57 protein-coding genes (2 of these 57 running past the window's edge) are annotated in these 57,041 nt (G+C 63.8%); 22 read left to right on the top strand and 35 right to left on the bottom strand.

Annotated elements, in window-relative coordinates:
• The 3 genes in view from ACFI9K_RS03775 to ACFI9K_RS03765 are tightly spaced (each overlapping or abutting the next) and all read left to right on the top strand, a layout consistent with a single transcriptional unit that may run on beyond the window.
• Positions 1 to 29 carry the 3' end of a VOC family protein gene (locus tag ACFI9K_RS03775; protein WP_462662304.1) on the top strand. It extends 910 nt beyond the left edge of the window, so the window shows 29 of its 939 coding nt (coding positions 911–939); its start codon lies beyond the left edge, outside the window; the stop codon is at positions 27 to 29.
• Entirely contained in the window at positions 26 to 1,054 is a 1,029-nt protein-coding gene (locus ACFI9K_RS03770; RefSeq protein WP_462662303.1) for a fumarylacetoacetate hydrolase family protein, read from the top strand. Before ACFI9K_RS03775 ends, ACFI9K_RS03770 begins: the two co-directional genes overlap by 4 nt.
• Entirely contained in the window at positions 1,051 to 2,040 is a 990-nt protein-coding gene (locus ACFI9K_RS03765) for a cyclase family protein (protein ID WP_462662302.1), read from the top strand. Before ACFI9K_RS03770 ends, ACFI9K_RS03765 begins: the two co-directional genes overlap by 4 nt.
• 8 nt (positions 2,041 to 2,048) lie before the next feature.
• Here the strand turns inward: ACFI9K_RS03765 and ACFI9K_RS03760 are convergent, their stop codons facing one another.
• Both ACFI9K_RS03760 and ACFI9K_RS03755 read right to left on the bottom strand, forming a co-directional pair.
• Positions 2,049 to 2,981 (bottom strand): LysR family transcriptional regulator, encoded by a 933-nt coding sequence (locus ACFI9K_RS03760; RefSeq protein WP_462662301.1) that lies wholly within the window; start codon positions 2,979 to 2,981, stop codon positions 2,049 to 2,051.
• 128 nt (positions 2,982 to 3,109) lie between these two features.
• On the bottom strand, positions 3,110 to 5,131 hold the full coding sequence (locus tag ACFI9K_RS03755; protein WP_462662300.1) for an amidase: 2,022 nt from the start codon (positions 5,129 to 5,131) through the stop codon (positions 3,110 to 3,112).
• 106 nt (positions 5,132 to 5,237) lie between these two features.
• Here ACFI9K_RS03755 and ACFI9K_RS03750 point away from each other — a divergent pair, with 106 nt between their 5' ends.
• Complete coding sequence (locus ACFI9K_RS03750) at positions 5,238 to 5,915, top strand: TetR/AcrR family transcriptional regulator (RefSeq protein ID WP_462662299.1); 678 nt, start codon at positions 5,238 to 5,240, stop codon at positions 5,913 to 5,915.
• On the opposite strand, the gene ACFI9K_RS03745 is transcribed toward ACFI9K_RS03750, so the two are convergent.
• The 5 genes from ACFI9K_RS03745 to ACFI9K_RS03725 form a co-directional block, all read right to left on the bottom strand.
• Positions 5,903 to 6,943 (bottom strand): agmatine deiminase family protein, encoded by a 1,041-nt coding sequence (locus ACFI9K_RS03745; RefSeq protein WP_462662298.1) that lies wholly within the window; start codon positions 6,941 to 6,943, stop codon positions 5,903 to 5,905. The genes ACFI9K_RS03750 and ACFI9K_RS03745 overlap by 13 nt on opposite strands.
• The gene (locus ACFI9K_RS03740) at positions 6,943 to 8,307 is read right to left on the bottom strand and encodes a flavin monoamine oxidase family protein (RefSeq protein ID WP_462662297.1); all 1,365 of its coding nucleotides are present in this window, start codon (positions 8,305 to 8,307) and stop codon (positions 6,943 to 6,945) included. The genes ACFI9K_RS03745 and ACFI9K_RS03740 overlap by 1 nt, the downstream gene beginning before the upstream one ends.
• Positions 8,308 to 8,538: 231 nt before the next feature.
• Positions 8,539 to 10,110, bottom strand: a complete 1,572-nt coding sequence (locus tag ACFI9K_RS03735; RefSeq protein WP_462662456.1) for an APC family permease — start codon at positions 10,108 to 10,110, stop codon at positions 8,539 to 8,541.
• Positions 10,111 to 10,133: 23 nt separating this feature from the next.
• On the bottom strand, positions 10,134 to 11,018 hold the full coding sequence (locus tag ACFI9K_RS03730) for a universal stress protein (RefSeq protein ID WP_462662296.1): 885 nt from the start codon (positions 11,016 to 11,018) through the stop codon (positions 10,134 to 10,136).
• A 117-nt stretch (positions 11,019 to 11,135) separates the two neighbouring features.
• Positions 11,136 to 11,495 (bottom strand): hypothetical protein, encoded by a 360-nt coding sequence (locus ACFI9K_RS03725; RefSeq protein WP_462662295.1) that lies wholly within the window; start codon positions 11,493 to 11,495, stop codon positions 11,136 to 11,138.
• Positions 11,496 to 11,742: 247 nt separating this feature from the next.
• Here ACFI9K_RS03725 and ACFI9K_RS03720 point away from each other — a divergent pair, with 247 nt between their 5' ends.
• Positions 11,743 to 12,168 carry an MFS transporter gene (locus ACFI9K_RS03720; RefSeq protein WP_462662294.1) on the top strand — a complete coding sequence of 142 codons (426 nt, stop codon included), beginning with the start codon at positions 11,743 to 11,745 and terminating at the stop codon, positions 12,166 to 12,168.
• A gap of 44 nt (positions 12,169 to 12,212) precedes the next feature.
• Here ACFI9K_RS03720 and ACFI9K_RS03715 read toward each other — a convergent pair whose 3' ends face one another.
• Complete coding sequence (locus tag ACFI9K_RS03715; protein ID WP_462662293.1) at positions 12,213 to 13,049, bottom strand: alpha/beta fold hydrolase; 837 nt, start codon at positions 13,047 to 13,049, stop codon at positions 12,213 to 12,215.
• A gap of 164 nt (positions 13,050 to 13,213) precedes the next feature.
• On the opposite strand from ACFI9K_RS03715, the gene ACFI9K_RS03710 reads away from it, so the two are divergent.
• Entirely contained in the window at positions 13,214 to 13,702 is a 489-nt protein-coding gene (locus ACFI9K_RS03710) for a nucleoside deaminase (protein ID WP_462662292.1), read from the top strand.
• A 137-nt stretch (positions 13,703 to 13,839) separates the two neighbouring features.
• A complete protein-coding gene (locus tag ACFI9K_RS03705; RefSeq protein ID WP_462662291.1) occupies positions 13,840 to 15,201 on the top strand; it encodes an alpha/beta hydrolase in 1,362 nt (453 codons plus the stop codon).
• A gap of 25 nt (positions 15,202 to 15,226) precedes the next feature.
• Here the strand turns inward: ACFI9K_RS03705 and ACFI9K_RS03700 are convergent, their stop codons facing one another.
• Both ACFI9K_RS03700 and ACFI9K_RS03695 read right to left on the bottom strand, forming a co-directional pair.
• Positions 15,227 to 15,979: a ferredoxin reductase gene (locus ACFI9K_RS03700; protein ID WP_462662290.1), complete on the bottom strand. Its 753-nt coding sequence runs from the start codon at positions 15,977 to 15,979 to the stop codon at positions 15,227 to 15,229.
• Position 15,980: 1 nt separating this feature from the next.
• On the bottom strand, positions 15,981 to 16,580 hold the full coding sequence (locus ACFI9K_RS03695) for a sulfite oxidase-like oxidoreductase (RefSeq protein WP_462662289.1): 600 nt from the start codon (positions 16,578 to 16,580) through the stop codon (positions 15,981 to 15,983).
• A gap of 432 nt (positions 16,581 to 17,012) precedes the next feature.
• On the opposite strand from ACFI9K_RS03695, the gene ACFI9K_RS03690 reads away from it, so the two are divergent.
• A complete protein-coding gene (locus ACFI9K_RS03690) occupies positions 17,013 to 17,420 on the top strand; it encodes a DoxX family protein (protein WP_462662288.1) in 408 nt (135 codons plus the stop codon).
• A 13-nt stretch (positions 17,421 to 17,433) separates the two neighbouring features.
• On the opposite strand, the gene ACFI9K_RS03685 is transcribed toward ACFI9K_RS03690, so the two are convergent.
• A complete protein-coding gene (locus ACFI9K_RS03685; RefSeq protein WP_462662287.1) occupies positions 17,434 to 18,237 on the bottom strand; it encodes a bestrophin-like domain in 804 nt (267 codons plus the stop codon).
• Between the two features lie 214 nt (positions 18,238 to 18,451).
• Between ACFI9K_RS03685 and ACFI9K_RS03680 the strand changes: the two genes are divergently transcribed.
• Positions 18,452 to 19,435: a tripartite tricarboxylate transporter substrate binding protein gene (locus ACFI9K_RS03680; RefSeq protein WP_462662286.1), complete on the top strand. Its 984-nt coding sequence runs from the start codon at positions 18,452 to 18,454 to the stop codon at positions 19,433 to 19,435.
• Positions 19,436 to 19,475: 40 nt separating this feature from the next.
• Here ACFI9K_RS03680 and ACFI9K_RS03675 read toward each other — a convergent pair whose 3' ends face one another.
• From ACFI9K_RS03675 to ACFI9K_RS03665, 3 genes are all read right to left on the bottom strand, one after another.
• Entirely contained in the window at positions 19,476 to 20,963 is a 1,488-nt protein-coding gene (locus ACFI9K_RS03675; RefSeq protein WP_462662285.1) for an FAD-dependent oxidoreductase, read from the bottom strand.
• Positions 20,964 to 21,057: 94 nt separating this feature from the next.
• Complete coding sequence (locus ACFI9K_RS03670) at positions 21,058 to 22,008, bottom strand: alpha/beta hydrolase (RefSeq protein WP_462662284.1); 951 nt, start codon at positions 22,006 to 22,008, stop codon at positions 21,058 to 21,060.
• 45 nt (positions 22,009 to 22,053) lie between these two features.
• Positions 22,054 to 22,848: an SDR family NAD(P)-dependent oxidoreductase gene (locus ACFI9K_RS03665; RefSeq protein WP_462662455.1), complete on the bottom strand. Its 795-nt coding sequence runs from the start codon at positions 22,846 to 22,848 to the stop codon at positions 22,054 to 22,056.
• Between the two features lie 78 nt (positions 22,849 to 22,926).
• Here ACFI9K_RS03665 and ACFI9K_RS03660 point away from each other — a divergent pair, with 78 nt between their 5' ends.
• Entirely contained in the window at positions 22,927 to 23,493 is a 567-nt protein-coding gene (locus ACFI9K_RS03660; protein ID WP_462662283.1) for a TetR/AcrR family transcriptional regulator, read from the top strand.
• Positions 23,494 to 23,544: 51 nt separating this feature from the next.
• Here the strand turns inward: ACFI9K_RS03660 and ACFI9K_RS03655 are convergent, their stop codons facing one another.
• From ACFI9K_RS03655 to ACFI9K_RS03625, 7 genes are all read right to left on the bottom strand, one after another.
• Entirely contained in the window at positions 23,545 to 24,291 is a 747-nt protein-coding gene (locus ACFI9K_RS03655; protein ID WP_462662282.1) for a hypothetical protein, read from the bottom strand.
• 103 nt (positions 24,292 to 24,394) lie between these two features.
• Positions 24,395 to 24,550, bottom strand: coding sequence for a hypothetical protein (locus tag ACFI9K_RS03650; RefSeq protein WP_462662281.1), 156 nt, complete (start codon positions 24,548 to 24,550; stop codon positions 24,395 to 24,397).
• A gap of 97 nt (positions 24,551 to 24,647) precedes the next feature.
• Positions 24,648 to 25,298, bottom strand: coding sequence for a DUF4232 domain-containing protein (locus ACFI9K_RS03645; protein WP_462662280.1), 651 nt, complete (start codon positions 25,296 to 25,298; stop codon positions 24,648 to 24,650).
• A 36-nt stretch (positions 25,299 to 25,334) separates the two neighbouring features.
• Positions 25,335 to 25,772: a hypothetical protein gene (locus ACFI9K_RS03640; protein ID WP_462662279.1), complete on the bottom strand. Its 438-nt coding sequence runs from the start codon at positions 25,770 to 25,772 to the stop codon at positions 25,335 to 25,337.
• Between the two features lie 153 nt (positions 25,773 to 25,925).
• The gene (locus tag ACFI9K_RS03635; protein ID WP_462662278.1) at positions 25,926 to 26,486 is read right to left on the bottom strand and encodes a TetR/AcrR family transcriptional regulator; all 561 of its coding nucleotides are present in this window, start codon (positions 26,484 to 26,486) and stop codon (positions 25,926 to 25,928) included.
• Positions 26,483 to 27,769, bottom strand: a complete 1,287-nt coding sequence (locus ACFI9K_RS03630) for a competence/damage-inducible protein A (protein ID WP_462662277.1) — start codon at positions 27,767 to 27,769, stop codon at positions 26,483 to 26,485. The genes ACFI9K_RS03635 and ACFI9K_RS03630 overlap by 4 nt, the downstream gene beginning before the upstream one ends.
• Positions 27,770 to 27,811: 42 nt before the next feature.
• A complete protein-coding gene (locus tag ACFI9K_RS03625) occupies positions 27,812 to 28,414 on the bottom strand; it encodes a helix-turn-helix domain-containing protein (protein WP_462662276.1) in 603 nt (200 codons plus the stop codon).
• Between the two features lie 101 nt (positions 28,415 to 28,515).
• Between ACFI9K_RS03625 and ACFI9K_RS03620 the strand changes: the two genes are divergently transcribed.
• From ACFI9K_RS03620 to ACFI9K_RS03590, 7 genes are all read left to right on the top strand, one after another.
• Entirely contained in the window at positions 28,516 to 29,781 is a 1,266-nt protein-coding gene (locus ACFI9K_RS03620) for an MFS transporter (protein WP_462662275.1), read from the top strand.
• Between the two features lie 48 nt (positions 29,782 to 29,829).
• Positions 29,830 to 30,006, top strand: a complete 177-nt coding sequence (locus ACFI9K_RS03615; protein WP_462662274.1) for a hypothetical protein — start codon at positions 29,830 to 29,832, stop codon at positions 30,004 to 30,006.
• 11 nt (positions 30,007 to 30,017) lie between these two features.
• Positions 30,018 to 30,677, top strand: a complete 660-nt coding sequence (locus ACFI9K_RS03610; protein WP_462662273.1) for a response regulator transcription factor — start codon at positions 30,018 to 30,020, stop codon at positions 30,675 to 30,677.
• A 1-nt stretch (position 30,678) separates the two neighbouring features.
• Positions 30,679 to 32,106 carry a sensor histidine kinase gene (locus ACFI9K_RS03605; RefSeq protein ID WP_462662272.1) on the top strand — a complete coding sequence of 476 codons (1,428 nt, stop codon included), beginning with the start codon at positions 30,679 to 30,681 and terminating at the stop codon, positions 32,104 to 32,106.
• A 123-nt stretch (positions 32,107 to 32,229) separates the two neighbouring features.
• Entirely contained in the window at positions 32,230 to 33,594 is a 1,365-nt protein-coding gene (locus tag ACFI9K_RS03600; RefSeq protein ID WP_462662271.1) for an MFS transporter, read from the top strand.
• 25 nt (positions 33,595 to 33,619) lie between these two features.
• The gene (locus ACFI9K_RS03595) at positions 33,620 to 34,558 is read left to right on the top strand and encodes a TAXI family TRAP transporter solute-binding subunit (protein ID WP_462662270.1); all 939 of its coding nucleotides are present in this window, start codon (positions 33,620 to 33,622) and stop codon (positions 34,556 to 34,558) included.
• Positions 34,559 to 34,644: 86 nt separating this feature from the next.
• Entirely contained in the window at positions 34,645 to 35,337 is a 693-nt protein-coding gene (locus ACFI9K_RS03590) for a ZIP family metal transporter (protein WP_462662269.1), read from the top strand.
• A gap of 31 nt (positions 35,338 to 35,368) precedes the next feature.
• Here ACFI9K_RS03590 and araA read toward each other — a convergent pair whose 3' ends face one another.
• From araA to ACFI9K_RS03545, 9 genes are all read right to left on the bottom strand, one after another.
• Positions 35,369 to 36,853, bottom strand: a complete 1,485-nt coding sequence (gene araA, locus ACFI9K_RS03585; protein ID WP_462662268.1) for an L-arabinose isomerase — start codon at positions 36,851 to 36,853, stop codon at positions 35,369 to 35,371.
• A 42-nt stretch (positions 36,854 to 36,895) separates the two neighbouring features.
• The gene (locus tag ACFI9K_RS03580) at positions 36,896 to 37,573 is read right to left on the bottom strand and encodes an L-ribulose-5-phosphate 4-epimerase (RefSeq protein ID WP_222092685.1); all 678 of its coding nucleotides are present in this window, start codon (positions 37,571 to 37,573) and stop codon (positions 36,896 to 36,898) included.
• Complete coding sequence (gene araB / locus ACFI9K_RS03575; RefSeq protein ID WP_462662267.1) at positions 37,570 to 39,243, bottom strand: ribulokinase; 1,674 nt, start codon at positions 39,241 to 39,243, stop codon at positions 37,570 to 37,572. The genes ACFI9K_RS03580 and araB overlap by 4 nt, the downstream gene beginning before the upstream one ends.
• Positions 39,233 to 40,294, bottom strand: a complete 1,062-nt coding sequence (locus ACFI9K_RS03570) for a LacI family DNA-binding transcriptional regulator (protein ID WP_462662266.1) — start codon at positions 40,292 to 40,294, stop codon at positions 39,233 to 39,235. Before ACFI9K_RS03570 ends, araB begins: the two co-directional genes overlap by 11 nt.
• Complete coding sequence (yjfF, locus tag ACFI9K_RS03565; protein WP_462662265.1) at positions 40,291 to 41,322, bottom strand: galactofuranose ABC transporter, permease protein YjfF; 1,032 nt, start codon at positions 41,320 to 41,322, stop codon at positions 40,291 to 40,293. The genes ACFI9K_RS03570 and yjfF overlap by 4 nt, the downstream gene beginning before the upstream one ends.
• The gene (locus ACFI9K_RS03560) at positions 41,319 to 42,383 is read right to left on the bottom strand and encodes an ABC transporter permease (RefSeq protein ID WP_462662264.1); all 1,065 of its coding nucleotides are present in this window, start codon (positions 42,381 to 42,383) and stop codon (positions 41,319 to 41,321) included. Before ACFI9K_RS03560 ends, yjfF begins: the two co-directional genes overlap by 4 nt.
• Positions 42,380 to 44,029: a sugar ABC transporter ATP-binding protein gene (locus ACFI9K_RS03555; RefSeq protein ID WP_462662263.1), complete on the bottom strand. Its 1,650-nt coding sequence runs from the start codon at positions 44,027 to 44,029 to the stop codon at positions 42,380 to 42,382. The genes ACFI9K_RS03560 and ACFI9K_RS03555 overlap by 4 nt, the downstream gene beginning before the upstream one ends.
• Before the next feature lie 10 nt (positions 44,030 to 44,039).
• The gene (locus tag ACFI9K_RS03550; protein ID WP_283317087.1) at positions 44,040 to 45,041 is read right to left on the bottom strand and encodes an ABC transporter substrate-binding protein; all 1,002 of its coding nucleotides are present in this window, start codon (positions 45,039 to 45,041) and stop codon (positions 44,040 to 44,042) included.
• 116 nt (positions 45,042 to 45,157) lie between these two features.
• Positions 45,158 to 46,168 carry an aldose epimerase family protein gene (locus ACFI9K_RS03545; RefSeq protein WP_462662262.1) on the bottom strand — a complete coding sequence of 337 codons (1,011 nt, stop codon included), beginning with the start codon at positions 46,166 to 46,168 and terminating at the stop codon, positions 45,158 to 45,160.
• A 207-nt stretch (positions 46,169 to 46,375) separates the two neighbouring features.
• On the opposite strand from ACFI9K_RS03545, the gene fdhA reads away from it, so the two are divergent.
• The 5 genes from fdhA (at position 46,376) to ACFI9K_RS03520 (ending at position 52,314) form a co-directional block, all read left to right on the top strand.
• Positions 46,376 to 47,593 (top strand): formaldehyde dehydrogenase, glutathione-independent, encoded by a 1,218-nt coding sequence (fdhA, locus tag ACFI9K_RS03540; RefSeq protein ID WP_462662261.1) that lies wholly within the window; start codon positions 46,376 to 46,378, stop codon positions 47,591 to 47,593.
• A gap of 209 nt (positions 47,594 to 47,802) precedes the next feature.
• On the top strand, positions 47,803 to 48,357 hold the full coding sequence (locus ACFI9K_RS03535; protein ID WP_462662260.1) for a nuclear transport factor 2 family protein: 555 nt from the start codon (positions 47,803 to 47,805) through the stop codon (positions 48,355 to 48,357).
• A 170-nt stretch (positions 48,358 to 48,527) separates the two neighbouring features.
• Positions 48,528 to 49,898: an MFS transporter gene (locus ACFI9K_RS03530; RefSeq protein WP_462662259.1), complete on the top strand. Its 1,371-nt coding sequence runs from the start codon at positions 48,528 to 48,530 to the stop codon at positions 49,896 to 49,898.
• Positions 49,899 to 49,947: 49 nt separating this feature from the next.
• A complete protein-coding gene (locus tag ACFI9K_RS03525; RefSeq protein ID WP_462662258.1) occupies positions 49,948 to 51,648 on the top strand; it encodes an amidohydrolase in 1,701 nt (566 codons plus the stop codon).
• A gap of 66 nt (positions 51,649 to 51,714) precedes the next feature.
• Positions 51,715 to 52,314: a TetR/AcrR family transcriptional regulator gene (locus ACFI9K_RS03520; protein WP_462662257.1), complete on the top strand. Its 600-nt coding sequence runs from the start codon at positions 51,715 to 51,717 to the stop codon at positions 52,312 to 52,314.
• A 59-nt stretch (positions 52,315 to 52,373) separates the two neighbouring features.
• Here the strand turns inward: ACFI9K_RS03520 and ACFI9K_RS03515 are convergent, their stop codons facing one another.
• From ACFI9K_RS03515 to ACFI9K_RS03495, 5 genes are all read right to left on the bottom strand, one after another.
• Positions 52,374 to 53,768 (bottom strand): flavin monoamine oxidase family protein, encoded by a 1,395-nt coding sequence (locus ACFI9K_RS03515; RefSeq protein ID WP_462662256.1) that lies wholly within the window; start codon positions 53,766 to 53,768, stop codon positions 52,374 to 52,376.
• Between the two features lie 261 nt (positions 53,769 to 54,029).
• Complete coding sequence (locus ACFI9K_RS03510; RefSeq protein WP_462662255.1) at positions 54,030 to 54,986, bottom strand: PDR/VanB family oxidoreductase; 957 nt, start codon at positions 54,984 to 54,986, stop codon at positions 54,030 to 54,032.
• Positions 54,987 to 54,995: 9 nt separating this feature from the next.
• Positions 54,996 to 55,736 carry an SDR family NAD(P)-dependent oxidoreductase gene (locus ACFI9K_RS03505; protein WP_462662254.1) on the bottom strand — a complete coding sequence of 247 codons (741 nt, stop codon included), beginning with the start codon at positions 55,734 to 55,736 and terminating at the stop codon, positions 54,996 to 54,998.
• Positions 55,733 to 56,245, bottom strand: a complete 513-nt coding sequence (locus ACFI9K_RS03500; RefSeq protein WP_462662253.1) for an aromatic-ring-hydroxylating dioxygenase subunit beta — start codon at positions 56,243 to 56,245, stop codon at positions 55,733 to 55,735. The genes ACFI9K_RS03505 and ACFI9K_RS03500 overlap by 4 nt, the downstream gene beginning before the upstream one ends.
• Positions 56,238 to 57,041: the 3' portion of an aromatic ring-hydroxylating oxygenase subunit alpha gene (locus tag ACFI9K_RS03495; protein ID WP_462662454.1), read on the bottom strand. The gene runs 495 nt beyond the window's last position; only the last 804 of its 1,299 coding nucleotides appear in the window; its start codon lies off the right edge, out of view — the gene reads right to left on this strand; it ends in the stop codon at positions 56,238 to 56,240. Before ACFI9K_RS03495 ends, ACFI9K_RS03500 begins: the two co-directional genes overlap by 8 nt.

Raw genomic sequence — 57,041 nt, 5'->3', positions numbered from 1 at the left:
AGGGTCTGTTCGTGGCACCGCCGGTATGAAGTTCGCGACGTACGACTACAAGGGAACGACGCTGTCGGGAGTGGTCGACGGTGACCGAGTCTGGCCGCTGGACCGATCGATGCGGCAACTGCTCGACGCCGGCCTCGATCAGGCGCTGGTCATCGGTGCTCAGGCACTGCAGGGGCAGGCCGTCGCCCTGACAGAGGTGACTCTGCTGGCACCTCTGCAACCCTCCACCATTCGTGACTTCGTTGCGTTCGAGGAGCATGTGGAAGGGGTGCGGCGCAGTATCGACGGTGAGAGCGGCGTGGTCGACGCGTGGTACGAGGCCCCACGCTTCTACTTCACCAATCCGTACACGGTCAGCGGACCCGACGAGGTGATCACACCTCCCGCTGCGTGCCGCGCGCTCGACTTCGAGCTCGAGGTTGCGGCGGTGATCGGCAAGTCCGGAGCCGACGTGGGGATGGACGAGGCGGCGGGCCACATCTTCGGATACACGATCCTCAACGACTGGTCGGCGCGCGATCTGCAGCGTCGTGAGATGCAGGTCAATCTAGGACCGGCCAAGGGCAAGGACTTCGCCAACACGTTGGGACCGTGGATCGTCACCGCAGACGAAATCCACGCACTCCGCGATGCGGACGGATTTCTCGATGTCCTCTGCACCGTCGAGGTGAACGGCCAACGCGTCGGCCACGATTCACTCGCCAACATGGGATGGAGTTTCGACGCGCTGGTGGCGTATGCATCGCGTAATTCATGGGTACATCCGGGAGACGTTCTCGGCAGTGGCACCGTCGGAAACGGTGGCTGTCTCGCCGAACTCTGGGGTAGGCGTGGCGAGCAATCTCCGCCTCCGTTGCAGGCAGGCGACGTCGTCACGATGACCGTCGAAGGAATCGGCACCTTGAGCAATACGGTCGGTGAATCGCGTGCCGTCCCCGACGTGCCGGCAGCCCGGACCGTCGACCATGCACGAATGCGAGACCGTCGCAGTGTCGCCGGTTCGTCCACCACGAACGGTTCGTCCTCGCGCGAACCGAGAGGAGCGTCCGCATGACGACCGCTGATGCTCAGCGAGCTCTCGATCGCACAGACCCTGAAGGAGAGATAGCGAAAGCTGCACTCCGGAACAGAAATTGGGGTAGGTGGGGCGAGGATGACGTGCGCGGAACGATGAACTACCTGACCGGTGATCTTCGTGCGGCGGCTGCCTCGCTCATCGTCAAAGGGGCGTCGTTCTCGTTGTCGCAGAGTTTCGACATGGACGGTCCGCAGAAGGGCTGGCGTCGACGAACCAACCCGGTTCACACGATGCTCGACACGGGTACCGACGCCGTGACCGGAATCCAAGGCTTCCCGCACGGAATCGGCGGTGCCGACGACGTCGTCTCGATGCCGCTGCAGTGCTCGACTCAATGGGACGGTCTGGGGCACATCTTCGACCACGGGATGGCATGGAACGGCCGACCGGCGGAGAAGGTCGTCACCAGCCTCGGTGACGGTGTCACCGGCATAGAGACGGTCGCCAACGGAATCGTCGGTCGCGGAGTGCTACTGGATGTGGGCCGACAGTTCGGCGAAGACGGGGAATTGCCCGACGGGTTCGCGATCACGACCGAGCACCTGACGGCAACGATCGCCGCGCAGGGCCACACCTCCGAGATCCGCAGCGGCGACATGGTGCTGGTTCGTACCGGTCAACTCAGCCGCACTCGACGCGAGGGCTGGGGTGACTATGCCGGGGGAGCAGCGCCCGGTCTGTCCTTCACCACCGCAGATTGGTTGCACGACAGTCAGATGGCGGCGATCGCAACCGACACCTGGGGCTTCGAGGTTCGTCCGAACGAATTCGATGTTGCGTTTCAGCCTCTGCATCAGGTTGCCATTCCCAACATCGGGTTGTTCCTGGGCGAGATGTGGGATCTCGACGCGCTCGGTGACGACTGCGCGGCGGACGGAGTCTACGAGTTCTTCCTCACGGCCGCACCGATTCCGGTGACCGGTGCCGTCGGTGCGCCGGTGAATCCGATCGCGGTGAAGTAGGGGGACCGTCACCGCGTGTCGGCGGTGGCGGCCTCTGCTGCTCGAACGACGATGTCGCGCAGGAAAGTATGCTCGGGATCGCGATCGTAGACGGGGTGCCACCACATGGTGTCCACCAGTTCACCCAGCTCCACAGGACACTCCATGGTGCGCACCCCCGAGCCTGCGGGAAGGAGCTTGACCAGCTTTTCCTGAAGCAGCGCAATACGATTGCTACCGGCAACGAGGTTGGGCACGGTGAGGAAGCTCTCGGTGATCACCTGAACGTTCGGCTCTATGCCGAGCATCCTCAGTTGCCGGTCCGCCGGTGTGGCGGCCGACTGGCCATGGAACACCACGACCCAGGGAGAGTTCTTCAAGTCGTCGACGCTCATGGTGGGACCGATGTGGTCGTTGTCCGAGGACACGATCATCACCCAACGATCGCGATACAGATCGCGGTGTGGCAGATCGGTCACGAATCCGTGTGGCACCAGCATCAGGTCGGTGCCCACCAGCGTTTGTTCGGCCCGCGCCACCAGATCCGGACTGGTCGGGCTGAAACGCAGACGGGCATGGGGTGCGGCCTCGGTGAAAAGCCCGGCGAGCGCCTCGCCCAATACGGTGATGCCGTAATCGCTCATCAAGACGCCGAACTCACGCGTCGACTCGTGCGGGCTGAATTCGGGTCGTGCCGAGAACACCCGCTCGACTCCGTCCAGAGCCAGTCCAGCGCGTTGGCGGAGTTCAGCGGCCAGCGGCGTCAGGTGGTACTCGTTGCCGACGCGATAGAGAAGTTCGTCGCCGAAATGCCGTCGCAACCGGGCCAGCGCTGCCGACAACGCAGGCTGACTCAGGTTCAGCTGCCGCGCAGCGTTGGTGACGCTCTTGTGCTGCAGAAGCGCGTCGAGCGACACCAACAGATTCAGGTCGAGGCTCGCGACACTCGTCACCTTTCGCACCGGCCGAGCATAGCCCCCGTTGGTTGTGAGTCCTAGCGTCGTGCGGTACTTCCCCTGGATGCCGCGCGTCCCGCTCGGGGGATGCGCAGCTGTGCCTCGGTGGCTCGAGGAAAAAAGTGTAATTGCGTTCAGAGAGGCGATCCCTCGGTTGTGGCCAAGGCTCCGGCGACACCGCCGCCTGCGCCGCGGGCGACGACGACGACGAGTGGCCCATACGATGCCCGCCACTCACTGTGCAGGACATCGTAGGCACCCTGTGAGACCGAAATAGCGCCCATAGCAAGGTTACCCGTCACCCGGATTGGCACACGGACGCCGTCGACGAAAGCTTCCACCTCCTCGGCACTCCCGCCGTCGACCTCGACGACGAAGGACAGCTCGTCGCCTGCGGACCCCGGCCGCAGCTGCACATCGCGCAACGAGACGGACAGCTCGCCGCCCGCCGTCGCGCGGTGCTCGAAGATCTGCTCGTCGCTCAGTGCCGGGGTGCGCGTGGGTGCTACTCGTCGTGCCCCGAGAGCGTCGACGGAACGGGCGATCTGCAGCAGGGTCGAATCCGAGTACGCGGCACCGGCCAGTGTCAGGCCGACCGGCATCGCCGTGTCGCTCATCGATCCCATCGGAACGGTGACGGTGGGGATGCCGAGGTGGCGGGGAACGAGGTTTCCGTTGGCCACCCACACTCCGTTGCGCCAGGCGATATCCGCGGATGCGACGTCGACGTCGGCGTCGGCGGGACCGACGTCGGCAACAGCCGGAAAGAGGACTGCGTCGAACCGATTGTCCTGCAACCACTTCTCGAAATCGACGCGGCGGACCTCCTCCAGTCCGCGCATCCCCGCCTCGATGGACGGAATGCGATCGAACGGCGTCACACCGGCGGCAGCCATGGGAACGTAATCCCCGAGATCGTATTCCGTGTCGAACGGCAGGATGCCGTAGCGATCGGGGAGCGCCCCGGTGGGATGCGGAAAGATGCGCGCCGGGTCGGTCTCGGTCAAACTGCGCAGGCCCGGCTGACCGTTCGCGGCCAAGAAGCTGTCGAACGCCCACACCGATAACTCTCGCAGTTCGCGTCCGAGGAATTCGGCAGGAACCAAGCCGCGGTCGATCATCGTGCGGGAGTCCGGGTGCAGGCCTTCGTAGTTCTCCACGACGGGGAAGTCGGTCTCGATCACTTCTGCACCTGCCGCCACCAGATCGTCGCGCATTGTGTGCCACAGAGTCATCACCGAATCGCGGGTGTGGATCGGGTACGCACTGTCGGGATCGCCGTTGACGTACAGGCGCGGCACGGCGAGTCGGAGTCCTTGCAGCGGCAGCGGTGGCAGGTCGGTGAAGGACGCGGGTCGAACCTCCGATGCCTTCGGGATCGGAACCCAGTCCTGCGTGCGCCAGAGGTCACCGTCGGTGACCTCGTCGTCCGCGACGACCACGTCGAGCAGGCGTAGTAGGTCGTCGACCGTACGAGTATGCGGCACAACGACATCCATGGTGGGGACCAACGGCCAGTTGCCGCGCACCGAGATGACCCCACGGGAGGGCGTGTAGGCGACTAGGGCGTTGTTCGACGCGGGTGCGCGTCCGGATGACCAGGTTTCCTCGGCGAGTCCGAAGGCCGCGAAGCTTGCAGCCGTCGCAGTGCCCGAGCCGTTCGAGGAACCCGAGCCGAATGCCGAGGTGAGAAATCCCGCGGCATAGGGGCTTTCAGCACGCCCGTACAGTCCGCGTTGCATCCCGCCCGCTGCCATCGGAGGCATGTTGGTCAGGCCGAGGCAGATCGCACCGGACGCCCGCAATCGGGCTACGGCGAACGCGTCATCGGTAGCGACGAGACGCTCGAATGCGGGCGAGCCGGCCGTCACCGGTAGTCCGCGAACCTTGTAGCTGGACTTCGCCGTGTACGGGATGCCATCCATCGGGCCGAGGGTCTGTCCGTCTGCTCGGCGTCGGTCGGATGCGGCTGCTTCCTCGAATGCGTCGGGGTTGAGTACCGGTACGGCGTTCAGGGAAATACCGGTTCGGTCGAAGTGCCCGATGCGGTTCAGATAGCGCGCCACGAGTTCGACGCTCGTCACGGTGCCCTCGGCGAGCGCGGCGGAAACGGCGGCGGCATCGGCCTCGACCACGGTGAATGAAGGAGAAGTCATGATCAGAACTAAAACACACACTGTCGGTTTTGGGAACGGGTGAACGGAAAAACTGTCGACATGCAAAGCTGTCGGTACGTCGACGACCGCCCGAGAGGAGGCGACCATGGCACGACCACCTCGCGCCCTTCTGAGCCGTGACCTGATTGCGCGCACCGCATTGGCGCTGGTCGATCGGCACGGAGCCGAGGGTGCCAGCATGCGGGGGGTAGCGCTCAAATTGGGCGTGAACCCTACCTCCCTGTACAACCACGTCGCCGACCGTGCGGCGATGATCGAGGACGTCAGAGCGTTGGTCTCGGCCCGAATCGACTCCGCACCCCTGCGCGAACTGCCCTGGGAGGACGGCCTTGTCGCCTGGGCCAGGTCATATCGATCGGCCTTCGCGGAGCATCACCGCGCCGTTCCCCTGCTCATGACCACGCGCGCATCGACCCCGGTGCTGTTGGCGGAGTACGAGGATTTCTCGGTCGCTGCCGAGGCGGTGGGCTGGTCCAGCCGGGACGTTTTGCCCTTACTGACCGCGTTCGAATCGTTCATCCTCGGCAGTGTCCTCGACATGTCCGGCCCGAGTGTCGTGTTCGATCCGGCAGGCCAGGAGGAGGCTTTTCCGCGACTGGCCGCGGCCTACCGGACTGTGCAGGACGAGGACGCCGACGATCCCATCGCCACCCGCGCTTTCGAGATGGGTCTGGCGATGCTCGTCGCATCGGCACGTCCGCGAATGGGTAGTTTCCATGGGCAGTCCTCGAAGCCTGTCCCCGCGTCCACTCAGTCTGCCTGAGCCTCTGGCTGATTCTGTGTGATGCAGTGAATTCCGCCCCCGCGGGCGAAGAGTGGCCGAGCATCGACGGTGACGACGGTGCGACCCGGGTATGCCGCAGAAAGAACGGCAGCAGCCTCTTCGTCCGCGGGATCGCCGAATTTACAGGCGATCACGCCATCGTTGACGACGTAGTGATTGATGTAGCTGTAATCGACGAAGCCCTCGTCGTCGCGGAGAAGCTCCGGCGCGGGAACTTTCACGATGGTCCATTTTTCGCCGCGTGCGTCGGCAGAGTTCTCGAAGATCTCGAACACGGTCTTGCTGACCTCGTGATCGGGATGTTCCGGATTGCGCTGGTCGTGCACCAGAACGACTCCGGGCGAGGGGATGGCAGCGACTATGTCGACGTGACCCCGTGTTCCGAATTCTTCCGCGTCACGGGTGAGTCCGCGGGGAAGCCAGATCACCGTGGTGGCACCGATCGTGCGTGCCAGCTCGGCTTCGATATCGGCCTTCGACAGCGTGGGATTGCGGCCGGGATCGAGTTGCACCGTCTCGGTGACGAGAACCGTTCCCAGCCCGTCCACCTGAATACCGCCGCCCTCGTTGACGATCGGTGAATCGATCGCCTCGACACCGGATTTCTCGATGACGAGCGCGCCGATCTTCGAGTCCTTGTCCCATTGCGCCCAATCCTGTGCGCCCCAGCCGTTGAACACCCAGTCGACCCCGCCGACACGGCCGTCCTCGGACGTCACGAACGTGGGCCCGATGTCGCGCATCCAGGCGTCGTTCAACGGCGCTTCGACGATGTCGATGGGAAAAGTGGTGTCGGGGGTCAGATACCCGCGTGCGACGGCGCTTTCGGCGGGGTCGACGACGACAGTGACCGGCTCGAATCGAGCGACCGCCTGTGCAACCTGAGCCCACGTGGTCCGCGCCTCATGCTGCTCCTCGGGCGTATCGCCCAGCGAATAGCCCCCGGACGGGTAGGCCATCCAGGTCCGTTCGTGCTGTGCACCTTCGGCCGGCATCGTCCACTGCATCACTGCCTCCCGAGCTTCGACGCGATGTCCGCGGCGGTGCGGTGGCCCATACGGACGGCACCGTCGACGTGTTGGTAGCCCTCTGCAGCAATGTCGGAGCAGGAGAAGTGAATCGGGCCGACGGGAGTGCGGCTGTCCTTGCCGTAACGGTGCAGTCCGCCGAGATCGAAGCTCGCCGCGTACGCACCGCGGGTCCACTCTTCCGAGCCCCAGTCCGATTCGTAGTAGACAACCGGCTCGAGTGCCTTGGGCCCCAAGTAGTGTGCGATGGAATCGAGAATTCTCGCGCGGCGATCCTGCTCGTCGAGCTCGAACATCGCGTCGGCCTTGGCATCGGACACGAAGCCGACCAACGTGCCGCGGCTGTCCTGGTGGTTGGTGTTGTCATACACCTCCTGCACGATTTCGGAGGCACCGAAGCCGGTACCCGACAACCCGTCCTCACGCCAGAACGGAGTGTCGTAGACGGCATGGACCTTGATGACCAACCCCAGCGACTGGTGCTGGTGCATCTGATGCTGGCGACGCGGCAGCGGTGGGTCGTAGGAGATGCGCGAGTACAGGTTCGGCGGAACGGCGAGGATGACGCGCTTGGCGCGCACCTCGATGTCGCCGTCGGCCGACACCACTGCGCCGTCGGAGTTCCACCGCACCGTACGCACCGGCGCGCCCAGGAAGACGTCGTCGCCGAGGGCTGCCGCCATCCGGATCGACACCTGTTGCATCCCACCGACAACACGCTTGTCGAGGATGAAGTTCTCGTCCACCAAGTGTGAGAATGAACCCGCCGAGGCGGCCATCAAGACTGCCTGCAGAGCCGAGAACGCGTGAGCCGGTTTGGTCAGCATGCCACCGGCGATGAACATGCCGATGTTGCCTCGTGCTTCGGGATCGTCCGATCGATCGACGAGCCACTGCTCGAACGAGACGGTGTCCAGTTCACGTGCGAGCGGATGTGCCCACGGCTCCTCGGGGCCGATCTGGGCGGCCAAATCGTCGAGCAGTGCGATGAGACGATCCATTTCCTTTTCGGTCGTCTCGTCGACGGGGAACGAGTCACCCGAGTAACGGGTCCGCTCACCCGCGGCGGAGATGTAGATGGATTCGCCCTCGCGATACCGGTCGAACGTCTCGAGGCCGAGTTCGTCGATCAACGCGGTCAGCGACTCCTGATCGGGAGAGACCCACTGGCCGCCGATTTCGAGGCTGGCACCGTCGATGGTGTTCGTCCACGTGCGTCCACCGACGCGGTCTCGCGCCTCCAGCACCGCTACGGACAATCCCGTCTTGCGTAGTTCGGTTGCTGCGGCCAGGCCAGAAGGGCCGGCCCCGACGATAGCGACGTCTCGTTCGACGGTGGGCACTGACGAGCTCCTTTGGTTGCGGTACATCGGTTTCGGCCGATAGCACTCGATTCTTTCTGGAATGCAGTCGATTCGCACACGACGAAGTGGCTACTCGAGTACGACTGTTCGCTCCGTTTCGGACAGCGTGACGATTCCCGTTATGTGACTGACCCAGCGCGCAGAAGTCCCGAACTCGTCGAAGTGATCGACCGACCGAGATTGCGCTGACATCGGACCCTGGCGTGCGCGCTAGTTTTTCTTTCGACGGACACCGGCCGTCAGATCGCTCTCGTCCCGCAACGCGGAGGTGCTGCGGTCCAGTGTCTTGCCCTCGAAGAAGGCGGGACTGCGGAACCTCATGACGATCATCAGCGCAGCTCCGAAGACGAGGATGCCGAAGCCGAGGAAGAACACGAGTCCGATGCCGCCGATCGATGCTCCGCTGGCGTTTTCCGGATTCATGCTTTCACCGAGCGATATCAGAAACACGGCGAGCAACATGAGTCCACCGAGAAGCGGAAACACGAAGCGGAAGACCGTGTTACGCACGCTGTCGAACAGCCGTCCGCGGAAGTACCAGATGCAGGCAAAGGCGGTGATGCCGTAGTACCAGCAGATCATGATGCCCAGAGCCGCAATGGTATCGATCAGCGTGCGCTCGGACAGGAAGGTGACCACTGTGTAGAACCCTGCGGTGACGGCCCCTGCGACCACGGTTGCGAAGGACGGCACCAGGAAGCGAGGCGACACTTCGGCGAACTTCTTGGGGAAGGCGCCATAGGAACCCATTGCCAGCATCGTTCGCGCAGCGGGCAGGAACGTGGTCTGCAGGCTCGCCAACGAGGACACCAGCACTGCGAGGAACAGCAACATCCCGCCCCACTTACCGAGTACCGGGTCGGCCAGAGAGCCGAAGACGTTCTCGGCGTTGTCCGGGTTACCCAGGCCCAGGCCGTCCTCGCCTACTCCTGCGTACATCATCGCGGCAACTGCCACCAGTAGGTACGTGAGCAGAATGGTTGCTACGCACAGCAACCCGGCGCGACCGGGCGTCGTCTTCGGGTTCTTCGACTCCTCGCCGAGCGTCAAGCACGTATCCCAACCCCAGAAGGCGAAGATCGACCCCGTGAGTCCGATCACGAACGCACCGACGGCCACGCCCGTGAACGGGTTGAACCAGTCCAGGTCGAAGGTGACTCCGCCCGGAGCGTCGCCTGCACCGACATGAATCAGAGCGACGACTGCGAAGATCACGAGCAGAACCATCTGAAAGCCGACCGTGACGATCTGCAGTTTCTCACTCGTGGTGATTCCCCTACTCGCAATCCAGGTGGCCGCGGCGATGAACACGAGCGTCGTTCCGACGTTGACGAACTTGTTGCCGGGCAGGTCGGCGAGCGACGGTGTATCGAACAACTTCGCCAAGAACAGATAGAAGAACTGCACGGCGATGGCCGCGAGATTGGACAGTACGATGATGGTTGCAATCACCATGCCCCAGCCGCACATCCATCCGACATAGGGCCCGAAAGCTTTTGTTGACCACGTGAACGACGCGCCGCAATCCGGGGACTCGGAATTGAGCTCGCGGTAGGCGTACGCGGTGAGAAACATCGGAACGAATCCCGCGATCAGAATCGCAGGCATCTTCAGGCCGACGGCAGCGACGATCAGGCCGATACTTGCCGTCAGGGTGTAACCCGGTGCCACAGATGAAATTCCGAGTACCGCACCCGAGAAGGTGCCGATGGTTCCTGTGGCCAAGCCCTTGGCGCTGACTCCATCGGAAGCGGAAGGAGGCCCGCTCACGTTCTTCTCCATATTGGAGCCTTCCGTCGACGGATTCATGATTCGAACTCCTGCTTGGGGACTATCACCATGGGGACCGGCAGGACGCGAAGCATCTTCGTGGCCGTCGAGCCGAGGAAGAGTCTGCGGGGCTGAGCGAGGCGACTGGAGCCGACCATCACCAGATCGCCGTCCTGCCAGTCGAGCGTCCGAACCGCAGATTCGACGGACGATCCGTCCGCGATGGTCACCGATAGTGGAAAGTCCTCCGGCAAAGAGGATTTGGCTTCGTCCACCAGGGCGCGTGCGTGTGCGACGGCACGCTCACGCGCAGTGTCGAAGCTGTCCCGGGCATCGCGCAGGTCGTTGCGGGGATCGAGCGCAACCAAAGACACGAGCCGTAGTGGAGTGTGCATTCTTTCGCAGGTCCGTACCGCCGTCCGCAGCAGTATGTCCGCACCCGTCCTGGTCCCGAGCGCGCAGGTCACCTCACGAATCTCGAGAGCAGACGAGTGCCGGGTGCCGCGCGGCGCGAGTGCGAGCGGCACGTGTGCCGAATGCAGCAGCTCGGTCGACACCGACCCGACGGCATGACGTCCGAGCAAGCCGTCCCCCGACGCACCGACCACGATGGCTGCCGCCCCCAGCCGGGCCACCTCGTCGATCAATCCCTGCGCAAAGGAATCGTGGAAACTTGCATGCACGGCGACGTCGATGTCGGACGGCACCGACGATTTCGCCTCCTCGAGCCAGCCCTGCGCACGCGCGGCCAGGACGTCCTCGTAGCCGGTATCGGCGGGGACTCTGGACGCAACGGTGCGGTCCGGTGGCAGAACCATGCAGATGTCGAGTTGTGCACCGAGGCTCCGGGCGAGCTGTATCCCGAGAGTCAGACCGTCCTTACCGCTGGGGGTGGCGAGATATCCGACGACCAGACGCATGGGCACAGCTCCTTCGTTTCAGTGGAACAGGTGGAGGTACTGAATGATTCGGTCACTCGCAGGCTCCACTCCTGCATGAAATGGTCACTCCGCAGGCTCCGCTCCTGCGTCAAATGGTCACTCCGCAGGCTCCGCTCCTGCAGATTGTTGGCGTCGAGAAAGGGCGAGTGAGAGCTCCGAGCTCACCACGCAGACTTGCTTATTGCCGGGTATGTCGACGCTGTGGAGTTCACCGACCATCCGGGCCACGAGTCGAGCGGACGTGGTGTTGACAGACTGCCACGCGGGGACGGCGTCGACACCGGAAATGGCGTGCACCGCGTCGCGCAGAAACTGTTCGGTCGTGTCGGGCATTCTTCGGTCCGCGCAGTCCCTGAAACGCAGTCGCACGCAGCTGCCCTGCCTCGAGGTCGAGTCGATCCCCTTGCGGGAATCGGTGGAGGTGGGTGTCTCCTGAACGGCACGGGCTTCACTCATATTTTTCTCCTGACCATGTTCGACGAGAGCAGCACCGTTTCGCCGTAGAGGCCAAGTGTGACTGTGTGAGACGCCCGACACACCTGACGAAATGGATATCCGACCATCACCGAGCGCTCCATTTCGGACTTCGTGGAGTGTAGAAGTGAGCCGAGTGCGGCCGCTCGAGAGGATCTGGGGCATCAATGCGGTGGATGTGCCCACGGCACGGACTTCCTCAGAGTTACCACCACAGAAAGGCTGTTCCGTGCACCCACGCAGCCCCGTCGATACCGATGCGCCCGACCGCAGTGAGCTAGCGATGAACTGGAAGGTGCTCGCGTTCGCGACAGTGGGTGCCGGACTGGGTATCAGTGCGCTCGGCTACACGCTCGGACCGTTGATCGTGCCCCTGCAGAACGAGTTCGGTTGGGGCAGAAGGCAGACCACGCTGGCGAGTCTGTGGAGCTCACTCGGTACGGCGATCGCGCTGGCGTTCGCAGGTCCGTTGCTGGACCGGTTCGGTGTCAAACGTGTAGCAGTAGTATCCATTCCCCTGTTCGCCGCGACGATCTTCGCGCTCAGCCGATTCGACGGGGGGCTCGGGCTCTTCCTCGTTCTCTACGGCATCACCGGGGTGCTCGGAGTCGGCACCTCGGTGCACACAACCGAGGTGCCCGCTGCAGGGCGGTAGGTACGAACTGCGAGACGGCGCTGTTGCAGCCACCGGTCGCTCCGTCACCCGTTCTGCAGTGCCTCGTCGATTCGTGCTCCGACCGCAGCCGCACCGACCGCAGTCATGATCGTGCCGGCGTGGTCGAGACCCATCATCGGGGTGACCGATGTCAGATCGAAAGCTTCGATGTCTTCAGGTGAGTACATCGGTGCCGAATCCGCTCCAACGCTCCACTGCGCGTGGAGGAATCGAATCGGCACGGTCAATTCTCCGAACCGGGAATCGCCGAAGAACACATCCTCGGCGTCGGCGACGACCGCATCGGACGACAATCGCACCGACCCGTCGACCAGATCGTGTCCGGCGTACGTCCGCAGGAGCGGATCGGCCGGGTCGAGTAGCGGTAGCGACGTCGACACCAAGAAGTCTACGTACTCGTCGACGGCATCGAAGTGCTGCCGAGTTCGAGCAAGCCTGTCTGCGAACACGGCCGCTACGGACTCTCGAGTGAGACCGGCCGGCGGTGCCACAGGAACGCCACCGTCGACGAGCACGAGACTCTTCACTCGGGACGGGTGCCGAGCTGCGAACTCCACCGACACGAAGCCACCCATCGACATTCCACACACGTGCGCGGCGTCGAGTCCGAGGGCATCCATGACGGCGTCCAGGTCGTCGGCGTGCCGAGCGAGCGACGACGGTCCGGCGACGTCGACGCTGTCACCTCGGCCGCGTAGGTCCGGTGCGACCAAGGTCAGATGCGGCGATGCGGCCCGCAACCAGCCCCACAGCATCCGCTGGCTGGACACCCCGTGCACCACGAGGATGGGCTCGCTGGTGCCGGGGTGTGTTTCGACTGCGAGGTTTCCGCCGGCTACCGCTACGCGATCTATGGTCATGGTGCCGACAGTATGGGAACGCGGGTCGGAAAGGGATGGATCCAATCGCTGTTGCGGCGCTGCAAATATGGATGGTTCTTCTGTCGTGCAGCAGCAGTTGTCGCCACCGACGTCGACCATGATCCGGTCCGAGGTGGTGGATCACGAGGCGGTACGGTCGGGACGTGAGCATCTCCCCGAGCGATCGTAAGTTCCTGGCTCGTGCGGTGGAGTTGGCGGCGGAAGCGGCGCACACGGGTAACGATCCTTTCGGTTCGCTACTGGTGTCGAGCAGCGGGGAAATACTGGCCGAGGACAGGAATCGAGTCGGTGATCGACGCGATCCCACCCAGCATCCCGAGATCGCGTTGTCGCGCTGGGCAGCTACCCATCTGGACCCCGAAGAACGCCGATCGTCGACGGTCTACACCTCCGGCGAGCACTGCGTGATGTGCGCAGCGAGCCACGGGATCGTCGGACTCGGCCGCATCGTCTACGCCACCTCGACGACTCAATTGCTCGAGTGGCTCGATGAATTGGGGGCCGCGCCGCTGGCCATCACGCCGTCGCCGATCGAGCAGATTGTGCCCGGGATAGTGGTGGACGGTCCGGTCGCCGAATTCGCCGACACGGTCCGTGATCTGCACAGGTACCGTCACGCGTCCGGGGAGTAAGGCGTGACCGAGGTACCGAAACGGACCCCCTACGCTAGAACGTGATCATCGGTCGTCGATGTGTCGATGCAGTACGTGCGAATGCAGGGGGAAACGTGCCACAGGAGATCGGCAGTGGTCATCGCACGGTTGCGACGGTGGCTGCTCTTTCGATGACGGGCACCGCCGGGCTCGTGCTCGCGTGGCTACAGGTTCTGCTCATCCGTCAGCATTTCGCGGTGGGGTTGTGGATCATCGCAGTGGCGGTGGTCGCGATCGTTCTCGTCCGCTCGCGCGTCGGCGGAAAGCTTGCAGTGGTGGGGACAATGCTCGGTGTATCCGTCGTCGTCACGCAGATCGTGTGGTTGACAACGGGCAACCACCCTCTGGGGGTTCTCTGTTCGATCGTGGCGATCGCGTCGGGACTGGTGTCGCTTGTTGCGGCGTGGTCGCGTCGATCGACCGACAGCTGGCGTCGGGCTCGGCGCTCGGTGAGAGTCGCAACTGCGATGTCGGTCGGCTGCGCCGGGGTGGCTGCGGTGCTGGTGTCGGCGCTGATGGTCACCGTGGCGGCGAGTCCGGCGCCGATCGTAGAGGCGCTGCAGCAACTGGGCGAGGGCAATTCGTTCGAGCCCGGCGAGCCGACGGCGACGACGGTCGTCGGCGGGGCAGGACTGACCAGCAACGTCGAATACGGGTCGACTCTGCCCAACTCGTTTCTCGACATCTACATCGCCGACAACGATCCATCGGTGAGTCGGCCCACGTACGTCATGGTTCACGGCGGGGGATGGATCGGCGGGGACAAGGCGGCCGGTGATCCTGCATCTGCGACGGGTAGTCCGTACTTCGCTGCGGGATCGGGTCCTGCCCTCGATGCCGGTTACAACCTGGTATCCGTGAACTACGCGTTCGCACCGCAATACCGTTTCCCCACGCAGACAATCCAACTGGGCGAGGCGATACGGTTCTTGACTGCGAACTCGGACCGATACGGTCTGGACATGAGCCGGGTGGTGCTCGCCGGAAACAGTGCCGGTGGCCAGATCGTGGGCAGCTACGCCAACGTACAGACCAATCCCGACTATGCCCGCGAGATGGGCATCGAACCCACAATGGATCGAAATGCCCTGAAGGCCACCGTGTTCGACAGTGCCGTTCTCGATGTCGGCAGAGCAGGAACGCCGCAAACCCCGAGTCCGTCGAACGGCTTCGGATACGAGCTCGGTGCCCGCAGTTACCTGGACACCACCGATGCGAAGACGGTGGCGTTGGCGAACGTCATCGACCACGCCACATCCGACTTCCCGCCCAGCTTCATCGCCGACGGCAATACCGGCACCTTCCCTGATCAAGCTGCCGAGTTGAGTGCCACGCTGGACCGAGTACGCGTCGAGAATCGCCTGAACCTGTACAGCAAGAACGAGGCGACGCTCGACCACGCATTCATGGTGACGGGCTCACGATCGACAGAAGAGTACAACCGGTCGAAATTCGAGTTTCTTCGCGGCGTCGTCTGATCCATTCGGAATTGCGCGCACAGCGTCAGCTCGGTCCGAAACGCTCCGTACGAATGTTTGCTGCCGAGTGTCCTCTCGCCACCAACATGTCCGCTACCGCGTCGACGAAGCTCGTGGGGCCGCAGATGTAGCATCGCGGCTCGAATTCCGCCGGCCACCCGTGTGCGTCTATGTCGTCGAGGGTGATGCGGCCGAGGGGTCGCGCGCTGCCGGCAGGAGCGCGACGCGTGTGGATCATGGTGACGTCCACACCAGCGGGAGGGTGAGCCCACTCGTCCGCGAAGTAGACCTCGGCGGGTTCGCGCACCGAGTACAGCACTCGGAACGGGACCCGGCCGCCCGGTGCCGACGCCTGAGCGCGAACCATCGCGCGGAGCGGGACGATGCCGGAACCGCCACCCACCAACAGGATCGGCGGAGACGGAGTCTCGGCGGGCGTGGACGGCCGCCACACGAACCATCGACCCACCGGTCCCCGCAGCTCGATGCGATCGCCGACCTCGACGGCATCGACGAGGTAAGGCGATACCTCTCCGTCCGCGACGTTCTGCACCGCGATCTCGATGCGCGACGTGCCGTCGGGCGCCGACGCCAGGGAGTAGCTTCGCTGCGCGCTGTAGCCGTCCTCGGCGGTGAGCTTGACGTCCACGTGTTGGCCGGCGAGATGACCGGGCCAGCCGTCCACGTCCAGAACGAGAGTGGACGCGGTGGGTGTCTCACGCCGAACGGCCGCCGCCGTGGCAACGAGCCAGGGTTTTGCCCCGGCTGTCACACTCACGTCAGTCGCCCTGGTAGCGCTGCTCGCGCCACGGATCTCCGTAGTCGTGATACCCGCCGCGTTCCCAGAAGCCTTGTTCGTTCTCGACCGTCAGCTCGATGCGCGAGACCCATTTCGCCGACTTCCAGAAGTACAGGTGCGGTACGAGAAGCCGTGCGGGACCACCGTGTTCGCGAGTCAGGGGAGCGCCGTCGAACTCGGTGACCACCCAGGCCTTGCCGTCCCTGAGGTCTTCGAGAGGAAGGTTGGTGGTGTAGCCGTCGAAGCCGTGCACCACGACGTACCCGGCATCGGTGTCGAGCCCGTCCAGCAGAACGTCCAGGCTCACCCCGCGCCACGTGGTGTCGAGCTTCGACCATTTGGTGACGCAATGGATGTCGACGGTCGGAGTCTCGTGCGGTAGCGCCGCGAGTTCGTCCCAGGTCCAGCTGCGAGTCTCGCCCCGTTCGGTGGTGATCGAAAACGACCACGTGTCGGTCGAGACGACGGGTGCGGGCCCGATTGCCAGGACAGGAAAGTCCTTGGTCAGATACTGGCCGGGGGGAGTGCGCCCGTCGTCGCCGCGCCGGCGGCCCACGAAACCCTTCGAGATCAATGCCATGGTGGCAAATTGTGCGCTCGTTGCCGCAGGTCTGACAAGTCGGAGCCGCGACGATGTCGACTCTCGTATTCTTTCGACGGCAATGCATCGAGGAGGAGCCGTGACCATGAAACTGGTGAATGTCGGTATCGCCGCCCGCGATATCGACGCCACGATCGCATTTTTCACGGACCAAGCTCATCTACCTGCGCGGTCCGAGCGGAATAATCCTGATGCTGGCGCAATCGCTCACGGCGGAAGGCAGCACCACCACGTGAGCCTTCACCCGATGGCAGTCCTGACGGGGACCTCTCGCAACCGTTGTCCTAGAAAACGTCTCGACAACGTCGAGAGGACGATGTCAGTTTCGGTGGAGCCGCCACGGCGGTGAGTTTTCCTACCGACGGCAGTCGATACCGGCGACACCTTGTTTATCGAGCATCGGAGAACATCATGACCACGACGACCACCCCTGCAACCAACTCGCGCACTGCCGCTCGCGTGGGCTGGGGCCTGACGGTATTGCTTGCGCTGTTTCTGATCTTCGACATCGTCGGCAAATTGCTGAATGTGCAGCAGGTGAAGGACGCGACCGTGGAACTGGGGCTGCGAGACGAGATGACACCCGTCATCGGCGTCGTGCTACTCGTGTGCCTGATTCTGTACGTGGTGCCGCGCACCGCATTTCTGGGTGCCGTTCTGCTGACCGGATATTTGGGTGGTGCCGTCCTCACCAATTGGCGGGTCGACAAGCCGCTGTTCAGTACGGTCTTGTTTGCGGTCTACGTTGGAATCCTTGCGTGGGGTGCGCTGTATCTGCGGGATCCGAAGGTGCGTCAGGTCATGCCGATCGCGCGGTAGAGACCTGTTCGGTTCAGGTCGGGTTGCCGGAGTCGTCGCACGGAACCGGATGACCGTCGTCGATGAACTGCAGCGTGACGTTCATTTCGGTGGGTTGGATGCTGCCCGACCAATCCGAGTAGGGGTGATCGAGAAACGCGACCACAACCAGGGCGGAGGCCACGAGCGCGGACACGAAGGCGATCGGAACGGCTTGTACGACGGCGGATTCGCGGCGATCCGCCTGTACGCACATGTACGAGAGAATGGCCGACGCTCCGATTCCCAGAACGATCCACAGTGGAAAAGGAACCGACGGTGTCGCTTCGGCCAGCCGGTCGCGGCGGCCGTCGCGGCGCTCGGCTTGCTGGTCGAACCATTGTGAGTATGCCGCTTCTTGCGAGGCACCTTCCGGTGTGGTGGCCGCAAAGCCTTCGGCCATGGTGTCGACCCAGTGGTTGACAGCGGGGGACGTTTCGCTTCTCGTCATAGCGGGCCACTCGTCCGCGACGACCGCCCGGCTGTAGCAGATGAGGCCACCGTGCAACAGTTCTCCGTCGTGTCCCTCGAGGACATCGGCCACATTGTGCAGCTCGGTCACCGCTACGGCTTCCACGCTGGCTCCGTTGCTCGCACGCTGATAACTCTGCAGCGCAAAGAAAATGGTGAAGGCCAACAGGACGGAGAACATCGTGCCGATGACCGTCAGCGCGCCGGCCGCTCGAGTGCTGTCGATGAACCAACCGGGGTCCGGTGCCCGGGTACGCGCAGCAAGTTTCGCCGTCACGGCCACAACCACGACGAGGACGACGATCAGACCCAGTATCCAGCTCGACACCGGGCAACTGTAAGTCAGTGCGCGACACTGCGACGGGTAATTCGCGTACTGGTATTCGCGTGGAAAAACGCAGCTCTTCGGAGGTCGATGTGCTTCGTAATGGGACGCCGCGTCCTAGAGTTGGGCCGGAGCCCGCGAGACCGGCCGAGTGAGCGCCGGAAACAGTGGACAGCAGCCGAATCCGATCACGTCGACCCAGGAGTCGTATCACTCGATGAACAAATCCGTATTCGGCGTGATGATCGCTGCCGCACTGTTGCTGACCGGATGTACCGATTCGGGATCCGAGGCCGATGCCCCGTCCACGTCTGAATCGGTGCCCTATCCCGACGGCCCGGTGACGATGACGGCCGGAGCAGATCCTGGCAGTGGCTTCGACCTCACCATCCGGTCGGTGGTCGACGCCCTCCAGAAGGAAAAAATCGTCGAAACAGCTCTCCCCGTGCAGAATCGACCCGGTGGTAGCGGAGTCGACTATCTTGCCACGATGGTCGACGAGCACCGCGGCGCGAGCGATCAGCTTGCGGTGACGTCGCTGTCGATGATGGTGAATCAGGTCAGCGGAGTGTCCGAATACGGCTACGACGACGTCACGATGATTGCCTGCCTGATGAGCGAGTACTACGTCGTCGTGACGCGTCCGGGTGGTCCTTTCGCCGACCTCCGCGCAGTTCTCGCGGCGATAGCGTCGGATCCATCGAATGTGGTGGTGGGCGCGGCCTACGACGACGAGTTGCCCTTCGGCCTCCTGGTCTCGGCGGCCGGCGGTGACCCGTCCGCGATCCGCTACGTCACCCAGGAAGGTGGCCGCGCTCAGAGCGCGGCACTTCTGGGCGGCGAGATCGACGTGGCCATCGGCGGCGTCAGCGAATTCGTCGACGAACTGTCGGCCGAAAACCTCACGGGGATCGGTGTTCTCGCCGATGACAGGATCCCCGGTCTCGAGGTTCCGACGACGAAGGAGCTGGGATTGGATGTGACACTGGCCAATTGGCGGGGACTCTACGGGCCACCGGACATGCCTGTCGAGGCCGTGGAGTTTTGGCAGAAGGCGCTGGGCACGATGGTGGAGACACCCACCTGGAAGCAGATCGCGGAGCGCAGCAAGTTCACGACGACCTTCATGATCGGCGACGAGTTCGATGCATTCCTCGCGGATACTCAGAAGGATGTGGAAACCGGACTGGCTCCACGCTGATCGAATCCTGCGGTGTCTCCCGGCTCCTGCAGGCCGGCGGTCAAGGATGTGGTGTCAGACCCGATGTGACGGGACCTTCCAGTACGGAGCCGTCGGCTGCGAAGCGAGAACCGTGCAACGGGCAGTCCCACGACTTTTCGGCGTCGTTCCAGGCCACGATGCCGCCGAGGTGCGGGCACACCGCTGACACGCGGTGGGTGACGCCGTCGACGGTGCAGACAGCCTTGGGTGTGATGCCGGGCTCCACGTGACCTTGCCACTCGGCGAGTGGGGTCTTCGTGCCCCGGGTGACCGGTTTCGCCCATCCTTTGGCCATGTTCAGTCCGACGTTCACATTGATACGGATCGCGTCGACGATTCCGGTGAGCTGGCGAACATTCCAACTGTCGTACGCGCCGGCCCAGTCGGCTCGACCGCCGAATGCTCGTTGTGCGAGGACAAGCGCCGATGCGGCGGCGTTGGTCATTCCCCATTTGTCGTAGCCGGTAGCGACCCAGATGCGGTCGTCACCGGGCAGAAGTGGTCCGGCGTAGGGCAACGCGTCGATCGATCCGTAGTCCTGCGCGGACCACCTGTGTTGCCGTCGAGCTCCGGGGAAGTATGTCGCGGTCCATTCGTCGAGGTCGTTCACCTGAGCCTGCGGAGAGGACTCGCGGCCGACGACGTGGTCGTTGCCGCCGACGAGCAGTAGATCGCCGTTCGGCGTCGGCGCGTACCGAATCGATCGGCTGGGGGAGTCGGCCGAAAGGTACATCCCGCGGGGGACGTCGCCATCGATCTCGTACGCGGCGGCATAGGAACGCATCGGTTCCATTCGCGCGAAGAAGGCACCTCGGTCGAGAATGGGTGTTCCGGTAGCCAACACGATCCGCGATCCGCGGAGTGAACCCTGCTCCGTCTCGACCTCGACGTGGCGGATTCTCCGTCTCACCCCCAGAGCCCGAATCCCTTCGGTGATGTCGGCTCCTGCACTCGAGGCATCCTCGGCGAGGGCGATGACGGCGTCCATCGGATCGAACTGGGCTTGGTCCGGTACGGACACCGCACCGGCGACCTCGAAGGGGAGTTCGGTGTCGGTGCCGTACGACGCGTTCAGCCCGGCACCGAGTGCGACGCGCAGTTCGTCGCGAACGGCGGTGAGACCGGACTTGGTCGTGGCGTAGGTGTACGCCGTTTCGCGTTGGACGGCGATATCTCGCTGTGCGCAGTATTCGAGCAGCCATTGCTGCCCGGCAGTATTGCCGTGCACGTACCGACGCACCTGCTGCTGCGAGTGTTTCGACGCTATCGACGACAGTTTCGTATCCTGCAGAACACTGATCTTGGCCGTCGTATTGCCGGTTGTCACAGCACCGATGCTGCGTGCTTCGAGCACCGCGACGCGGTCGCCGGCTCGCGCGAACAGCAACGCGGTGATCAAGCCGGTGAGTCCGGCACCGATGACGACGGTGTCGTATGTCCGTGCGAAATCGATCGCGCGGTAGGGCCGGTGGGCGGGTCGGTCGAGCCAAAGCGAGTTGGGCGGCATACGAACGAGTTCCCGCCTTCTTCGTCGCGAAACCCGGATGGAGCAGAAGGGTGCCGTGCCGTTCGCGCGACACAGAGCCTCGGCGGCGGCGCGGTCAGGCGGTGTGGACCGCCCGAGCCAGCAGGGGCACATTATCGGCGAGAAAGGCCAGTTGGTCTCGGATCACCGAGGAGAACAGTGGTTCCACGTACGGGTCGAAATGACCGCCCACGTAGGTTCGGACCGTGGCTCCGCGAACTTTCGCCGCGGCGCGTTGGGCGACGGACGCCGGGGTCACCGAATCCTCGGACGCGATCTGCACCAGAGTAGGGCAGCTGATCCTAGCCATCGTTCTACCGGGGGAGTAGCGCCAGATCTTCAGAAGTATCCGTGCAGCAACGGTTTCGGGGTAATCGCCGTCGGACAGTCCGGACTCGAGAACGAGACGGTCACGCCCCTTCATTGCATCGGGCGTGACCATCACAGCGCGTGAGCCGGGCAGTCCGATGCTGTCGACATAGCGAGGCGATCGTCCCAGGACAGCACGGATGCTGTCGGAGACGGCGGCCGGTGCCAACCGCACGGCTTGTCTCCATCCGGTCGCGCGGACGGCAGCAATGCCGTCGATGTGGGGCACCTGGGCGATGACCGCGGCAAATCCAATGCCGCTGCCCGCCAGGGTCAATACGTGGCCACCGGCAAAAGATGTCCCCCACGCGACAATCCGGTTTTCGTCGACGCCGTCCAGTGAGCGTGCGAAGTCAACAGCGTTTCTCCAGTCGGCGAGCTGCGCGTTCACGTCCAGCAGCTGGCGCGGTTCGCCCTCGCTGTCGCCGAAGAATCGGTAGTCGAAGACGCACACCACGTAACCGGCCGCGACGAAACGCTCCGCGTAGGCGTACAGGCGCATGGCTCGGGGACTGCCGAACCCGTGGGCCATGACAATGACCGGCAGCGCGTCGGAGGCCGGGCTGCGTGGCCGAAAGACCGTAGCAGCGCAGCGAACTCCGATCGAGTCGAATGACGTCTCGGTACGGGTGAAACCGGTGTGGTCGTCGGCGATCATGCGATTGTTCCTCTGTTCGGCAAAGACCGTATGAATTGAAATTCGTTACTTGAAGGGATTGAACGTTCTGCCGAGGTAGTACCCGATACGAGTTGGAATCGGCTTGGCCGCAACAGCAGTCACTTTGTTGACCAGTCCGGGCACGCACACCGGTGTGCCGTTCTCGACCGCGCGCCATCCTTCGCGAACGACGTCCTCGGGGTTCTGCCACAGCATCGCCGGAAGTTTCGAAACCGCAGCTTCCCTGGTCCCCATGACGTCGTGGAACTCGCTGTGGGTGAAACCCGGGCAGAGAGCTGTCACATGGATACCGTGCGGACGTAGCTCCATGTCGAGTGATTGCGACATGTCCAGTACGTAGGACTTGATGCCGGTGTACAGCAGGCTGGCCGCGGGTGGAAGCAGAGCCGCCAACGACGAGAGATTGACGATGCGGCCGTATCCTCGCTCTTTCATGCCGGGCACCGTGAGGTGAGCAAGTTCGGTCACTGCGGTGACCATCACCTGTATCTCCGCGGCCAGCGATTCGAAGGGTGCGTCCGCGAACGTCGAATTTCCCGACATCCCTGCGTTGTTGATCAGAATGTCGATGTCCAGACCCAGGGAACTCGTGCGTTCCATGATCGCGCGTGGTGCCTGTCTGTCGGCCAGGTCTGCCGCCACCACGTCGCACCGCACTCGGTGCCGGGTGGCGAGCTCGTCTGCCAGGGCAGTCAAGCGATCCTCGCGCCGGGCAACGAGAACGAGGTCGTGTCCTTCGGCGGCGAGGTGGCGGGCGAAGGCAGCGCCGATTCCCGCCGATGCGCCGGTGATCAGGGCTGTACGTCCGGTATTCGACATCTGCCAGTTCTCCTTCTCTTGAACGGTCATCAAGAACGGTAGCAGTGTCTTGAATGGCATTCAAGATAAACTGAGCCCATGCCCAGGAATCGCGGACTGCACGACAGGGAGAGCAAGCGCGACGACATCGTCGCGGCCGCCCGTGAGATGTTCGTGTCCGACGGTTTCGATCGTGCATCGATCAGCCGATTGGCGAAAGCCGTCGGAATCACCCCGAACACGGTGTACTGGTACTTCGACGACAAGGACGACATCCTGGTCGCGGTACTGACCGCCATTGCAGCCGAGGATGCGGCGGATTACCGGACTGTCGCGGATCGACCGCTGGCCGAGCGTCTGATCTGGCTGGTGGAGCGGCTGCACAGGGTTGGCCCTCTGGTGTCGACGGTGCACGACCGTGTTGCCTCGTCAGCAGCAATTGCAGAATGGCACAACGGTTTCCACCACTTCGCCGAATCGTTGTTCGTCGCCGACATCGAGAAGGCAGGCCTGTACGGATCCGAGGCCGATGCCATGCTGCGCATCGGGACGTTCGTCGTGGAGGGACTGCTCACGCACACTCCATCGCCGGAGGTCGCACGGGCCGTGATCGATCGGCTGGTCGACTCCATATCGCCGGCCTCGGGTACGGGTGCCGATCGATGATGTCGGGCGTCACGACGTCCCCGAACGTCGGTCGTCACTTACTGTCGTCACTTACTGTCGGCCACTTCGTACGAACAGGCTGTCACCCATTGCTTCGTCGACGGCGAGGATCGTGACGTCGATATCGGAGTCCTCGGCCGGGTCGTCGGTGGTCGGTCCGACGTAGACACAGATCCCGGTCTGGACATCGAGTCTGACGGTGACCGGCGGCCCCGGGACCCAGCGATCGATCTCGAAGTCGAAGTGCCCACTGAGCAGTGGACAACATTCGCACCGAGCGTCGTAGTCTTCGGTGGTGCGCACTGTTGCCTCCCAGGCGCGGCGACCACCATGCTCGACGACCGTCACCCCGGATATTTCGGTGCTCATCACCGTGGACGAACGATCGTGCGCCGAACGCGTGAGCTCGATGGGATTGAGCATCGCGGTCCACTGATAGTTTTCGTAGAACGGATCGTCCCAGTCCACCAGCCACGAATCGGTTGCCGCCGGCAGCTCGGACACCAGCCCTTCTTCGTCCAGTACCGGAGTCGTATCCGACGGCCACCTCGCACTCGGCTGGGGGCCGTCCCCGTTCGAGTACACGGTCATCGTTCCCGCGAAAGGGGCTTCTGCGCAGATCGATTCGACGATCTTGCCGGCACTCGTTTCCACTCGCAGGGACCCGGGACGGCGAATCCATGCGTGTATCGGCGACGTATGACGAGCGGGCACGAACTCGAACTCGACGGTTGTCCAACGCCACGGCGACGACTGTGCCAAGCGGCGAAACTGCAGGGCGGACGGGGATGCGATCACAGCGATGATCTTCTCAGCAGCGTCCAGTGAATTTCGGTGTGTTCACCGTCCGAGGACGACGTCCACGTCTTTCAGTGGACGTCGATCTCACCGGTTCGACGGATCAGCTCTTCGAATCCTCTTCTGTCGGCGGGTGCGGCACATTCTCCTCGTCCACGTGAGCACCCTCGACTGCGTCGGCCTCGGAGGTGTGTTCCCGGGGGCCGTCGTTACTGCCGTGGGACGGAACGGCTTCGCTGGCATCGCTCGGCATCGTCATGGAATCTCCTGTGGGTCGAGGCGGAGGGTCGCCTGTGGATGGACCTTGTGGGAGTGCCCCGCCGACCGCAGAACTACACCCGGTCGGCGTTTCGGTATCAGTCGACGGGTCCGGTGAACGCACCGATGTAACTTGCGGGACGCGTGGCACCGTCTTGGCGCTGCACGCCGACGGTGGCGGGGAAGGGAAGTGTCATCACCGTGGTATCCCCGGGAGCGGTGGTCAGGAAAGTGGTGGGAGTCCATGCCCGCCCGTCGTTCTTGTCGATTGTGCCGAGGGTCAGGTCGGCCACTGCGGCCGCGCCGGGTGCGAGGGTGATGGTGGTCGACGGGGTGATGTCGCTGCGCGCCAGGTCGTACTGCGGCCCCAGGCCGTCGACGTCGGGGCCTTGCAGCGTTGCTCCGGGGAAACCGGTGACGGTGCACGGCACGGACCCGGAGTTGGTGTAGCGCAAAGGAACCTTGATCTGAACATCGCTCGGCAAGATGTCCCCGAGAGCGGGCGTGATGTCCGCCGCGGTGCAGGGCGCGTTCACGCTGTCGACCGCACTGCTCGGGTTGTCTTCGCCCGTCGACTCTCCACTGCCTGTCGTACCTCCATCGGCGGGCGCGCCCGAGACGGACTGTTGCGCAGCCGATGTCGGCGCAGTCGACGCGGCCTCGGACGGTCCCGTCTCCGCGGTGGTACATCCGGTCAGCGCGATCAGGCCGATCGTTCCGAGGACTGAAACCGTTCCGATTCTGTTCACTGGTGCCTCCTGCTGCTCGGCATATCCGATCGCCTCTCAGGGAATCTGGACCGTACCCGTCGTCCTGTCGGTAGTGTGTGGCCCGTTGGTGGTGAGCGTGTACTCGACGGCTCCGTGTCCCGAAAAGGTCTTCAGGCCGTAGTTCACCAGTCCGCTGGTGACCGGGATGTCGTCCGAACCTGTTCTACCGGTGGCCAGTTCCTTCCAGCTGAGCGTGGCCGAGAGGTTGCACGGGCCGATGCCGAGGTACTGCACGTCCGGTCCGACGATCACGTAGCTGTTCGCTTCTGCACCGGGTTGGACCGACACGTCGATCTTGGCGGCACAGAACCCCGCCTGAGGCAGGCTGTACGTCTCGAGAGTCAGCTGTGCCGGAAGCGGAGCGGCCGATGCGGTACCGACGGCAACCGAGGTTGCCGCCGCTGCAGTCAGTGCCAGAATGGTCGAGACTCGTCGAACAACGTTGTGCACCATATGAACTCCTTGGCGAGTTGTGTCCCCGTCGAACAACGGGAGATGGGTGGTGAAACCACAGACCCTTACTTCGCCTAACGATAGCATCAAAACTGAATCTTGCAAGGTTTAGTGATTGGGCAGGGGATATCGGCCCGGTGTGAAGACGGGGCGCTACCGGTCCAGACCGAGCAGCAGGGTGGTGAACCTACGCATGCGCCCCGCCACGTCGATGCTCGGATCTGCGATCCACTGCAATTGCAATCCCTCGGCGAGTGCGGCGAGGGATTCGACGGCGTCGATATCGGCATCGGGTGCGAGGCGAGCGATCACGGCGACGACAGCGGCGCGGTGCTCCGCCATGAACGCGTGCGCGGGGTGGGCGGGATCTGCTGCCGCAGCGGACATGTCGACGAACAACTTCGTCAATCCGGGAGTCCTGGTCGTCTCGGCCAGGTAGGCATTCTGGCCGTCGGCAGTACCGAGATCGTGCAACGACGCAGCGGCCTCGTCGCGGCGACGAAGAATCGCGACGAACAGTTCGTCCTTCGACCCGAAGTGGTGCAGTACGCCCGCTTCGGTCACCCCGGCCGCGTCGGCGATGTCTCGTAGGCGCGGACCGAGCCTGTCGCTCGTCGCGTAGGCCTTCAGCGCGGCTTCCAGGATGGCCGATCTGCGGGCGACTCCTTTGGGAGATCGTCGGCGAGCCGCTACCGGATCAGTGCCATCGGTCATCGGTCCGGGGTCAACGCGTCGGCGAGCATGTGCATCGCCGCGGTGGTGGACAGCGCGCGCACACTGGCCCGATCACCCGGGAGGAGGAGAGTGCGGGCGACCGTGGGTCGATCGGCGACGGCAATCGCGAAGCAGACCGTACCTACCGGTTTGAGTTCGGTGCCACCTCCTGGGCCGGCGATCCCGCTGGTGGATACCGCGATGTCGACGCCCAGTCGGTTCAAGGCTCCTTCTGCCATCAGGGCCGCAACCGTCTCGCTGACGGCACCGTGCTGCTCGATGGTGTCGGCGGGAACGTCGAGTAGGCCCGTCTTCGCCTCGTTGGCGTAGGACACGACGCCGCCGATGACGTAAGCCGACGACCCGGCTCGATCGGTGAGGCGGGCAGCTATCATGCCCCCGGTGCACGATTCTGCGGTGGCAATCCTTCTGCCGGACAACCGTTCGGCCACTATGTCGTCGATGGTGGTGCCGTCGGTCGAAAAAACGTGTGCGCCGTGATGTTCGTCAACGAGATCGAGAAGGGCGGAGTACGCAGGTGCCGCCGCTTCCGCGTAGCGAGTCACCATCTCCAGCTCGCCGAGACTCAAGCACGTGGTGATCTCGAGGTCCTCGAACCCGGAGATCTCCACCGCTGCCGTCCGCAACGTGGCAGCGAGGTCTGCCTCGGACAGCCGGTAGCCGCGGATGGTGCTCTGACGGATCTGCGCGCGTCGTGTGAGGACCTGGGCCACGGGAGCGCTGGCCAGTGCCTCCGGCCACATCGCCTGCAATTCGCGAGGCGGGCCGGGCAGGACGAGAATCGCAGGAAGCATCCCGGAGTCGGTGGCAGGTATCGCCACGCCGGGGGCAGTGCCGGTCGGCGAAATGGACTGTGCGCCTTGTGGAACCATCGCCTGCTTGCGAATTCCCGCCCGTAGCGGTTCGGAGTCCACGGCCGAGCTCATCCGGCTTCGCCAGCGCTCGACGATCTCGGTGATTCGTTCCTCGAGTTGGACGTCGAGGCTCAGCTCGCGGCCGTACAGCGCGGCGACGGTCGCTACGGTGAGATCGTCCGCGGTCGGACCAAGGCCGCCGGTGGTGACGATCAGGTCGACGCGTTGATCGGCGAGGAATCGTAGTTGTGCCGTCAGATCCTCGGGTCGGTCGCCGCAGACGGTGATGTGTGCGACGTCGACGCCGAGTTCCAGAAGTTGTCGGGCAACCCATGGGCCGTTTCGGTCGGTGACCCGGCCGGCCAGAACCTCGGTTCCCGTGACCACCACACCCGCTCGCACAGTCATCCTCCGACCTTACTGGCCGGGACCTCGACCGGGATCGCCGTATCAGGCCAGTGGGGCACGCGAGGTGGTGGAGACCAGGAGCACGCGCGCGGGTTCGTCACCGAGTGCTCGGACGGAGTGGGCGGTGAGCGAGGGGAAATGCAGCGCATCCCCGGTGTCGAGCGTGAGCTGGTCTGTCCCGATAATGACCTCCACCGGACCACCCAGAATGTAGAGCCATTCTTCACCGGAGTGCTTGGCGGTAGGCGCTTGCGACGCCGGTGGGATGGTCAGCAGGACGGCGTCGATACCGGGATAGTTCCCCGACAGCGGAGTCATGGCACCGTCGACCGACTGGCGAGGGGCGTGTTCGTCGGCGCGCACGAGATGGAACGCATGGGTCGGTTCCTCCGCGACGAGTTCGCTCAGGGTCACCTCGAATACTCGGGCGAGTTCGATCAACGTACCCACCGACGTCCGGCGAGCGCCGGATTCGATACGGGAGAGCTGCGTGGCGGACAAGCCGACTCTGTGCCCGAGGACGGCGAGGGTCATTCCGTGTTCCCGGCGCAGGCGTGCAATCCTGCGTCCGATCCAGTTGTCGTCACTCGGATGGCCGGGCATGGCGATGATCGTACCCATGACGGTGCCATGAATATTGCCCATGAGGTCATAATCTTGCCCAAGAGGTTGAATTGTCGGGCCGCGACTGCGATGGTCGACCTCGGTCGATCACAATCTCTGGGACGGGAGCATCGGTGACCCCTATGGACTCGCCACGACAGCCGGACACCTCGCCCGCTGCGCCCGGCCGAACGACGCTGTCCGCCGTCGGGCCGGGTATTGCTGTGTTCGCGATCGTCTTGCTGGCCTTCGATCTGCGTCTGGTGTTCGGGAGCGCGTCGGCAGTCCTCACCGAGATCCGCCAGGCCTACGACCTCGGTTCCGGTTCGGCTGCGTTGCTGACCACCGGCCCGGTTCTGTGCCTGGGTGTGTTCGCCGTCGCCGCCACTCGCGCAGTACGGCGATGGTCGGTACCCGCCGTGCTGGTGGGGTGCCTGTTGCTGGTGGTCGTCGGGACAGCACTGCGGGGCGTGCCCTGGTGGTCGGTACTCGTCTTCGGAACTCTGCTGGCCGGAATGGGTATCGCGGTTGCCAACGTTCTCGGTCCGGTACTGATTCGCCTACTCTTTCCGCATCGAATCGGGCTGATGACGGGCTTGTTCACCGCATTGGTCAGTGCCAGTGCGGGCATTGCCTCCGGCGCCACCGTCCCGCTCGATGCTGCCGTCTTCCACGATTGGCACACGACCCTCGCAGCCTGGGCAATTCCGTCCGCCCTTGCCGTGGTGGCCATGGCGGTACTCGCACGTCGTTATCGCCGCGTGGACCGCACGACGACCATGTCGGCCCCATCCGCGCCGCAGTGGCAGGCCGCTGTTCTGCGATCACCAGTTGCCTGGGCCGTCACCGGATTCATGGGACTGCAGTCGTTGCTGGCGTATTCGATGATTGCGTGGCTTCCCACGATGTACCGCGACCGCGGACTGGCCCCCGAGAGTGCGGGACTACTGCTGACTGCGCTGTCGGTGTCGAGCATCGCCACGGCGCTCACCGTCCCCATCCTCGCCGCCCGGCTCCGTCGCCAGAGCGTTCTGGCGATGGCTGTTGTCGCCCTGTCCGTTGCCGGACTCATCGGTGTACTCGGCGGCAATGTCGAATGGGCGATCGTATGGGCGATCCTCCTCGGATTCGGTCAGGGTGGCCAACTTTCGCTCGCTCTGACGGTGATGAATCTGCGCGCCCCCGACACATCGACGGCGACGAGCCTGTCCGCCATGGCGCAATCGATCGGCTACGTCGTTGCCGCAGCGGGACCCGTGGCGGCGGGTGCGATCCACAGTTCGACCGGCTCGTGGACGGCACCTGTTCTCGCTCTGCTCGCGGTCACGATTGCGCTTGCTCTGTGCGGATGGGTCGCCGGGCGAGATGCGCCGGTGAGGACGGTCGACAACGGATCGGTCCTCGAGTAGGACCCCCACCGCCAGGTGGAACGGTCCGAACGCTCGAGGAGGCGCCAGATGGACGGTGTCCTGCGTGCATCGGGCGGCGAGGCCGAGGGGATCGATCCGCAGCCGGCCATTGCCGACCTGTCGACGCTGGCCGCGGAATCCGAGGTGAACACCGATCTGGGTCGTACTTCCGATCGATTGATTTTCGCCGCGGCCCGCAGCGCCCGCCGCCCACTCGTGGCCTAATCTCGGGGTCGATGCGAATAGCGGTGGTGGAGGACGACGACGGAGTCGGTGACGCGTTGGTGGACGCGCTCACCGAGGTGGGCCATGACCCTGTCCGGATGCGCCGCGGCGCAGACCTGTTGCTCGGCTATCACGATATGAACGCAGTGCTGCTCGATCTCGGCTTGCCCGACATGGACGGCCTCGAGGCCCTTCGTAAGCTGCGAACCCTGAGTTCGGTTCCCGTGGTGGTGCTCACCGCTCGGGACGACGAGCGATCGGTGGTGCGGGCTCTGCGCGGCGGTGCGGACGACTACGTCGTCAAGCCCGCGCGGCTGGGGGAGTTGCAGGCGCGGCTGGAGGTGGCGGTGCGGCGACGTCGCGTGGCGGGTGATGTCTCTGCGAATCGCCTCGAGCTTGGCGATGTCGTCGTCGATCTGGTCGGTCGCAGTGTCGAAGTCGAGGGACGAGATGTCGGTCTGACCACCAAGGAGTTCGATCTGCTCGCGCATCTGGCGAGGCGACGAGGTGAAGCTGTCAGCCGCGAACAGTTGATGGATGCCATCTGGGGCGATGCTTATGTGGCAATTTCTCGATCTCTCGATGTGCACATGACAGCGTTGCGCGCCAAGCTCGGTCGGCCGGGGGCCATCGCCACGATCCGCGGCTTTGGCTACCGCTGGGACGGCTGACGTGCGACGTCGAGTTCTCGTGGTGTTGATGATCTATTCCATCGTCGTCGTTCTCGCGCTGTCGGTGCCCCTGGGATTGTTGCTGGCGCGCGAGCGTGCTCAGCGGTTCGGCGAGAATCGAGTCGCTGCGGCAACCTATTTCGCCCAACTGAGCTCGAGAGAGGACGAGTCCGGCGATCCGCGAATTCGAGAATCGGTGCAGCGCTACAACAGTCTGTACGGCGAGGGAATCGTCATCGTCGACCGCTCCGGAGACATACGTGCGGAGTCGGGTCTCGATGCGGCACGGCCCGACGTGCAGCAAGCGGTCGCTGGTGCCTTGCGTAACCAACGCGGCCGTCTTCCGTCGAGCCTGACGCCGTGGTCGCCGTCGTCGGTCCTGGTGGCTGTTCCTGTCGGTGGGGGAACTCAGGTCGACGGTGCCGTGGTGCTCGCGGCCTCCACCGACGCGGCGCGTCGGGACGTCGCCATCGGTTGGGCCGTCATCGCCGTCGGTGCGATCCTCATCTTGGTCACCGTGGCGGTGATCGCCGGTGCGTTGTCGCGGTGGGTCGTTCGTCCGTTGACGGCGTTGTCGACGCGCGTCCGATCGTTCGGCAGCGCTTTCCACGATCGTGCATCTCCGGACGATGCGCCACGTGTGGAGAAGGACAACGGTGTCGGCCCACCCGAGGTCAGGGCGCTCTCGCGTGCGTTCGACGCAATGGCCGAGGACGTGGAGAACGCGACGGCTGCTCAGCGTCGACTGGTGGCCGACACCGCTCATGCGTTGCGTAACCCGTTGGCAGCACTGAGAATTCGACTGGATGTGTTGGGGATGCGAGTACCCGATGCGGTCACCGAGGTGCACCGGCGCACGGCACTCGAGGTCGATCGGCTCGATGCCGTTGTCGAGGACCTGCTCGTGCTCGCTGCGGCGGAGACCCCGACCGAACGGCAGGACACCGAATGCGACGTGCTGTTCGTGCTCACCGACAGGATCCAATTCTGGTCGAGCGCAATGACTGTCGCCGGCCTGAGCGTCCACCTCGCGAAAGCCGATCCAGGATTCGACCCAGGAGTCGACGACCGCGCCGCGGTACCGGAGGACGATCTGGTGCGCATGCTGGACGCCGTGTTGAGCAACGCGACCAAGTACGCCGGTGCCGACGCGGACGTCGACATCGATTGTCGAGCGGTGGACGATCACGTAGCCGTGTCGATCGCCGACACCGGGCCGGGTGTGCCCACCGATGAACTACCGCTGCTCGTGGATCGGTTCTATCGAGCCTCGAGCGCGCACGGAGTCGGATCGGGGCTCGGTCTCGCGATCGTTGCGGCCCTGCTGGACCGAGTGGGTGGACGACTCGAGGTGGAGGCCCGCCGACCGTCCGGTCTCATCGTTCGATTGCTGCTCCCGCGTGCAGATGGAAACGGGTCGCTGTCCTAAGGGAATGTTAGGAATTGAGAAACGGCTTGGTTCTGGCTGTGCCGGGGGTCACAGTAGAGGGACTTCGGTTGCCGATCTGCGTTCGGTGACCCATCCGAGAGCTATCCGTGGAAGGACCTGCCCATGGCCAACGAGGCCACCTCGACCGCTGGTTCGTCTCGCCCGACACCGCCGGTCTCGTCTCCCGCCGCGACCCGCCGCGCCGTCTACAACACCCTGCGTGGATCGTCGGGCAACCTCGTCGAGTGGTACGACGTGTACGTCTACACCGTCTTCGCGACCTACTTCGAGAATCAGTTCTTCGATTCGGCGGACAAGAATTCGACCATCTACGTCTACGGAATCTTCGCGGTCACCTTCCTGATGCGTCCGGTCGGATCATGGTTCTTCGGACGCTACGCAGACCGCAACGGTCGTCGTGCGGCGTTGACATTCAGCGTCTCGCTGATGGCAGCCTGCTCGATGGTCATTGCGTTCACCCCCGGCCGAGAGAGCATCGGCGTGTGGGCCGCGGTCATCCTGATCCTCTGCCGTCTGGTCCAGGGCTTCGCCACCGGCGGTGAGTACGGAGCGTCGGCGACGTACATGTCCGAGGCCGCCACTCGCGAGCGTCGCGGATTCTTCTCCTCGTTCCAATACGTCACTCTGATCGGCGGCCACGTCCTTGCACAGGTCACGCTGCTGCTCATGCAGGTCTTCTTCGAGCGGGCGCAGATCGAGGACTTCGGTTGGCGGATAGCGTTCTTCATCGGTGGCGTCGCAGCGGTGGTCGTCTTCTGGCTGCGCCGCAGCATGGACGAGTCGTTGACGAAGGACCAGCTCGAGGCCGTGCGCAGCGGTGCAGATCGATCGTCGGGCTCACTGAAGGAACTGGTCGGAAAACACTGGCGCGCACTGGTGATCTGCTTCCTGGTGACCGCAGGCGGCACCATCGCGTTCTACACGTACAGCGTCAACGCACCCGCGATGATCAAGACGGCGTACGAGGACCGCGGAATGACGGGAACGTGGATCAACCTGTTCGGTCTGATCTTCCTGATGCTGCTTCAGCCCATCGGCGGGTTGATCAGCGACAAAGTGGGACGCAAGCCCCTGCTGGTCTTCTTCGGTGTCGGCGGCGTTCTCTACACCTACGTGCTCATCACGTACCTGCCGTCGGCGACGTCGGTGGTGCAGTCGCTGGCGTTGGTGTGCGTGGGTTACGTCATCCTCACCGGATACACCTCGATCAACGCGATCGTCAAAGCCGAGTTGTTCCCCTCGCACATCCGCGCACTGGGCGTCGGGCTCGGGTACGCCCTGGCGAACTCCGCCTTCGGTGGCACAGCGCCGTTGATCTACCAGGCCGCGAAGAACGGCGGGCACGTCGGTTGGTTCATTCTGTACGTCACCGTCGTCATCGGAGTCTCGCTCCTGGTGTACATCTTCGTTCTGCGGAACAAGACCGAGACCGTCCTCGACCGAGAGCAGGGCAAGGCTTTCGTGTGACCGGAGACGACTTACAGTGAGTGGCATGCTCCGGCCTGCAGCGGTGTTCTCTCGAAGAACGGCGCTGCGGGCCGGTGCCGTGTCGGTGGCCGCGGCCGCCATGGGAGCCTGTGCTTCGGATCCGCCGATGCGACTACGCCTGGCGGCGGGTGAGGTGGGCGGCTTCTTCTGGGAGTTCTCCGGCCTGCTCTCCGACGCGGCGGCCGGACTGTCGGAGGTCGAGGTCGTGCCGCTCACGACGTCCGGATCCCTCGACAACCTCGACGCGTTGGTCTCGGGCCGTGCCGAGTTGGCGATGACGTTGATCGACGCCGCGTACAGCCACCGCGAGACGGACCTGGCCGCGGTCGGATGCGTCTACGAGAACTACTTCCAGGTGGCTGTGCGCGCAGATTCACCCATCCTGTCGGCCAGTGACCTGAGAGGGCGGCGAGTGAGCACCGGTGCGCCCGGGTCGGGTGCAACGGTGGTGTCGGAGCGCATCCTCGACGCGGCCGGTATCTCCGGTCCGGACGCACTACGCGAAGTGCAACTGTCGATGAGTTCGGCGGCGACTGCGTTGTCCGACAACGAGATCGATGCGGTGATGTGGGCCGGTGGATTGCCGACGCCGGCTTTCGCCGACCCTCGCACCGAGATCCGGTTGCTCGATCTGGGGGCTCTCGTCCCGCACCTGCGTCGTAGTTTCGGTACCGCGTACGAGGCGGTGCCGGTTCCGGCCGACGTGTACGGCCGGCACCCGGAGGTGACGACCGTCGGAATCCCGAACCTGCTGTTGGCCCATCCCTCGGTGCCGAACCAGGTGGTGGCCGCGTTGGTGGGAGTGCTGCTCGACCGGTCGTCGGCTCTGGTCCCAGGGCAGGCGATCGGCAGCCAATTTCTCGACGCACGTTCGCTGGTCATGACAGGCGGCATTCCACTTCATCCAGGGGCGGAAGAGGAATATCGCGCTCGCCACGGTTGACCGGCCGAGGCCGGTTTGTACCTCGCCGGCTCCGGTCATCCACAGTGGATGACGGAGCACGTCTCGTTCGACCGAGTGAGGCAGGTATGAACGCCTTCGGAGCAGCACTGTACGGCGTCGGAACAGCCCTGCCGTTGGTGATCGGGGCTGCTGTCGGCCTGCGCTGGTCACTGCCGAAACGAGTGCTCGCGGCCATGATGGCGTTCGGCGCGGGCACGATGATCGCGGCCGTGTCCTCGGAATTGTTCGAGCCCGCCTTCACCCAGTCCGGCATCGTCATCGCCGGTGCGGCGCTGTTCGCGGGTGCCGGGGTGTACGTGGTCGCGAACCATCTCATCGAGAATCGGCTCGGACCGGCGGCGATCGGGTGGGCGTTGATGCTCGGCACCGTACTCGACGGGATACCGGAGAACACCGCATTGGGTGTGTCGCTGACCAGCGGCGGCGGCCTCGTACTTCTGGTCGCTGTGGCCGTCGGCAACGTTCCCGAGGCGGTCGGCGGCGCGGCACTGATGCGAGATCAACACAACTTCGGCCGCGCCCGCGCCCTCGGGTTGTGGAGTGTGACTGCGGTTGTCCTGGTCCTGGTGACCGTCGCAGGATTCCTGCTCTCGGACGTCATACCTGCCACCGGGATTTCGGCAGTGCAGGCGTTCGCCGGCGGTGCGACCCTGGCGGTACTGGCAGATTCCTTGATGCCCGAGGCGTACCGAGACGGCGGCTGGTGGGTCGGAATGGCCACCGCCGCAGGTTTTCTCGTGGCTTTCGCCCTGGGCTGACCGCCGCGGCCGTAGCCGCGGCGGCCCGGGCTCACAACCTCGCTGCGAGGCGGTGGTACGCCGCATTCCATCGAAGAGTCTGCTGGAAGCCACGCGTGGTGGTACCGGAATCGATAGCCAGCAGCTCGACGCCGATCATGTCCGAGAATGCCTCCAGCACAGGCAGGCCGATGGCCGTGCTCAGCACCGTGTGGTGCGGCGCTCCGGCCGTCAACCACGATTCGGCCGACACCGACAGCGAGGGCTGTGGTTCCCAGACAGCGCACGCCACGGGCAGTTGCGGCAGTGCCTCGTCGGGTTCGACCACATCGATCACGTTGGCCGTCAGACGGAATCGCTCGCCGACGTCGGACAATCCCACGACGACGCCGTGTCCCGGATCGGCGGTGAATCGCAGCCGCACCGGGTCCTCACGGCCGCCGATCGACAGTGGATGGATCTCCAGTGTGGGACGCGAAGTCGTGATGGACGGGCACACCTCGAGCATGTGTGCGCCGAGGATCTTCTCTTCACCGGGGACGAGGTGGTAGGTGTAGTCCTCCATGAACGACGTGCCGCCGTCCAGCCCCTCGGCCATGACCTTCATGCCGCGCAACAACATCGACGTCTTCCAGTCGCCCTCGCCGCCGAAGCCGTAGCCGTCGGCCATCAGTCGCTGAACCGCCAGCCCCGGCAATTGACGCAGCCCGCCGAGGTCCTCGAAGTTGGTGGTGAAGGCCTTGAATCCGCCGTCGGTGAGGAACGTGCGCATTCCCGCTTCGACGCGTGCGCCGTATCGGAGTGAGTCGTGGCGGTCTCCGTCCTTGTCCAGGCTGGGTGCAATGTCGTAGAGCGACCGATACTCGTCGACCAGTTCCGAGACTGCCGACTCGCTGACGCTGTCGACGACGTCCACCAGATCGTTGACGCCGTACGTATTCACGGAAACGCCGAAGCGCAGCTGCGCCTCGACCTTGTCGCCCTCGGTGACCGCGACGTCACGCATGTTGTCGCCGAAGCGGGCCAAGCGTAGTGATCGCAACTCGGCGCGCCCCAACGCCGCACGTGCCCACTCTTCCGCGCGCCTACGGACCGACGGATTGTCGACGTGGCCTGCGATCGTGGTTCGCAGTACGCCGACCCTGGACTCGATGTGCCCGAATTCGCGATCACCGTGCGCAGCCTGGTTCAGGTTCATGAACTCCATGTCGATCGTGGACCACGGCAGCGACATTCCTGCCTGCGTGTGCAGGTGCAGCAGTGGAACATCCAGCGCGTTCAGGCCCGCAATCCACATCTTGGCCGGTGAGAAGGTATGCATCCAGGTGACGACGCCGATGCAGTCGTCGGCGGCGTTGGCCTCGCGCATGCACTGCAGGATGGAGGACGCATCGAGCAGCACCGGCTTCCAGACGACCGTTACCGGAAGTGCACTGTCGAGTTTGTCAGCAATCTCGCGTGATTGGACTGCGACCTGCTCGAGCGTTTCGGGGCCGTAGAGGCCTTGGCTGCCGGTGAGAAACCATACTTCGGACATGGAAAATGTACCTTCCGTGGAGAAAAGAATGTGGTGCGCCGATCAGCGCTGGCCGTAAACGTTCTGGTATCGGTCGTACAGTGCGTCGACCGACGAGCTCGGAATGCGAAGTGGTTGTCCCAGTTGATAAGACAGGTGGACCGATCGCGCGACGTCCTCGCACATCACCGCCGCCTTCACGGCAGATCGTGCGTTGGGTCCCACGGCGAACACTCCGTGGTTCTGCATCAGGACGGCGGGAGACCGGCTCCCGGCCAGGGTGTCGACGATGCCGCGTCCGATCGAGTCGTCGCCGATCACGGCGAACGGACCCACCGGAATGTCGCCGCCGAATTCGTCTGCGCACATCGTCGTCACGACCGGAATGGGTTCACCGCGGGCGGCCCACGCGACCGCGTAGGGCGAATGTGTGTGCACCACACCGTTGATGTGGTCGAGGTGCCGGTAGACGTATGCCTGCGCCTCGGTGTCCGAGGACGGGGCATGGTCACCTTCGACCACTCGGCCGTGCAGATCGCACACCACCATGTTGCCCGGTGTCAGGTCGTCGTAGGAGACGCCGCTCGGCTTGATGACCATCAGGTCCCGTCCGGGAACGCGGGCGGACACGTTGCCGGCCGTCCAGACGACCAGTCCGTAGCGCACCAATTCCGCATGGAGTGCGCAGACGTCCCTGCGGATCTCCTCGACGACCTCACGAACGTCGTCGACAACCGTCATTTCGCTGCCAGCTTTCTCGTCAGTGCGGCGCGTCGCAACGATCGCAGCCGGCGCATGGTGGGTACGTCCCGACCGAAGCGGTCGTGCAGTTCCAGATATATTTCGTACAGCGAGTCGTATGCCTTCGAGCGGGATTCGTCCGGCACGAATGCACCGCGGCGAACCTTGCCCATCGACTTCGACGCCACCGGCACGTCGGAATAACAGCCGGCGGCTACGGCGGCGTGGATGGCAGAACCCAATGCGGGACCCTGCTCGGAAGCGATGACGGACAACGGCATTCGCAGTACGTCCGCGTAGATCTGCATCAGCAGAGGGTTGCGGGCCAACCCTCCCGCCACCACGAATTCTTCGACGGGAACACCGCTGTCGCGGAATGTCTCGACGATGACGCGCGTGCCGAACGCAGTTGCTTCCAACAAGGCGCGGTAAGTGTCCTCGGGCCGCGTGGCGAGCGTCGATCCGATGACCAGGCCGGACAGTTCGTGATCGACCAGAATGGACCGATTTCCGCTGTGCCAGTCGAGCGCAACCAGGCCGTGTTCGCCCACATCCTGTGCAGACGCGAGCCTCGTCAGGTATTCGTGCACCGACTCGCCCGCTGCGGTGGCCGCCTCGGAGTAGGACGCGGGAACGCCGGTGCGAGTGAACCATCCGAAGATGTCGCCGACGCCACTCTGGCCGGCTTCGTACCCGTACGATCCCGCGACGATGCCGCCGTCGACGACGCCGCACATGCCGGGAACGTCGTTCAACACGGTCGAACTCATGACGTGGCAGGTGGAGGTTCCCATGATGGCAACCATGCGACCCGACTCGACTGCACCCGCTGCCGGTGCCGTGACGTGTGCGTCCACATTGCCGACCGCGACGGCGATGCCCTCGGGCAGACCCGTCCACTGCGCTGCCTCGGCGGTCAATGTGCCTGCTCGCGAACCCAAGTCGCCCAGCGGCTGATCGAGTTTGTCGGCGACGAATCCAGCGAAGCCGGGGGCGAGTTCGGTGAGGAAGTCGACGGAGGGATACTTTCCGTCCTGGTAGATGCCCTTGTAGCCGGCGGTGCACGCATTACGCACGTAGTTGCCGCACAGCTGCCAGACGATCCAGTCGGCTGCCTCGACCCACCGGTCCATGGCGTCGTAGATCTCGGCGTCTTCCTCGTGAATCTGCAGCGCTTTGGCGAATTCCCATTCCGAGGAGATCAAGCCGCCGTAGCGGGGGAGCCAGCTCTCGCCGCGACGGGCGGCCAGTTCGTTGATCCGGTCGGCCTGTGCCTGCGCCGCATGGTGCTTCCACAGTTTGACGTAGGCGTGGGGTCGGTCGACGAAGCGAGGGTCTTCGCTGAGCGGAGTGCCGTCCGCGTAGGTCGGCACCATCGTGCACGCGGTGAAGTCGGTACCGATGCCCACCACTTGCTCCGGCGCGATACCGGCGGCGGCCATGGCTGCAGGTACCGCACGTCGTAGGACGTCGCGATAGTCGTCGGGTACCTGCAGTGCCCAGGCGTCGGGCAGCGGAACGGTACCCCCGGGCAAGGTTTCCTCGAGCACAGCGTGGCGGTATTCGTGTACGGCAGATGCTATTTCGGCACCGTCGGACACGCGGACTACGACGGCACGGCCGGAGAGGGTGCCGTAGTCCACTCCTACCGTGTATCGGTCATTGGACATGCGATTCTCCTTGTTGCAGTGCAACGGTTGCGGTCGGTTTCGGTGCAGTGGTGCTCGACGATCGGACGACGAGTTCGGGTTCGATGGACGCCTCGGGCGCGGCACCGTTGCCCAGTGCCGCGCGCAGGACGTCGATTGCGCGTCTGCCCACTTCGGTGAAGTCCTGGCGGATCGTCGTCAGTGGTGGGATCAGGAATGCGGCTTCGGGTATGTCGTCGAATCCTACGACGGCGAAGTCCTCCGGCACGCGGCGGCCGCTCTCGTGGAACGCGCGCAGGAGGCCGAGGGCCATCTGGTCGTTGGCGCAGAATGCGGCGGTGACGGTGTGGTCTTCGGCGAGGCGGAGCCCGTTCTCGTAGCCGCTGCGTGCGGACCAATCGCCACGCAGGACCGGTGTCCACGGCAATCCGGCCTCGTCGAGCGCGTCCTGCCACCCTTGTTCACGCGCGCGCGATTCTGTCCATCCCTGCGGACCGGACAGATGCACGATGCGTTCGTGGCCTGCCTCGACCAGGTGTCGGGTGGCCAACCGAGCGCCGCCGATCTGATCGATGCCCACGGTCCAGGTCGAGGTGGCGGGGTCGCCTTCGACGACCACGACGGGAACGACGGACTCCTCGGATCGGGCCGCGGCCACAGCGTCGTCGGTGGCGGCGATCAAGACGATGCCCTCGACGCCTTGGTCGTGCAGGTGATGCAATGCGCCCACGAGTTCGTCGTGGGTCAGGGTCGCGAGACTGACTGCGCTGACGGAGAATCCGGCGTCCCGTGCCGCGCTCTGTACGGTGCGATGTGTGGTGCTCGGCCCCCAGAAACCGCCTTTGGAGCCGATGATACCGATCGAGGCGGAGCGCTTGGTGACCAGTGCCCTGGCTGCACGATTCGGACGATACCCGAGTTCGTCGATGGCGTTCTGGACTCGGTCGCGGGTTTCGGGACGTAAGTTGTTCTGACCGTTGATGACCCGGGAGACAGTCTGATGCGATACCCCGGCCAGTCGGGCAACATCGGTCATGACGGGTGCCTTGCCGTCCAACCCTGTGTCGGTCACCTTTTTCTCGCCGTCAGCAATCGCTGGGCCAGAACGAACACCAGCAGCAGCACTCCGATCGTGATACGCGTCCACCACGAGCTCAGGGTTCCGTCGAATGCGATGAACGTCTGTATGGCACCGAGGATCAGGACTCCCACCAATGAGCCGAGGACGTACCCGCGGCCACCGGTGAGCAGCGTTCCGCCGATCACCACCGCCGCGATGGCGTCGAGCTCCATGCCGACGGCGTTGAGGCTGTACCCCGACAGTGCGTAGAAGGAGAACAACAGGCCGGCGAGCGCCGCGCAGAATCCGCTGATCGTGTAGACGCCTACCTTGACAGCCGCCACTTTGAGTCCCATGAGAAGCGCGGAGGCTTCGTTGCCGCCGATGCCGTAGACCGAACGTCCGAAACGCGTGCAGGCCAACACGTATGCAGCGATCGCCACGGTGACCAGTGCTATCACCACGCTCCAGGTGATGGTGTAGCCGCCGGGTAGTTCGATGACCGCGAAGGCGATGGAGGAGAACGTGTCGTCGGTGATCGGAATCGATTCGACACCGATCATGTAGCACAGACCTCGGGCGAGAAACATCCCAGCGAGCGTGGCGACGAACGGTTGGATCTGTAGATAGTGGATCAGCGCACCCATGACGGTGCCGAGCACCGCACCACACAGCAACACGACGGCCATGACCAGCAGTGGTGGCCAGCCCAATTGCAGTGTGCGCGCAGCGATCATGGTCGACAGTGCGACCACGGATCCGACGGAGAGATCGATTCCGCCGGTGAGGATGACGAAGGTCATTCCCACCGCCAGGACGATGAGGAACGAGTTGTCGATCAACAGCGAGAGGAACACCTGAGGATCGGCGAAGCCGCTGTAGCGAAACTCTCCGAGTCCGAACAGGCCGACGAACAGAGCGAACGTTGCGATGACAGGGAGAAAACGAGTCGGTGGTGAGTATCGCTTCACGCGGTCCCAGGTCGAGGGCGCGGGGCCGGCAGCGGTCGTCGTGGGGGGAGCTGTCAAAAGGTCGCTCACGGTCGTACCGCCTTGGAGGAGTCGGTGCGGAACCACGTCCGCAGGGATGCGCGGGCTCGCGGTGACTGCAACAGGCAGACCACGATGATGACGACCGCTTTGAACAGGTAGTTGGCTTCGGACGGGATACCGACGTTGGTGATGGTGCGGGTGAGAGTGCCGATGAGCAAGGCACCCACGACCGTGCCGGCGATCGAGAATCGACCACCCGTCAGGGCGGTGCCGCCGATGACGACCGCGAGGATGGCGTCGAGTTCGATCCACTGGCCCAGACTGTTGGCATTGACCGAGTTGGTGTTCGCCGCGATGATCAGACCGGCCATTCCCGAGCACACTGCGGCGAACACGTAGACCGTCCAGACGATCGTGCGCGACTGGACCCCAGCCAATCTGCTTGCCTCCGGGTTGATTCCGACGGACTCGACGAGCATTCCCAGTGCAGTCCGCCGAGTCAGCAGTGCGGTCGCCGCGACCACCACGAGTGCGATGATCAGTGCCAGTGGCAATCCGAGGAGCGTGCCCGACGCGAGCTTGCTGAAAGCCGGGTTGTTGACGGTCGTGATGTTCCCGTCGGTGATCAACATGGCGAGGCCGCGGCCCGCGACCATCAGAATCAGCGTCGCGATGATGGGTTGAATGCCGAAGACCGAGACCAGAAGTCCGTTCCACAGACCGAGCAGCAGGCACGCTGCCAGCGCCCACACGACGGCCATGATCATGGTCGTCGTGGCACCCTCGTCCGGTGCCGCGACTATCCGAGTGCACGCAACGGCAGCAGCGATCACCGCGACCGCGCCGACCGAGAGGTCGATGCCGCGGGTTGCCACCACCAGTGTCATGCCCACGGCCACCAGAATGAGCGGGGCGGCGTTGCGTGCGATATCGACGACGTTTCCGAACAGGCCACCGTTCTCGATCCTGATGTCGAGGAAGTCCGGTGTGACAACGACATTGACCACGATCAGGGCGATCAACGCCAGCAGCGGCCAAAGGACGGGCTGGGAGAACGCGGCGCGTACGCGTGCCGGCGCGGTGGCCGACGGTTCCAGGGTGCGGGTCATGATGCGACATTCCTGTCGGTGGTCGATGTGGTGGCTGCGACGGGCTCGTCGGTGCGAACCCCGGCTGCGATGGTGGCGAGCACGTCACCGACCGACACACCGTCGTTGATACGTTCGTCGATCTTGCGGTGATCTCGCATGACCACGATGCGGTCACTGAGGCGCAGGATCTCTTCGAGTTCGGCGGAGATGAACACGACGGACATCCCGCGTTCGGCCAGATCGGCCACCAGAGTTTGGATCTGGGCTTTCGCGCCGATGTCGATGCCGCGTGTGGGTTCGTCCAGAATCAGCAGTTCGGGTTCGGTGATGAGCCAGCGGGCCAGGAGCACCTTCTGTTGATTGCCGCCGGACAGGTTGCGCATCAACGCGTTCGGATCGGCGGGCCTGATGTCGAGAGCGGTAATGTACTTCTCCACCAGCTTGGTGCGGGTGGAACGCGGGATGGGACGAAGCCATCCGCGCTTGGCCTGCAGCGCGAGCAGCATGTTGTCGGCCACCGTCAGATCGGCCACGACACCGTCGGCCTTGCGATCTTCGCTGGTCAGGGCGATGCGCTGATCGGCGGCCTGGCGCGGACTGCGAATGCTGCGCTTGGTCGAATGCACCTCGATCGATCCGGAGTCCGATCGATCGGCTCCACCGAGCAGTCGCGCGAGCTCGGTACGGCCGGACCCGAGCAGACCTGCGATGCCGACGACCTGTCCCGCATGCAGACGCAGATCGGTTGCTTCGAGTGCGCCCTTGCGGCCGATCCCGAGTACTTCCACGACGGGCGTTCGTTCTGCGGGGACGATCACCGGCTCGCGGCTGTCGAGTTCGCGCAAGGTGTCCAGCTCGCGCCCGATCATCAACTCGACCAACTCGAACTGCGGAGTGTCGGCGACCAGACGCTCGGAGACGAGCTTTCCGTTGCGCAGGATCGTCATTCGGTCGGAGATACGGTAGATCTGGTCGAGGAAGTGCGACACGAACACTATCGAGGTTCCGTCTTCCCGCAGCCGTTCGATGACGGAATACAGGGTCTCGACCTCGTCCTTGTCCAGACTCGAGGTCGGCTCGTCCAGTATGAGAACGCGGGCGTCGACATCGACTGCGCGAGCAATGGCGACGAGCTGCTGGACGGCGATCGGATGATCGCCGAGCACCGACGACGGCTCGATGTCGAGCCCCAACCGGTCGAGAGTCGTCCGGGCACGGCGGTTCATCGCTCGGGTGTCGATGCCGCCGATGGCACCCAACAGTTTTCCGGGAAGGCGTCGGGGCTCGCGGCCCAGGAGCATGTTCTCTGCGACCGTCAGATTCGGAAGGAGGTTGACTTCCTGGTAGACGGTGCTGATCCCTGCAGCCTGGGCCGCGCCCGGGGTGGCGAACTCGTGCACTGTGCCGTCGATCGTGACGGTGCCGCTGTCTATCGAGTAGACCCCGGTCAGTGCCTTGATCAACGTCGACTTGCCGGCGCCGTTCTCACCCATCAGAGAATGCACCTCGCCGGGGAAGAGTCGCAACGACACCCCGTCGAGGGCTCGGACGGCTCCGAAGGTGATGGAGATGTCCTTCATCTCCACCAGCGGAACCGGCACCGCAGAAGAGTCCTGCTGCGCAGTGGAATTCGGATCCGTGGTGACAACGGCGTCGGCATTCATCGGTCGACTCTCAGTACTGACGGTCGGCGAGTACTGCTGCCGCCTGATCGGGCGTGAAGGTGGTCTCCTCGGTGACGACCCTCTTGGGAACGTCCTCGCCCTTGACGACCTTGTCCGTCAGCTCCATCAGCTGCGGTCCGAGAAGGGGGTTGCACTCGACGATGAAGTCGATCTTCTTGTCCGCGAGAGCTTGCATTCCGTCCTTGACGGCGTCGACGGTGATGATCTTGATGTCTTTTCCGGGGACCAGTCCGGCGGCCTCGATGGCTTGGATTGCGCCCAGGCCCATGTCGTCGTTCTGTGCGAAGACCACGTCGATCTGGCCCCGATTGGAGTTGAGGAACGACTCCATCACCTGCTTGCCGCCGTCACGGGTGAAATCGCCGGTCTGTGACGCGGTGATCGCGATGTTGGATTGGCCGCCGATGGCGTCGCGGAATCCTTCGGCCCGGTCGATGGCTGGTGCGGCACCGGTGGTTCCCTGCAGTTCGACCACGTTGATCTTGCCGTCGCCGGTGGTGTCCGCGGTGGCGCTGTTCTGCACCAGCCAATCGCCCGCCTTCTTGCCTTCCTCCACGAAGTCGGAGCCGAGGAACGTGGCGTACAGCGAATCGTCGGTGGTGTCGACGGAGCGGTCGGTGAGGATCACCGGGATGTTCGCGCGCTTGGCTTCCTGCAGAACCGGCTCCCATCCTGTCTCGACGACGGGGCTGAACGCGATGACGTCGACCTTCTGCTGGATGTAGGTGCGGATCGCCTTGATCTGGTTCTCTTGCTTCTGCTGCGCGTCGGAGAACTTCAAGTCCACGCCGGCTGCACTGGCTGCGTCCTGGATGGAGGTGGTGTTGGCCGTGCGCCAGCCGCTCTCGGCACCGACCTGGGAAAAGCCCAGAACCGTTGCACCGTCACCGCCGCCGGATGCGTCGCCGCCGCCTCCGCTACTGCACGCGCTCAGGACGATCGCACCACTCAGGATGAGCGCGCTCGCCGCAAAAATTGTCTTCGACGCCATGGTGATCTCCTCAATGTCGCCACTCCGGTGTGACGTGTGCAACACAGTGTGAGCGTTAACATCCAGTGGAGTCAAGACGTGAACCAAGAATTCCTCGACGAATTGTGAACGCTCACTCAATTCTGGAGTGCAGAGAACCTCCACTCGATCACGGACCGGTACGTCTGGCCCGGTCGTAGTACTGCGGAGGGAAAGTTCGGGTGATTGGGCGAATCGGGGAACAGCTGAGGTTCCAGCGCAATGCCGTCACCCTGACGCAGCATCGCGCCACGCCGAGATACATCGCTGCCGTCCAGGAAGTTGCCGGTGTACACCTGGACCCCTGGCTGATCGGTCCACAGTTCCAGGGCCGTTCGGCTGCTCGCGGAACTCAGAATCGCCGCACGCCGGAACCCCGAACCGTCGACGACGAAGTTGTGGTCGACACCGCGGGCGGTCAACAACTGTGGATGGGTGGCTCGGGCCAGGTCTCCGACGCGTCCGGGTGTGCGCAGATCGAGGGAGGTGTCGGCGACGGAGTCGATGTCACCGGTCGGGATTCCCTGGGCATCGACCGGGGTGTACGCGGATGCGAACACCTGCAGGGTGTGCTCGTCGATGCCGTGGCCGTCGAGATCGAAGTATGCGTGCGACGTCAGATTGACCACCGTCGCCGCGGTGGTCGTCGCGGTCAACTCCAACCGCACACTGTCGTTCGTCACGGAGAACCGGGCCTGCGTGCGGACTTCGCCTGGGTAGCCCTGATCGCCGTCGGGGCTGATCACCTCGAATTCGACCGAGTTCGGCGAGTGGTCGACGACGGTCCAGCGCCGTGAGTCGAAGCCGTCGGTTCCGCCGTGCAGGTGGTTGTTGCCGTCGTTGACGGTCAGCTGCACAGGTTTCCCGTCGAGCTCGAACCGGCCATCCTCGATTCGGTTCGCGTACCGGCCGACCGTGGAGCCGAAATAGGCCGTGGATGCGCGCAGTTCGCTCTCGCCGGCCACTCCGACCAGTACGTCACGTCGCTTTCCGTCGCCCCCTGTCACCGACATTCGTTGCAGTGTCGCGCCGTAGGGGAGTACCTCCACCTCCACCCCGGGCGCGCGTCCGATGGTGATGGTCCTGTCGTGATCGTCGTCGGTAGGCACCGGTCGACGATAGCGCCGGGCAGGGGAATCGGTCGGCCGATTGCCACGTGCGGCGGGCGGCGCACCCAGCATTCGCACGTGCGCATACTATGGTGTGATGCAGGCCACATCGCTGTGCATCGACCGTCGAGCGGGCACGGAAACGGTTGAGTTGCAGCGAAACTCGGCCTGTCGATCGAAGCGGGATACCGTCGAACAGGAGAAGTCGTGGCAGACAACAGAGCAGTGACGTACGCCGGACCAGGCAAGGTCGAGGTTCAGGACATCGCCTTTCCCGGCCTGGAACTCACCGACGGCCCCGGAGTGAACCCGGCCAATGTCGGCCGCAAATGCGAACACGGAGTGATCCTCAAAGTCGTCTCGACGAACATCTGCGGAAGCGACCAGCACATGGTGCGTGGGCGCACCACGGCGCCGGAAGGGCTGGTACTGGGCCACGAGATCACCGGCGAAATCGTCGAGGTCGGCCGAGACGTCGAATTTCTGAAGGTCGGAGACATCTGCTCCGTACCGTTCAACATCGCGTGCGGGCGATGCCGAAACTGCAAGGAGCGTAAGACCGGCATCTGCCTCAACGTCAATCCCGATCGACCCGGTTCTGCGTTCGGTTACGTGGACATGGGCGGTTGGGTGGGCGGCCAGGCCGAGTACGTCATGGCACCGTACGCGGACTTCAATTTGCTCAAGTTCCCCGATCGTGACCAAGCCATGGAGAAGATCCTGGACTTGACCATGCTCTCCGACATCTTCCCGACCGGATTTCACGGAGCGGTCACCGCGGGAGTGAAACCCGGTGCGACGGTGTACATCGCAGGTGCGGGCCCGGTCGGTCTCGCCGCCGCCGTCGGTGCGCAACTGCTGGGCGCATCGGTGGTGATCGTCGGTGACATGAACGCAGACAGGCTGGCGCAGGCGCGAACATTCGGCTGCGAGACCGTCGACGTGGGCAAGGGTGCGCCGCAGGATCAGATCGAACAGATTCTCGGAGTCCCGGAGGTCGACGCTGCGGTGGACGCGGTGGGATTCGAGGCTCGCGGTCACGGCGGAGACTCGTCTCACGAGGCTCCGGCCACGGTGCTCAATTCGCTGATGGACATCACCACCGCGGGCGGTGGCATCGGGATCCCCGGGCTCTACGTCACCGGCGACCCGGGCGGTGTGGACGAGGCCGCACAGCGCGGTGCTCTCTCGCTCAGCCTCGGCACCGGGTGGGCGAAGTCGCTCTCCTTCGCCACCGGGCAGTGTCCGGTGATGAGCTACCACCGCGAACTGATGAATGCCATTCTCAAAGAACGAGTGTCGATTGCGAAGGCAGTGAACGCAACTGTCATCACTCTCGACGACGCTCCTCGCGGCTACCGTGAGTTCGACAGCGGCGTCGCGCAGAAATTCGTCATCGACCCGCACGGCATGATCGCGAGCTGAGACCCTAGCGCGTTACCACGGCCGCCCTCGCCAGCAAATCTGCGAGGGCGGCCGTTCTCGTGCGCGGTTGTTCTCGTGCACGGTCGAGTAATTCACGTGGGGACGGAAAAGCACCACAGCTCTGAAGGATTTGCCTATGTCGCCCAGTCCCGGCCGCACCTAGCGTCGAGTCGAACCAGTCCGTGACGTGGTGTTACCGAGGAGATCGAATGACCGACGCAACCATTGCCCAACTCACCGCCCGGCTCGAGGCGCTCGAGTCCGAGGCGGACATCCGACGCATCCAAGCCCGCTACATGTTTCTGTGCGACACCCCCTGCCCGGAATTCGGGGTACGCGACGACGCACATCGGATCGAACTCGTGCTGGATCTGTACACCGAGGATGCGGTGTGGGAAGGCGTGGGTGAGTACTACGACGGCCAGTTCGGTCGCGCCGAAGGCAAGGATGCCATTCGCGCGCACTTCAATCGCTTCTGGGGCGAAAAGACCGACCCGGCACTGCTGCTCAACGCCCACTACCTCACGTCCGAACAGATTCACGTGCGTGGAGACGAAGCCGACGGTCTGTGGATACACATGCAGCCCTGGCTCTTTTCCGACGGCCGCGCTCTGCTGCGTTCGAGCCGACTGAACAACGCCTTCCGCAAGGTCGACGGCCGTTGGCTCATTTCGCGGACTCGAACCGAGAACGTCTTCGTCGCGCCGCTGCCGAAGAATTTCGCCGAGGCCTACCCGAGCGAATCGGTGCTGTTGAAGCCCTGACGTATCGACGTGGAAATGTCAATAGGGATCTGGAATCGCACGTGTAAAGGAACCTTCGAATCAGCGAACTCACGCTGAAAATTTGTCTCGCATGTTCGACAGTGTTCACTACAACGCCGCGAGCACAACCCAATTCGTGGCGATCCTCGACCGATACAGGATAGGGACCCATGAACGACGTCACCTCTACGACCGACACGAATTCTCCTCCGGAGCGCTCGAGTTTGATGCGCATCGCGTTCGCAAGTGGTGTCGGTACATCACTCGAGTTCTACGACTTCGCCATTTACGGTACGGCGACTGCTCTGGTGTTCACCGATACTTTCTTCCGGACCGGAAACGCATGGTTCGGAACATTCATGGGCCTGGCCACATTCGGTATCGGCTTTCTCATGGCTCCGCTTGGAGCAGTGTTGTTCGGGTGGGTGGGCGACACCTACGGCCGACGTCGTGCGCTGCAGTTGACGTTTCTCGGAATGGGCGCTGCGACATTGATCATCGGGCTGCTGCCGACCTATGCGCAGGTCGGTGTCGCTGCTCCAGTGTGTCTGGTGCTTCTGAGGCTGGTGCACGGTTTGAGTCGAGGCGGTGAAACAGGCGGTGCCGCCGTGCTGGCGATCGAGCATGCACCGGACGAGCAGCGAGCACGGTACGGAGTCTTCACCGCTCTCGGCTCACCCGTCGGCACGATCCTGGCCAACGTCACGTTCGCCTTGGTGCTGCTGCTGCCGGCACAGACCGTTCAGGACTGGGCCTGGCGCCTACCGTTCCTGCTGGGCGGGGTGGTGCTGGTCATGGGGCTGTGGGTCCGCAAAGGCGTGCACGAGAGCCCGGTGTTCCAGAAGATGATCGCCGAACGCGGCGAGGAAGCCGTGCGAGCGCAGATGCCGTTCAAGACGGTCGTCAAGAGCAATTGGCGTCGCCTTCTGCTCGCCGCCGGAGTGAACGTCGGATTGAACTCCACGACATTCGTTCTCGCGATCTTCATGCTGTCCTACGCCACCGCCGACGCGCCCGAGGGACTCGGTCTTCCACGAACCGACATCGTGTTGGGCAGCATCGCGGCGTTGGTGCTCCACGGTGTCGCCAACGTCGTTGCAGCGCTCGTCTCCGATCGAGTGGGACGCCGGCCGGTCATGATCGCCGGCGCTCTGGCCACGATCGCCGCTGCACTGACCATCTTTCACATGGCGCAGTGGGGAACCGTCACGTCGGTGGTCATCGGATTGATGATCGGATTCACCACCACCGGATTTCTCTTCGGCCCGATGTACACGTACTTCACCGAACTCTTTCCCAAGGAGCAACGACAGACCGGAATGGGCATCGCTTTCCATGTCGGTGCCGTACTCGGTGGCGGAATAGCACCGCTGGTGGCGAACCGCATCGTCGCGCTGACCGGAGATGCAACCAACATCGGCTACTACCTGGCTGCGGCGTGCACCATTTCGCTCGTCTGCCTGTGGATCCTGCCGGAGACGGCACCGGCTCGACTGGCGCGCCGACGGAGCAATTCCTCCGAATCGATTCGCACTTCTTGATTTCCGTAACGGTCGTCATCATCGACGGCCGACGACACGAAGGAATTTCATGAATTACGCTCATACGGTCTACGTCAACGGCCGTGTCTTCACCGTGAACGACGATTTCACCATCGCGTCGTCCATCGCGGTCACCGGTGATGTCATCACCGCTGTCGGTACCGACGACGACGTCGCCGCGTACGTAGGGCCCGATACCGCGGTGATCGATCTCGCGGGTAACACCGTTCTGCCAGGTATCAACGATTCTCATCTGCACGCAATTGCCTTCGGGCTCGATACCCCACCCCTGTCTTTGGACGTCTCGTATCCGACGGTGCAGTCGATCGCGGACGTCGTCGCAGCAGTGAAAAAAGCAGCCGACGCGGCGTCGGAAGGTGAGTGGATCATCGGAACAGGTTGGGACGAGGGCTATCTGAACGAATGCCGCGATGATGCGAGTCGATCCCCGAACCGATGGGATCTCGACGCAGTGTCCCCGCACAACCCAGTGTTTCTGCAGGATTTCTCACGGCACACTTCCTGGGTCAATTCGGCCGCGCTGCACGTGGTCGGCGTGGACGAGAACACCGTCGTTCCCGAGGGTGGCCGCGCGGTCAGTGATGCGCAGGGAAAGCTGACGGGCATCTTCATGGAAGGCGCGCAGTCTCTGGTTCAGGCCGCGCTACCGATTCTCGACGAGGCCCGCCGTGACAAGGCGGCCCGATCCGCGATCGCCACGCTGCAGCGCGAGGGAATCACCAGTTTCACCGACCCCGCGCTCGGCCCGGGCGGAGAAGCGCTTGCAGGCGGCGCCATGGGCAGCGGTGGCCTTGCGACCTACGCGAAACTCGCAGCCGCAGACGAACTCGGGATCAGGGTGTCGGTACTGCTCCTGCCCTGCGGAATGAGCGGCACGGCAGCCGAGTTCGCCGAAAACTTGGCGAGCATCGAGGCTCCCACAGGCCCGGACCCACGGAAGTTCCGAGTGCTCGGTGTGAAGGTGTTCGCCGACGGTATACCGCTGAGCAAGACGGCGTGGATGCACGAGGAGTACGTGGGTGGCGGCTGCGGATCACTCTGTGTCGGTGGCGAAACCGACGAGCGTCGCGTCGAGGAGGTCACCGAGATGATTCGACGAGGGCACATCGAGGGCTACCAGGTGGGAGTTCACGTCACCGGTGACCGAGCGATCGACACGGTGGCGTCGGCATTGATCGCAGCACAGCGCGACCACCCGCGGCCCGATCCCAGGCACTACCTGATCCACGGCGACTTCATCTCTCGCACGACACTGGACAAGTTGGCCGATGCGGGGATCGGGGTCAACATGAACCCGACCATCAAGTGGACGATCGCCGACCTCGAACCGGATTTCGTCGGCACCGAGCGCGCCGCGTACGAATTTCCGTACCGAAGCGCCGTGGATTCCGGTGTTCGATTGATGAGCAGTTCGGATGCTCCGGTCACGATGCCGAATTGGCGACAGGGCCTGTCGACGATGATTCTTCGCGAAAGCAAGGCGTCGCAGACCGTCAGTGGCCCGGATCAGACCATCTCGTTGGAACAGGCATTGCGTACCTACACGATCGAGGCGGCGTGGCAGGACTTCGCCGAGGAGTGGAAGGGATCGATCGAGGTGGGCAAGGTTGCCGATCTCACTGTGATCGAGGGGAATCTCGAGACGATCGATCCGCACGACATACCTGCAATGGCGGTGCTGCGCACAGTAGTCGGCGGCACCACAGTGTACGAGCGCGACCAACGGTAGCTCGTCCCGGCTACGGTCCTCGTCTTGGTACGGTTGGCTTCCAACCGCAGCCGAGACGAGGACGCAATGCCGAAGGTGGTCGATCGCGACGAACGTCGACACACGATCGTCGCCGCCGCATGGCGGCTCATCGCGGCGCGCGGAATCGACGGCGTCAACATGCGAGATCTTGCCGCAGAGGCCGGGTACACCAATGGAGCGCTGAGCCGGTATTTTTCCGGTAAGGACGAAATACTCCGTGCGGCATTCGAGTTGGTGCTCGAGGAGACGAATACTCGAATCGAACGCTCGGTGCGAACACATCGTGGATTGAAAGCGCTGCGCAAGGTATGCGTCGAGATCATGCCGTTGACCGAGGAGACTCGACTCGAAGCGCGGATCGCCATTTCTCTGTGGCAGCGTGCGCTGACCGACCGGAACATGGAGAAGGCGAACAACGACATCGTCGGTCGGTGGAGTGCACGGATTGCCGCGCATCTCACCGAGGCGGTCGAGGACGGCACGTTGATCGATATCGACGTCGAGGTCTATGCAAGCCTGATCATGACCACGGTCGTCGGACTACAGGTAACAGCAGTGCTCGGGCACCCTGGTACGTCTCGAAAGGCGCAATTGGCGTTGCTCGACGCCATTCTCGACGGGCACCGGGTCACCCAGAAGGTGTGACCCTCCGGGTGCCCGGTACGTGGAGATGCGCCGCTTCCCTGGACGCCCCCACGACGATGTCAGCCGGCAGTGGTGGCTGACACGCGGTTCAGATCGGCGATCAATGCACGCGCAGTGGTGATTCCGGTTTCGATCGCTCCGTCGACGACGACTCCGTTCCATCCCCTGGCGAAGTCCGCCCCTGCAAACCGCAACCGAGTGTCTCTGCCGTGGAAAGACTTCCAGCCTGTCGTGAACTGTCCGGAGCGTAGCGTCGCCCAGGTTTGTCCCGACCATTCGTCAGCGGCCCAATCGTGACCACCACAGTCGAGAACCTGCATGCCGGTGTCCCATACGTCGAGCGCCTTCTGCGCGGACGCCGTGTCGTCCATATCGATCGAAGTATGGTCCGATCCGAAGCCGACGAGGATCGTCGCGTCCTCGTCTTCGAGGAAGTACTCCGCGCGCAGCAACGAGATCGGATGCTCACCGGGAGCTCCTGCGATCACGGAGTGGTGACCGGCGACCTTGACCCAGATCTTGAACCCGGTGGAGTTCGAGCCGTCCCGGATGAGGGTCTGCTGTTCCGATCCGAGCGGCGGCGAGAAGGTGATGTTCTTCAGCGCGCCGATCGGGACGGTGACGACGACGGCGTCGGCCGAGACGACGGTCCCGTCGGCCAGGGTCACCGAGGACGACGTGGCACCGTGCTCGATGTGTGTCACAGCGGTGTTCAGCGTGATGTCGCTGCGGATGTCCGCCGCGAGTGCTTCGTACAGCCCACGCATTCCGTCGACGAGTTTGAATCGAAGTGTCTGCTCGTCCATGAGTGAGCTTCGATGGTCGCTCAGGGACGCCCAGTGCTTGGCCATCAGCGGCGATGCCGTCGCCGTCGATCCTTGGTAACCGGCGGACCAGTACGAATCGGCGAGGTCGATCTGTTCTCTGGTGAAGTCGCCGTTCCGAAGACAGTCGAGCACGCTGCCCTGATCCGCTGCGAGAAAGCGTTCGCGCAATTCGTCCGACGTGTTCGGATCGTCGAGAACCTTCAACGGCTCGTGTGGATATGGGAAGAACTCGCGAGACCCCTCGAAGATCTTGTCCTGAATTTCAGCGAGTGCGACGTCGAGATCGTGCTCGGTGCCGGAATGGACGGTGCCCTCACTGACCCAGTAGGCGTTCTCGATTTCCGGGCTGGGGTAGATCTTCTGGTTGTAGCGCGTGATCTCGGTCCACACGAACGGCTGCATCCAGTGCACCCACGTGGCACCCATCTCCAATTGGTGGCCGCCCAGTATCGAGTTGGTCCACGCTCGTCCGCCGATGCGGTCACGGGCCTCGAATACGGTGACGTCGTATCCCGCATTCTCGAGTTCTCGGGTTGCGGTCAGGCCGGCGAATCCGGCTCCGACCACGATGACCGACTTGCGGTCGACCGAGCGAGGGTTGCCGGGGGTGGAGGTAGGTGCAGTCATGTCGATTGAGCTTTCTGATTGGGTGTGTTGGTCGGTAAAAACAGCCACGTCGACGTAGGCATCCGTTCTCGACGGAAACACGTCTGTCGAACGACAATCGATGGGTATCAATGGAGTTCGGCACCGAAACAAACCGGACCAGCGGCGCGACACGGTGTGATCGACAGTATCCACTGTGCTCCCAGTCACCTTGATTGTCAACGTTTGTAGATAAAAAAACTCCCTCGCCGGGTGGCGAGGGAGTGCGCGGTCCGGTGCAGATCAGAACAGTTCGATGACCAACTTGCTCGACTTCGCTCGCGAGACACAGAGGGCCATCTGATTGCCCGCGGCCTTGTCGGCAGCCGAAAGGCAGTTGTCTCGATGTTCGGGTTCGCCTTCCAACACACCGGACACACACGAGCCGCAGATGCCTTCTTCGCACGACTTGAAGACCTCGATGCCGTTCTCCTCCAGCACCGAGAGAATGGATCGGTCGGCAGGTATCTCGAAACTCTCCCCAGTATCCATTTCCACGGTGAACGCGGTGTCAGCCGATGTGTCTATGTCGGTGGCCACGAAATGTTCGATGTGAACGTTGTTCGCACCGACGGTCGGCGTGAAGATCGACGCGACCGAATCCATGAAACCCTCGGGGCCGCAGGTGTACACAGCCGTTGCCGAGCTCGCCGAGCCGGCGAGCTCGTCCAGCACCGTTCGCTGTTGCTCGCGGGTCACTCCGATATGGAGGTGGACACGGTCGCGAAATTCTGCCCTGTCCTCGAGCAACGCGAGGAACGCAGTGTGCTCTCGGCTGTGCGAGAAGTAGTGAAGCTGGAAATTCGAGCCACTGTCGAACAGGTGATAGGCCATGCTCAGCAGGGGAGTGACGCCGATACCGGCAGCGATCAACAGATGTTCATCGGCGTCCGGCACCACCGAGAGAATGTTCCGTGGTTCGCTGATCTCGAGAATGTCGCCTTCTCGGATACGGTGCAACGCTTCGGACCCACCGCGAGAGTCTAGTTCGCGTTTGACCGCGATGAGCAGCGAATCCGGTTCGGTCGGGGGACCGCACAGCGAGTACTGTCGCAGCACACCCGTCGGACCGGTCACGTCGATGTGGGCACCGGCCTGGTACGGGCCGAGGGCACCACCGCCGTCGCGGACCAGACGCAGCGAGCGGATGCTCGGAGTCTCGTCCACGACCTGTGAAACAACTACTTTGACACTGGACACGGCGTTTTCCTAACGCATGTAGAGGCCGCCGTTGGCGTCCCAACACGCACCCGTGACCGACGCGGCCGCAGGGGATGCGAGCAGGGAGACCATCTCGGCGATGAATGCCGGGTCGCCCAGACGACCGACGGGGATGGTGTGGGCATACGACTCGATATTCGCCTCGCCGACGATCTGCCGAACGATCGGCGAGTCCTGAGGTCCCGGTGACACCGCGTTCACGGTGACCCCGGAGGTGGCGAGCTCTCGGGCGAAGACCTTCGTCAGCGACATCACGGCACCTTTCGCCGATGCGTAGTGACCGCCGGTCGCAGTACCGCCGTTCTGCCCGGCCAGGGAAGCCATGTTGACGATTCGGCCGTATCGGTTGCCGGCCATGTGGCTACCGAAGACCTGGCACGCAGTGAAGGTGCCTTTGAATCCGACTGCCATGACCGCGTCCAGTTCGTCGGCCGTGATGTCCATCAACGGCCGTGCCTGCGTCTTCGCGGCATTGTTGACCAGCACGTCGACCGATCCGAAGTCGCGCACCACGTCCGACAGAAGAGTTTCCAGCGCACTCCGGTTGCTGACGTCCACCTGATAGCCGCGGACCGAGTCTTCAGGACCCAGTTCGGTTGCCAGCGCATCGGCGGAGGCCCGATCGATATCTGCGATGGCGACCCGGTGCCCGGTGGAGTGAAGTTTGCGCACGATGAGCTCGCCCAGACCGCTCGCACCACCGGTGACAACGGCGATCGGTGCCTTCACAGCAGGAATCCGGCTGCGGGAACAGCGTCTTCGCAGTCGACGAGGCGAATTACCTTGAGCACGATGCGGTCTGCCGTGCCGTCGTTGCCCAGCCGAATCCGATATTCCACATCGCCTGCCCACAGGTCATGTTTGCCACGCTTGTACGCAACGACGATCTGCGAGGCTCTGAGGTGAACAGTGTTGTCCTCACACGATTCGACCACGAAACGGGAGACGGTTCGGGTGGTGACCGCGGCATCCACAGCGGCCAGTGCATAGCCCTCGGTCATCCGGACCACCCGCATGTCGCGCATACGCGCGTCGTCGTAGATCATGTTGAGTCGGTTGTCGAAGTCGTCTCCGGTCGCATCGATCGGCACGACGTACTTACCGTCCTCGGAATACAGGTCCTTCCACGTCGGATACTGCTTGCGATCGAGCAGATCCGCCTCACGCCAGACCAATTCGATGGCTCGTACGACTCGGGTATCTGCGAGCGACAGTGTTGCAAGGGCGGTGTCAGTCATTGCTCATCATCTCTTTCCACTGTGCGTAGGCCGCGCGCATACCGGTTTCGTCGGTGACGTGCGAGGTGGGCCACCCTTCGACGCTCGGCTTCTCCCGAGCGGCACCACGATTGACGAGGATGGGCATGTCGGGAGCGCCCTGAGCGCCGCGTTGCACGCGATCCCACCCTTCGGCGTCATCGGGTGTTCCGAAGCCGAAAGGCCCCTGGAAATGCTCGTGTACTCGCAGTCGAGCCCGGTTGACCGGGTCGACCACCTCGGCCGGTCCGTCAGGGCCGATCGCCAGATGCTCGATCGTCGTCCCGTCGACAGCGGTGGGCTCGAGTACGCGGAAGAACGCGGCCGACATGGACACGTTGGGGAAGAGATTGAGATTGAAGCCGGTGCCGTGCATGGCGCGAACGATCTTGCGGATTGCCGGCTCGTCCAGACCGGCGGCGGACAGCTCCGCGACGAGGTCGTCGAAGCGTGCCTGCAGCGGCTCGGATCCGTCGTCGGCATCGAGATCGGAATGTTCGGGCACCATCTGCATGACGCTGTGTCCGTTGCCGAGATCGTGAGTGACCGCTTCCGGGTTGGTCATGAACGACATCATGTCTGCCGTCTCGGCATCGACCGACGCCATCCACGATCGATGCACGATGGGGAAGTGGTAACCGTCCGTGGTGTTCTCGAGCTGGATCTTCCAGTTGCCGGCGAAGCGGAATTTGTGCGTACCCAGAACCTTGAGGGGGTAGCCACCGCCCTGCTTCATGAACCGATCGATCCAGAGCTTGGCGTCGCCGAGGAAGTCCTC

The sequence above is a fragment of the Rhodococcus sp. PSi06 genome, assembly GCF_054960675.1.
This window is presented reverse-complemented; position numbering and strand designations above follow the sequence as displayed.

Coding starts and splice junctions, on each gene's coding strand:
- ACFI9K_RS03500 (WP_462662253.1), bottom strand. CDS start 56,245: ATGACTGACACCGCCCTTGCAACACTGTCGCTCGCAGATACCCGAGTC.
- ACFI9K_RS03535 (WP_462662260.1), top strand. CDS start 47,803: ATGACCGACGCAACCATTGCCCAACTCACCGCCCGGCTCGAGGCGCTC.
- ACFI9K_RS03580 (WP_222092685.1), bottom strand. CDS start 37,573: ATGACGGTTGTCGACGACGTTCGTGAGGTCGTCGAGGAGATCCGCAGG.
- ACFI9K_RS03550 (WP_283317087.1), bottom strand. CDS start 45,041: ATGGCGTCGAAGACAATTTTTGCGGCGAGCGCGCTCATCCTGAGTGGT.
- ACFI9K_RS03615 (WP_462662274.1), top strand. CDS start 29,830: ATGGACGGTGTCCTGCGTGCATCGGGCGGCGAGGCCGAGGGGATCGAT.
- ACFI9K_RS03690 (WP_462662288.1), top strand. CDS start 17,013: ATGACCACGACGACCACCCCTGCAACCAACTCGCGCACTGCCGCTCGC.
- ACFI9K_RS03695 (WP_462662289.1), bottom strand. CDS start 16,580: ATGGCATTGATCTCGAAGGGTTTCGTGGGCCGCCGGCGCGGCGACGAC.
- ACFI9K_RS03520 (WP_462662257.1), top strand. CDS start 51,715: ATGCCGAAGGTGGTCGATCGCGACGAACGTCGACACACGATCGTCGCC.
- ACFI9K_RS03750 (WP_462662299.1), top strand. CDS start 5,238: ATGGCACGACCACCTCGCGCCCTTCTGAGCCGTGACCTGATTGCGCGC.
- ACFI9K_RS03660 (WP_462662283.1), top strand. CDS start 22,927: ATGCCCAGGAATCGCGGACTGCACGACAGGGAGAGCAAGCGCGACGAC.
- ACFI9K_RS03560 (WP_462662264.1), bottom strand. CDS start 42,383: ATGACCCGCACCCTGGAACCGTCGGCCACCGCGCCGGCACGCGTACGC.
- ACFI9K_RS03610 (WP_462662273.1), top strand. CDS start 30,018: ATGCGAATAGCGGTGGTGGAGGACGACGACGGAGTCGGTGACGCGTTG.
- ACFI9K_RS03745 (WP_462662298.1), bottom strand. CDS start 6,943: ATGCAGTGGACGATGCCGGCCGAAGGTGCACAGCACGAACGGACCTGG.
- ACFI9K_RS03730 (WP_462662296.1), bottom strand. CDS start 11,018: ATGCGTCTGGTCGTCGGATATCTCGCCACCCCCAGCGGTAAGGACGGT.
- ACFI9K_RS03515 (WP_462662256.1), bottom strand. CDS start 53,768: ATGACTGCACCTACCTCCACCCCCGGCAACCCTCGCTCGGTCGACCGC.
- ACFI9K_RS03530 (WP_462662259.1), top strand. CDS start 48,528: ATGAACGACGTCACCTCTACGACCGACACGAATTCTCCTCCGGAGCGC.
- ACFI9K_RS03675 (WP_462662285.1), bottom strand. CDS start 20,963: ATGCCGCCCAACTCGCTTTGGCTCGACCGACCCGCCCACCGGCCCTAC.
- ACFI9K_RS03670 (WP_462662284.1), bottom strand. CDS start 22,008: ATGATCGCCGACGACCACACCGGTTTCACCCGTACCGAGACGTCATTC.
- ACFI9K_RS03595 (WP_462662270.1), top strand. CDS start 33,620: ATGCTCCGGCCTGCAGCGGTGTTCTCTCGAAGAACGGCGCTGCGGGCC.
- ACFI9K_RS03650 (WP_462662281.1), bottom strand. CDS start 24,550: ATGACGATGCCGAGCGATGCCAGCGAAGCCGTTCCGTCCCACGGCAGT.
- ACFI9K_RS03770 (WP_462662303.1), top strand. CDS start 26: ATGAAGTTCGCGACGTACGACTACAAGGGAACGACGCTGTCGGGAGTG.
- ACFI9K_RS03665 (WP_462662455.1), bottom strand. CDS start 22,848: ATGTCGAATACCGGACGTACAGCCCTGATCACCGGCGCATCGGCGGGA.
- ACFI9K_RS03765 (WP_462662302.1), top strand. CDS start 1,051: ATGACGACCGCTGATGCTCAGCGAGCTCTCGATCGCACAGACCCTGAA.
- ACFI9K_RS03640 (WP_462662279.1), bottom strand. CDS start 25,772: ATGGTGCACAACGTTGTTCGACGAGTCTCGACCATTCTGGCACTGACT.
- ACFI9K_RS03735 (WP_462662456.1), bottom strand. CDS start 10,110: ATGGAGAAGAACGTGAGCGGGCCTCCTTCCGCTTCCGATGGAGTCAGC.
- ACFI9K_RS03715 (WP_462662293.1), bottom strand. CDS start 13,049: ATGACCATAGATCGCGTAGCGGTAGCCGGCGGAAACCTCGCAGTCGAA.
- ACFI9K_RS03630 (WP_462662277.1), bottom strand. CDS start 27,769: ATGACTGTGCGAGCGGGTGTGGTGGTCACGGGAACCGAGGTTCTGGCC.
- araB (WP_462662267.1), bottom strand. CDS start 39,243: ATGTCCAATGACCGATACACGGTAGGAGTGGACTACGGCACCCTCTCC.
- ACFI9K_RS03590 (WP_462662269.1), top strand. CDS start 34,645: ATGAACGCCTTCGGAGCAGCACTGTACGGCGTCGGAACAGCCCTGCCG.
- araA (WP_462662268.1), bottom strand. CDS start 36,853: ATGTCCGAAGTATGGTTTCTCACCGGCAGCCAAGGCCTCTACGGCCCC.
- ACFI9K_RS03555 (WP_462662263.1), bottom strand. CDS start 44,029: ATGAATGCCGACGCCGTTGTCACCACGGATCCGAATTCCACTGCGCAG.
- ACFI9K_RS03635 (WP_462662278.1), bottom strand. CDS start 26,486: ATGACCGATGGCACTGATCCGGTAGCGGCTCGCCGACGATCTCCCAAA.
- ACFI9K_RS03525 (WP_462662258.1), top strand. CDS start 49,948: ATGAATTACGCTCATACGGTCTACGTCAACGGCCGTGTCTTCACCGTG.
- ACFI9K_RS03625 (WP_462662276.1), bottom strand. CDS start 28,414: ATGGGCAATATTCATGGCACCGTCATGGGTACGATCATCGCCATGCCC.
- ACFI9K_RS03755 (WP_462662300.1), bottom strand. CDS start 5,131: ATGACTTCTCCTTCATTCACCGTGGTCGAGGCCGATGCCGCCGCCGTT.
- ACFI9K_RS03620 (WP_462662275.1), top strand. CDS start 28,516: ATGGACTCGCCACGACAGCCGGACACCTCGCCCGCTGCGCCCGGCCGA.
- ACFI9K_RS03600 (WP_462662271.1), top strand. CDS start 32,230: ATGGCCAACGAGGCCACCTCGACCGCTGGTTCGTCTCGCCCGACACCG.
- ACFI9K_RS03680 (WP_462662286.1), top strand. CDS start 18,452: ATGAACAAATCCGTATTCGGCGTGATGATCGCTGCCGCACTGTTGCTG.
- ACFI9K_RS03725 (WP_462662295.1), bottom strand. CDS start 11,495: ATGAGTGAAGCCCGTGCCGTTCAGGAGACACCCACCTCCACCGATTCC.